The sequence below is a fragment of the Limimaricola sp. AA108-03 genome (genome assembly GCF_050847355.1).
Taxonomy (GTDB): Bacteria; Pseudomonadota; Alphaproteobacteria; order Rhodobacterales; family Rhodobacteraceae; genus Limimaricola.
This window is the reverse complement of the sequence record NZ_CP193763.1, coordinates 53,799-109,005: the sequence shown is the minus strand read 5'-3', so window position 1 is coordinate 109,005 and position 55,207 is coordinate 53,799. Positions and strand designations below refer to the sequence as shown.

Sequence of the window (55,207 nt, the reverse complement as noted above, 5' to 3'; positions counted from 1 at the left end):
GGTATAATCGGCTCCCTGGCCGTCTTGGTTTGTTTTATTCGGTAGGCTGACGGTCACCGTGTGGCAGTCTTCATCGCGGTCAGTTCGGTGTATTTCCTCAGGTGGTGTCTTAGCACCTTGAGCGTCGACGCCATAGTCGCAGGAGCTGCCGCACACGCTTCAGCAAGGTAGTTTCGGAAGAAGTGTGGCTCTGGCATCTTCCTCCAGAAGCCGACCCGCCATTTCCTCTTGATGGCCGCCGATAGGGCAGGGAGAACCGCTGCTGGCGCCGGGTTCTGGGACACTAACTCGACCTGCTCGTGCAGAGCCTCTCGGTTCTCCCTCACACCCAACGACCGCCAGATGCCCCGGAGCCTTCGTTCTATGTCCACATCGCTGATTGCTGTGTCTGCCTGAACCAGCGCGTAGTCGGCGAGGAGCTTCTCGGTCTTAGCAACCAGATCCCGCGAGGGCATGGAGTTGAAGTGCGTGCTCCATGACGCACCACGGGTCAGCTCGACCCATCTCTCCCGCAATTCTTCCACCACTGCACTGACGCAAGGATCCGGTTGCAGGGCAGGGGCCTCGTTCATCTCGACCAGCTGTGGCAGAGGCTGCGGTGCAGTAGTGTGGTTAGAATGGATATGGTTATTATATTCGCGTTCGGAGGACTGAACGCCGCATTCAGCTTCCTGAACGTCCGCAACCTGTTCATCGACCTTCTTCTGGCGCCGATCGGTTCCTGCCTTACGCAGAGCAGTGCGCCATTCTTTCCAGAAGGTCACGTTGTGACGCTGGTATCCATTGCCACCGAACAAGCCTCTCTTCGAGAACGAGGCAACCAGCCCCAGGGCGCGAAGCTCCTTGAGGTAGGCAGTGATGCTCGGCTTCGATCTCCCCATACGGGAGGCCAGCTCCTCGTGGGGAGTGTGGCAGTCACCGGTCTTGTGGTTCGCATACGAGCATAGGAGGGTGAGTAGGCGGAACGCACCACTGCTCATCTTGAGATCCATGATCTCGTTGGGCAGGGCAACGAAGCCTCTCCCCGGATTCATTGGGAAAGTCATTCTCAGGCACACTTTTCATGATCCCGCACGCCGAAGGGGCTTGCGGGAGGTGGGAAATGCCTGCTAGGAAGAGGGTGAATATAGGGTCTGTTTTCCTAGCAGACCGGGCGACTAAAGGGCTCAGAGAGGCGGCAACCTTTCTGGGCTCTCGTCTTGTCTGGGGGTTAGCTACTCATCTGCGGCCTCTTCGTGTGTGCATTTTGGGCCATCAATGCACAAGCACCTACCGAGACGCAACAACTAATCGAGAGAACTCCCGATCAAGGTGTAAATTGCACTTTGCAAAGGAGCTATTTTTCAAGGGTTTCGGCGTGATTTCGGCCCTGAACTTTTTTCGAGAGCCTTCTGAGAGCCCACGCTGAACGGGCAGTAGGCAGCACTAATATACACGCATTGCGTGAAACTGAGTGGATTTATAGAAGTACTTTCAAGGGCCTCACCCTCTGGTAGCCATTTTTGGTTCGCGTTCCACGAGAATCAGGCGGCCTCCGACTTGATCAGGGCAGCCTACCGAGGCTCAGAGCAGCCGATCAATCGACACGAAGATCTGCACGAGGATGAAGTGCGCCCTTTGGCTTGGACACGTCAGGCCGGCTGGTTTTACCAAGCTTGGGCGCCGAACTCGATCTTTGCAAACTCCAGCCATCTCTTCAGGGCTTGGACCGGGCAGGTCTGATCGCTGGAGCGGCGGGCGATCTCGATCTCGTGCCAGCCGGTCTTGCCGCGCAGCGTGACAAGAACGCCGGCCTCGAGAACCTTGATCCAGCCGCTGCCCTAGATGGTGTCGTCCTGGCCGTGATCCAGTCCGACGATTTCGGAGCGTCGCAGCACCCCGGCAAAGCTCACCAGCAGCATGGCCCGGTCGCGCAGCCCGCGCAGGTCGTGGCTGAGCGTCGCGAGCATGGCCAGAAGCTCGTCCGGCCTGATCGCCTCCATCTGTTCCAACGGTCGGGCATGGCGGCAGCAGATGCCGACGAGAACGCTCGAGATGTGCTGATCGCGCCGGTCGAGCCGAAAGTCGCGCTGCGCGTAGCCCCCAGACAGTCCGGCAAGACGGCGATCGATCCAGGCTACCGACAGCGGGCGTGCCTTACCCGAAGGCGCGGCGAGATCGGTGATGTAGAGCCCGACCAGTTCGGGCGACGGGGGCAGGGGGTTGGCGCCCTTCATTCGACACCAACGCGCGAAGGCCTCCAAGTTGCGCGTGTAGGCGGTTCGGGTGTTCTCGGCAATGGCGTGGTCGAGGTATTGGCGGGCGGTGTCGACCAAACGGTCGAGGCTGCCGGAGCCCGCGACGTAATCGGGCAGGACGAGCGGCGCGGGATGTTCGGGGTTTTCAGACGAATTCGATATGCCAAGCGACCGATCATCTTCATGTCCGATAAACCAAGATTACCGGACATGCGAGACAACCGTACAGCGCGGCGGTTAAAATGCCATGGAATGGACAAAAGCGCCGCGACCCGGTAGCGCGAGAGGCATGTCCGTTCATCCGCATCCTCATCTTCCCGTACCCTCCTGGCCTGCTGCTCCGGGCTGGGCCGTCACGGGCCGTGCCGCCGATCCCGAGGAGGCCGCGTTCCGCGCCGGCGCCGCGCTGGCGCATCTGCAAGGCGCGATGGCCCAGCCGGGCTTGCCTCTGACGCTGTGGCGCGACCGGCTGGCGCTTGAGGCCGCGGCGGCAACTGTGAGGTGTTCGGGGCGCCCGGAGGGTCTGGCAGAGCTGCGCGACGCGCTTCATCTGGCGCGCCCCGGCGATCCGCTCGGGCCGGCGGGCGAGATCGGCCAGGCCTGGCGTCGCGCGGTGACGCGGCCGCTGACCGCGCGCGGCCTGGCGCCTCTCCCCGGCGTCGCACCGGAGCCGGTCAGGCGCGAGCTGGCGCGGAGCGGGGCCCCCATCGCGCGGGGCCGCGGCCACGCTTGAGACGGTGCTCAGGGAGGCCCCCCGGGCCGAGACGGCGGCGCTGATCCTCGCCGATGCCGCACTGGCCAAGGTACTTGGCTGGGATCGGATCGTGCCGCTGCTGGTGCTTGGCCTGGCACCGCGCGATCTGCGGCGCGATGGGGATCAGCTGCGGCTGGCCTGCCACCAGGCCGTGGCCCGCGCTGCGGCCCGGGCCGCCGGTCTGGCGCACGACCTGACCCGCCGCGCCGCGCGGCTGTACGCCGTGGCACCGAAGCTGCGGGCCAAGGGCGCCGATGCGGCGATCGAGCTGTTTCTCGCGCAGGACGCACTGACGCCTACAGCTTTGACCCATCTGATGTCGGACCGCGCCGCGCGGCGGCTCTGCGACCGGCTGGTTTTGCTGGGCGCGCTGCGCGAGCTGACCGGCCGCGACAGCTTCCGGCTCTACGGGCTTTGAGCATGGAGATGATCGACCGCGAGCTCACCGAGCTGCCGCGCGAGCTGCGCTGGCGCGAATGGATGCGGCGGATCGAGGCGGTGCTGTTCGCCAGCGCCCGGCCGGTGCCGCGCGCCGATCTGGCACGGGTCGTGGGGCAGGGGGTGGCGCTGGATCTGCTGATCGATGATCTCGCCGCGGAGCTGGCCGACCGACCCTACGAGATTGTGCGGGTCGGCGACGTCTGGATGCTGCGGACCCGGGCCGCCTACGGCGCGGTGATCCGTGTCGCCGCCAATGTCGGCGATCGGGAGATCAGCCTGTCCGAGCGTGACCTCGCGGTGCTTGCTGCCATCGCCTACCATCAACCGGTCACCCGCAACGGGCTCAGGGACATCTTCGGGTCCGAGATCTCCCGCGAGCTGATCGGCCGGCTGGCGGCGCGGGATCTGATCGCACCGGGGCCACGCGCGCCGCGGCGGGGCGCCCCCTACACCTACGTCACCACGCCGGGCTTCCTCGCCGCCTTCGGGCTCCAGGATCTGCGCGACCTGCCCGATGCCGAAGCGCTGCACGATGCGGGGCTGACGGGATCGTAGACAGCTACAACGTCACGTCTTCAAAATCTGACTGATCTTTGCAAGAACTTCATCCGCCCCGCCGGCCCAGTCTGCGATCTCGATGCCAGAGCTGTTCATGGCTCGACGACGCGTCTTAGGCTTTACCTTGCTTTGCATAAAGTCTTCGAAGACCACCACTGGTACTGTCTTCACCTCGTAGTCGTCTCTGAACACTTGCTCTGTCAGCAGTGCTTCAAGAACGTTCACCTCACTTGTCGCAGCGTAAACAGCCGCTTGAATCTTGGCGTCGCGGATAATGATATCAGCGGTATATTCCTTGTGATCCTTGGACAAAGCTTCTCGCTCGCCAACATGGAACTGTGAACCAAAGCGTTCCTTGATCGCCTCAGTAAGCTCTTCGCGGAAAGCGTTGCTGATCCTATCACGTGACAGAAATGCAAGGTCCTGAATGCGATTCAAGAACGACATGAACCTGACGGCTGCACTACCCAAGTCTGCTTCATCAGTCCAATCGCTTAGAAAGAGGGAATTCTCTTCATCGAATGCGATACCGTGCTCGGTTGCGAGCTGCCTCATCGCATCCATTTTCGTATCGGTTGTTAGGTCACCGGCAACGTCTTCAAGAAGGGCCAGCGTATCACCCCCATCACGCATGCGAACAAGGCCATCTGATCTCTCGCCGAACACGACCAACGGCTCACCATGAAGCCAGCTGAAGGGAGTCTTGATCGCATAGCCCAGGGGGATCTCTCGGACGGAGAGACCCTCACAAAAGGCAGCACAGATCTTCTTCTGCGCGTTCATACAATCATCTCTCCCTGAGCCGGAGCAGCAAAGCGGTATAGTTCCGAAGCAATCGTCACGGCACTATGGAGCGTAACGTCAAACTTCTCTGTGCACTCTCCAGTATAGCTCGGCCAGAAGCGAAACGTATCCCGATCTCGGGTCACCCCTGGAAGCACTCTATCGATGTCTCCCGTCGCAACGTGGCAGTGCCAGTTTGAGTGCGATGTGTGAAGATCATGACTACACAACACTGCCAACTGATCGCCGCGGACCTCCCCAAGCATCGCGTAGAAGCTTTCAAGCAGCGGATTCAACTGCAACAGAACACGGAACTCACGCTCACCGGAACGAAGGGATATAACACGCCATTGCCAGTCCGGCGAAAGTTTCAGCTTCTTGCGTCGCAGAGGCCATGAAGCGCGATCAATCTCGCCATTTGACCATTGACCATAGCTGACAACCGTTTTCTCGAGCCGAATAACATCTTTGAGCTTCATAAACCGGCGTTCCAGACAACCTATGGATCTTGGTAAGATTACAACTTCCGGTTTGTCAAACTCGCGCTTGCCGAGAGCCGACCTACAGAAGTACCTGTTTCGTTTGTGTTACCCCAGTAAATCCGTCCCAGACCAAGTCCGGAGATGCAGAAGGATCGTCTCAGTTGCCTGCAACCGCAACCAGAGCGTTAACGGATCACGTGGGAGCAGCTGGGGGACATTCCTAAGTCGCCGAGTTCGGGCATGGCCGAACTATGAACTGACTGCGTTCTCATGATCGGACGCCTGAAAGATGCGCGGCGAATGTCCGCCCTTCCCTCCCAAGACTTCTCCCGGCCCATTCCGGACCTTTGCAGGCCCCGCCAGGGCTGCGCCGCGGCGTCCTGAGAGCGGTTATCGGCGGCTGCGCACAGCATTGGTCATCTCGCGGCCGTCAGCTATGCGGGATAGAGCGGATGCCCGGTGAATGGGCAGCTCTCAATGACGGAGGGAAACGGTCATTCTCGAACGCCGATCACGCCGCTACGGCGCCAGTTTTCGATGCTGGTTCACAGTATGCGAGCGACGCGAAGGTGGCAGCGACCCGGAATACCCGCGAATGTTATGCTAAGCAGGTGACGTCAGCGCGGACTCGATCGCCACGACAGCGGCATGTCCGCCGGATAGAGTGCGCTCGACGAGGGCTTGCAGATGCGCGGTCGTCGCATCGCGCGTTCCGACATAGCCGGACTGCACAAGTTCGGCGAACCCTCCTGACCGCAAATAGTGGCCGTCGAGTTCGCGGTAGCTGAGGCGCATGCCGCCCCTCGGACCCACGAGCTTGTTTTCGGCACGTAGCCCCTCGAAATGGTCGAGACTGATCAAAAAACCAGCAGACTTGGCCTCGGCGTTCCGGCGCATGAACTTCAAAAAGAAGGCGCCGGCGTTCAAACGGTAGGACCCACTTGGCGACATATCACGATCAAAGCGCTTCATCCGCGCAATCTCATCCTCGAGCTGCTCATCGACCCGCAGCAGCCAATCATGGCCGTCATCGACCTCGACGGTGGACGACCCGGACTTCACGGATCGCTTCCGCGATTTCCCTCGCTCGAGCATCTTGTACTGCACCATGACGATCGAGCCGCGCCGACGGTTCAGATAGATCAGATCGACCCCGAACAGCTCTTCGAGCGGCCTCTTGTTTGCGGTCAGAACCTCAAGGGTGCGATCCCGCCCCTCAAACCTCGCACGCCCAGTCAGGTCGCTGTCGGCGAGCCGAAGGCCTGAGATAAAACGCGCATCGTGCTCTATTACGGCATCTTCGAGCAGTCGCACAGTGCCGAGGGCCGTCGCGCCCCCCTCGTTCAGCGCAAGATGCGATGCTTCGTCCGAGCCACCAAAGGCCTTGATGGCCAAGCGGACCGCGTCGTCCTGTAGCGCGCGGGCATCGGTGATCCGCCTCGGCCTTTGTACGAGCGTCGCGATGCTCCTGAGAGCGCCAATGGCCTCCTCGGACGCGGCGAGCTGCGTGAGGAACGCCAAGCCCAACTTGGGCGAGAAACTATGGAGCCCAGGCTCGAGAGCCCGCATGCCATCGCGCCTTTGACGCAGGGAAGGAGCGTCAATAGCGTTGAGAAGGCTATCATAGCGTGGTCCGACAACCGGCTTCACATGATCGAACACCACGCGGGTTTCGAAGGTCGACGTGGCGCTCTTCGAGCTAATCAATCCGACCGCCAGGTTCGGCGCGTTCTCGGTCAGAATGATGGCGAGCGCATTCTTTGCGACCTCACCAACTTCATCATGCGGAAAATTCTTCGAGAACCGTCGACCGCCTCGCCGACTCTCATCAAGTGCGGCCGCGTCGGCCTCGTCGAGACAGAGTGCTCTGCCCCCTGAAAACGCGACCATCTGAAACTGGAGTTTTGGGCTATACCCGGCTGAGACGAGGAGCGAAGCCATGAAGGCATCGAAGTTTTCGGACGCGCGGAAGGCGTTCCTCCTGAAGCAGGGCGGCTAAGGACAACGTCGTTGTCGAGATCCTCCATCGCAACGCGCGCAGGGGAAGAATGACGGGCGCAGTCGGGGAGGGACAAAAATGAAGGTATGAGACGGTTTCAGTTGAGGGGTCAGCTTTGCGTCTCTCGACAGACCGCTTTTCGCACCCGCAGCGAACGACGCTGTCCGCCCAACCTACCAGTCCGGCGGAACCGACCCTATTCGCGCACCCTGGCCCGGGAAACCGAACCGTCGAAATACTGCGGCCATCCACGGCGCAGCGTTTCTTGACGGACATTTCTCAAGCCCGTGCCATGAACCCAGTTCCCGGGCATGGAACATCTGGATCCCGCTCATCTCCTCGACGCCCAGCCGGTGGCGCAGCAGCTGACCACGGCAGACTACGTGAAGCTGCTCCATCCGATCACTGCGATCGGAAAGCCGACGATCATGACGGCCGTAACCGGAATGCGGATGCACAGCAGAATTTACCGGACCTATGAGGCGCCCTGGATCGCCGAGTGCTGCGTTGACACAGCCGCCTACATCACCCTGAACCGGTTTCATGGCCCGCGTCGGGACCGGCGGCTGGCCGCCCTGAATGCCCTTTACCTTGACCTCGACGTCGACCTCGCGCCTCGGACCCTCGCCTCGGATCCGGCGGCATGGGCGCAGGCGTTCACCCGCGACGTCGAGCGCCGCGGTCTGCCGGTCCCGTCCTTCGTGAACTTCACGGGGCGCGGGCTTGCGGCCATCTGGTTGATCAATGACCTGCCCCCGAGGGCCAGGCGGCGCTGGAGCGCGGCGCAGAAGGCGCTCATCGGCCTGTATAGGCGTTATGGCGCGGACCCTCGCTGCTGCGACACCGCCCGGGTGTTCCGAATTCCGGGCTCGATCAACCTCAAGAGTGGCCGCACGGTCGAAATCCTTGGCGGAAGCCTGCAACGCCATTCCTTCGAAGATTTTGCGGACCGGATCTACATCGCCTCCGGTCGACCGACCCGCCGGGAACTGCAGGCCCGAAAGAGACAGAAGGCGTCTTCGGGGCAGGGCGGGTCGCGCCGGTCCAGGCTGAGCCCCGGCCAGCGCTTCGTCGCAATTCAGGAAGACTTGGAGCGCCTGCTGGATGCCTGGGGCGGTCGTGTGCCGGTCGGCCACCGGAACACATGGCTGCACCTGTGGGCCACCTGCCTGACGCATCAAGAGAACCCCGGGGATGTCGACGCGCGAACCCATGCGATGGCGAGCATCGCGACCCCGGGGCTCTCCACCAACGAGGTGGGCGCCATCGCCAAGCATGCCGCGGAAAGGGCAGCGCTTCCCCGAAGCGGATCACCGATGTCGGACGGCCGCTATCATTATGCCGGCGAGACGCTTGCCGACCTGCTCTGCGTCTCGGACGAGATCGCGCGTGCGCTCGGCCTGCGGCAGATCTTCTCGCTCACCGAACGCAAGCGTCGGAAAGCCGACAAGCAGCGGATGCGCCGATCGAACTCCGGAGCCGTGACACGCGCGCGCTATCTCGCTTCGAACGCAACATCCCGCACGAAGCCGTGGGAGGCGCAGGGGATTTCGCGGGCCACCTGGTATCGCCGGCAGAAGGCCGAGGCAGAGACGTCAAACATGCGGGAAGCCCGAGAGCATCTTGGTGAGACAGGTTCGTGCCCACTACAAGGAGCTTTGCTCTGCCGAAGGCTCGGGGAGGGAGAGGGAGTTACCCGGACAACTGGTCAGTCGTCTCCAAACACGCCCACGCGCACGACAGGCGCCGAGAACCTCGCCAGAATCCAGGGGGAGCGATCGGGCGCCGACAATGGAGCACGGGAGGCGCCGTCGGTGTCGGCCCGGACAGAACTGGTCGTCGTCCGACACCGGGCAGAGACGCCGGAAGGACAGGTCGTGACCGGCTTCCAGGCAGACGGGGTGGAGCTTCGCCGGATGGCGTTTGCCTCCATTGGCGGCACTGGCCTCACCCCATCGATCGGTCACGCTTTGCACAGGGATGCCACCGCGAAGCCGCGAGGCGCCAAGAGGAAGTCCGAGCTGAATTGTCGCCCCCATTCAATCGCGGTCGCGCCAGCCCGGCCGCATGACCTTGTCGAGGTTCTCGTATGGCGCGGAGTCGAGAAAGCGCTGGAGGCGCTCTGGATCCCTTGGCCGATCCCGTCCGGCGGTGTTTCCGAGGTGCCGCATCCAAAGGCTCACCCCGATGGCGACGACGACGGAGGCGACAGAGAGGATGATCTCGAAGGTGGTCATGGGCTCTCCTGCATTCGATGTTGCATGATAGCATGAGAGACCGGATCACGCCGAGGAAGGGCGGACAACATGCCAAGGATCTGCAAATGGGGCAATGTGCTCGCCGTCAGGATCCCCGCCGCCTTCGTCCGTAAGCTCGGGCTCAGAGCCGGCGCTCGCATCGATCTCCACGCCAAGGGCGGTCCTGTCGTCACCTTTATCCGCCGGAGACGTCTGGGAGGTATCCTGACCGGGCTTCGACGGTTCAGGGGGCGGCCATCTGAGAACGGCAATTTCCGCCGCCATGAGGCGCACGATCGGTTTCCAGTCGCCTTCAAGAAAGCTCGCGGCACGGTGGATCCCGAGATCGACCTCGGACTTTGAAATGGGCTGGGAAAGACAGGATGGGCGTGAGCCCCAGGACGGCAGTGAGAAAGTCGATCAGGATAGTAACAGGGTGACCTTGCTGCTGAAGGCCTAAACGTCCTCCTGTTCCTCCGCCCTCTCTCTGGAGGGAGGGGAAGACGGGAGAACCTTCACCGCTGAATTGCTTCGCAAAGTTCGACTGGGTTGTGCTGATGGGCCCGACGATCCCGCGGCTGTCCGGCGGGAGCGCACGAAACGCGCTCGCGGCGATCTCCTGATTGAGCGCATGTGCGATTGCCACGACGCTCGAGAAATGCCCCCAATTTCATGATGCCCACTCATAGTCCGCCGGTCGTCTCGGGCCTGTCTTGACGAAGGCCCGAGACGAACAGCGGACTACGTTCTGCTTCTATCGGTTTGATCCGCTGGAGAGCGGCACGCGGTTGCATGGCTGTCGATCTCGGGACCTTCGATCTTTTCCAAGACAAGGACGTGACCGATGACGACATCCAACTCCCTCGAAGACCTCGCCTTTCATGCCATCCGCAGCGGTCGCGTCTTCGCGCGCCTCTGGCGCGACGCCGGGATCGAAGCCCACAGGACCACACGCCCCTCCTGGACCGCCACGTTCAACCAGCTCGATGAGGGTCAGTTGATCAAGGGGGTCGACCTCGACGGCGTGGCGGCCATGGGCGACGCGCTGCGTCGCGCGCTCAACATCGAACGCCCGGGTTATGGTGACCGCGCGATGCAGGAGGATACGCGGTATGACGATCTGGCCTGGGAGCCGCGCCTCAACGAACTGCGTCGCGTGTCAGAAGCCTACAAGCACTTTCGTGACTGTCAGGAACGCTATGCCGACCGCCTGACGGCCGAACGCGAGGCCGCACGCGCGTTCTGACCCTGACTCGGCCGGGCCTCTCACCGGAAAGACTTGCGGCGGTCAGGTCGTCTCGGTGACCACGCGAGGATCACCTCGGATGACCCCGCCGCTTCCGGTGGGCCTTGAGATCGAGGCGGGCTGGCCTGCCCCTGGAGCCGGCCAGCCTGTGCACCTATTTCGTCTGGCCGTGTTCAACTCGGCCTGAATGCGCAGACCTGCATGAAGACCCATTGCGCCCCGGACGGCGTTGAGATCGAAGCTCCTGATCTCGAGAGAGGTCTTCTCGTTCCGCGGAGAGGCCCGGTTTCCCATGCAACGCAACGGCGTCGGACGCACGATATCCAAGGCGACGGATTGCGCTGACAAGCTCTTCTGAGCGTCGTGTTGAGAAGGTCGGTTGCTGCGATGAAGGAAGTGGCCAGTCTGCGCGATACAATCGGCCGCATCGGGACAGGAGGCCTCCCTGGCGCTGGTGCGCAAATCAGTGACGGGCGCTTCCGCCCCTCATTTTGCCGCCCTTGCCGCGGATCTACTGCAGCCCATCGGCATAGTCCCTCAGCAGGCGCAGGCGATCCGTGGCATAGGCCACGATCTGCTCCGCGATCTCGACGGGATAGCCTTCTGGCAACCCTTCCGACGCGCGGGAGAGCGCACCGGGCGCCGCCGCCGCAAGCGCCTTGAAGGCGCGCAGCCGGGCCTCCAGGGGCACGCCGGCCTTGCGGGCCGTCTCGTCGAAATGACGCGGCACGATCCGATCCAGTCGGTAATGACCGCGCCGGCCCACCGACATGGCCAGTTGCAGATCCTTATGCCGGAACGTCGAGCGAAGCTGCTGCGGCGCCGCGCTCATGATGTCGTAAAGCGGGGTCAGCCGGAATCCATCGCCCTCGAGGAAGATGGAGAAGTTCTTTGCATGCCCGTCGATCCCGGCGATCATCCAGTTGAAGAGCTGCGCCTTCAGGAATGCGGCCTGGTCCGCGATCGGATCGTCGGACTGCCGCAGCAGCGCGAAGCACTCCCTCATCGAAGGGCCGCCATGCTGCTGATACTTCTGCCCGGAAAAGCGGCCCATGGCCTGAAGGAAATCCTCCTGAGGGACGCGCACCAGCCCGCCCGCCCGCCGCGGTCGCCGATCGAACCGCTCGACCACGAGCGTGATCTGCTCCTCGAAGTGGTGGATCTCAGCCTGGGTCGCCTCGAGCCCCATTTCCCGCGCGAGACGCAGGCAGAAGAACTCGTTCTCGACACTCTTGGTAAGGTCGAGACCGCCGCCGACCACGCCCATGGGTCTTTTGAAGATATGCGTCGTGGGGGTCAGCCCGGTCGGCCTTAGCCAGGCACCATCATGCTTGAGGTATGCGGTCTTTTCCTGCGCGCCTGCGAGCGAGATCCGGAAGGGCTCTTCCGGATTTATACCGAGCGGCGTCGTGCTGAGCGATCTGAGGGTTTCCGCGATCTGGGCCTCGGATTGCGGCGTGCCCTCGATCCGGAACGGGTCGGCCGGCGTCACCCCATGGGGCAGGAACTGCATTGCCCCCACGCAATCCTGGCCGATCGCGGCGAGGAGGTCGTGGGTGCGATCGCTGCGCGCTTCCGTGCGCTCCGCGATCACCCGTCGCAGTTCAGGAACATCGGGAAGCAGGTTCTCGAAGACCGCATCCACGTGGTCCCCGTTCTGGGTCGAAGACACCAAGGGCAGGGACCGCGAGATCGGAAAGCGGAACTCCCATCCCAGCCAGGCCTCGTCGTAGCGAAAGCTCGCGCCGGCGGAGGAGCGATAACCATAATATCCTGCGAGCCGCCCGTTGAGATAGACGTCGAGCGTGTGGGTGAGCGATCTGCGCCCCATCAAAAGATATCCTCGGGCCTGGGCCGCGCCGCTTGGGGGGAGGCCCCTCGCCGGGGCACGAGGCCGAGGTCCAGCTCGAGCGCCGCCACCACGGCGAGAAGAAGGCTCAGCTTGGGTTCATGGGCGGCCGTCTCGATCCGCGAGATCTGGCGCGGGTCCGTGCCGGCCTGCCGGGCCAGATCGCCCTGCGACCATCCCTTCGCCTTGCGCGCCTGACGGAGCTGATGGCCCAAGGTTTTCACGTTCCGGAATATACTCGCGTCCATGCCTGCCCCACATGTCATGCTTGTAGCATCTACTTATATGCCATTCTTGTAGTTTTAATGCTATACAGCAAACTTGTAGATAAATGCAAATATGCCAAACGTGATGTAAGGGTGTGCAGGCTTTCTGTCCGTTCCAAGACAGCCTCCAGTTCCCGTCCGCGTTTCATGCAGGCCGACTTCGTCTGTCGGGGGACAGACGCTATACTGGCAGAATGGCTATCGCATCTCATCCAAGCCCGACCTCGCAGGACCTGACCCTGTCAGATGGCACGGTGGCGCTCGACGCGCTCCTCGAAGCGCTGCACCTGACCAGGACCGAACTTGCATGCGTGCTCGGCATGTCGCCGGGGTCCTTGTCCACGGCCCAGCGTCTGTCGTCGGAGGTCTCGCAACAAAGACTTCGGGATTTGGTTGAGATCCTCGTGCGGGTCACGCCGTGGGCCGGATCCCTCTCCCGGGCGTTCGCTTGGTTCTCGACGCAGCCCCTGCCATCTTTCGGTGGCCGGACCGCGGCGGATCTGGTCCGAGAAGGACGCGCCGAAGCCATCAGGTTCTATGTTTCCCGCATTGCCCTCAGCGGTTACGCGTAAGGCAGCAAACCAAGGCGGCGGCTGACATCGACATGCCTTGCGAACGCCCCTGAAACATGAGGAGGGGGTAAGAGCTTGGCTATGACACGTCCGGTTTCGCTTGACGTCAGCCTGCGTTGGAAACGGGAATTTTCCTCGGAACGCCCGGGCCAAGGCACCTATCTCGGAAAACATACTTGGTGGGACAGACAGCTCGGTTCGGAAGATCGGGAAGCATTTCCTTTGTAGAGCCGCAAACCCCCAAAAAAGTTTTTCGCTTCGAGCGAACGACCAATCTTCTCCTTGCCAGGCAATGACGCCTGAAACCAAGCCGCCAGATCGGCTGAATGCTGCAAGGAAACAAATTCATCATGCTCACATACAATAACCGGCTGGACGTCTCATTCAAGAATACCATGGATATCCACGCCTTCTACCAGTATCTTTCCGGCCCGAACGGACCCGTCGATTTTGATTACATCATTCGGTCTCCCGATATCCTGAGTCACCTCAACGAACGGAAATACGTGACATTCGTTGTCGACGGGCAGCATGTCGTCCATGCTAACTCGTATAAACGTCGCGACGAACTGTCAGGCGTCATCGAAGAGCGCCCTTTCACGGCAGAGGAGGCGGCTGAATTCGACAGTCAGCCATATCAAACTCATGCAGAATGGGCGGCGACCTTCTGGGGATCTGAAAGCAATGCTATTCATGCAAAGGTTCATCACAAAAAAGACACGGGAACCATCAGGTTCGTCACCCGGGGCGGCCCCCCTCGCGGAATTGTCCGGGCTCTGAGAAGGGTCTTTTGTGAGGTCGAGATCGAAGCCTTCTACGATAACCCACAGAGGTTCATATCGGGGTATTACTGAAGAACGGTCGGCATCATTCTTGGTGAAGTAATTGACACTGAGAAGCGGTAGTGCGGAGGCTGAGAACAGCCTCCACATTCGTCTCAATCTCCCTGACCTTGTTTTCAACCACTCGCCACCTCCTCGGCGCCGCAGGAGCAGGTCTCGCGCGTCCTGACCTGGTCATCTGCGGTATGGCAAAGCCTGCGGCTGGCGTCATACAGGGCCACGAGTTCCGACTTCGCGATCGACGGCACGGCGGCGGTGTTGTGCCGCACCATATCGAAATCGATGACGTCGAAGCGGGCCCACAGCTCAGCTGGGCTGCAGGCCATGGCACGCAGGAACAGATGGGACTGCGCGCTCCCGGCGTCATCGAGCATCTTCAGCCGACCGGCACGTCCACCCACGCGCTGGATCGCAAAGTCGGCCTCGGCCCGGCTGCAGAACTCGTAGTCAGGATGCCGCGTTTCCAGTGCAGGCCGTGGTCGCGGCTTGGCGCGACGCTCCCAGATCTGGATCGCGCAGCGCCGCTCGCGCGGCCGACCGTTGGATCCCACCATCTGCACCGTGGCCTCGATGTCATCGACAAGGTGGAAGGCCGAGTCGAGCTGGTTCTGCACGCTCGTCTTCCGGAAGCTGAGCGGCACCGTGATCGTGATGGACTGTGCTTCCGCCGCGGCTGAATTGAAACGCGCGATGGCCTCCCGGGTCGGTGCACCTCCGGCAATGTCATCAATGACCACCCGGTCGAACAGCACAGCGGCGTCGGCTTCGGGCATGTTGCGCTTCCCCCCAGCCGCAGTCGCAGTCACGCCGTCGTTGGGCTCACAATGTGCCGGCGCGCCGGGCGTTGCCTGCTGCGCGGCCCTGTCAGCCTCATCGACCGACTGTGTTTCAGGGGCGGCGGGCACCTCCTGTGCGATCTGCCGCGGCATCGACACTGCGGGGTCAGCAGTTACGGTCCGAGCTTCCTCGGCCAAAGCCGCTACGTAAAGTTCGATGATCTCGCTCATGTTGATCGAACCGCCGCCGGCGCCGTTGCGGGCATGCTTCGACATATCGAGACGCGCGAAACGCTCCTCCAGCGCCTTCGGGTTGCAGCCGGTGGCCCGCAGAAAGATGTTGGACTGCGGGCTCCAGTTCTGGTCGACCGGCTTCAGCTGACCGGCATGCGCGCCCACGCGCCGGATCACGAGATCCGCTTCGGCTTGGCTGCAGCGTTCGAAATGCGGATGCTCAGTCTCGAGCGCATGCAACTGGCGTGGTTCCGAGCGGCGCTCCCAGATCTGCAGCACACAAGGGACATGAACGGTCTTGCCTTCGTAGATGAAGGCATCCTGCGGCACCTCCTCCTCGTGCACGAGGTGCAGGCGCGTGTCGACGCGGTTCTGCATGGTCATCTTGCAAAACGACGCTGGCAGGATGAGTGCGACGACGTCGGCGAGGCTGGCTGCATGGTTCAGAAAAGCGAGTGCCGTATTGTTGCGGAAGGGTGGATTGCCGATGATCAGGGTGCGGCCCAGGGGGCCCGTGGGCGACCAGCTCAGGAAGTCGGCATCGATGATGCCCGGCGCCTTCGGATCGAGGTCGAGCGCGATGCAGTTGGGCCCGAGATGGCGTGAAAAGGCGCCGGTGCCGGCGGAGGGTTCGATGATGGTGTCGAAAGGGTTGGCGACGTAGCGCGCCAGAACCCGCTCCACGTAGGCAGCCGCAAGCTGCGTGTTGGTGTAATACTGGCTCATCTCCGCGGCGGTGGAAACGTAGGAGGTGCCGGCGGGTTTGCTCTTGGTGGTCATGGATCGTGTCCCTCGTTGTCTGCGAGGGGGAAATTGATCCGAGAGCCCAAACCCAGAAGCGGGTTTGTTCCTAATTAGCTATTAGATTTCAATGACTTGAATTGGGGAGAAGATTTTTATGCGGTCGCAGCCTGTGCGGCATGGCCTGTCTGCCTGACGGAGCCATGCTCGGCCGAGACAAGGTGGTATCAGCTGATTTCTGCAGCTGGCTGCGCATGCCGCAAAACGAGCCTATGCTTCTCGGCATGGCTGACCCGTTCCCCCCGTTCCCGAGCGCGCAAGATCTGATACGGCCCAATGGCAAGGTTGACATCGATGACCGTCTCGAAGTGCTCGGCCTGAGCAGGGCCGAACTCGCGCTCGTTCTCGACCAGCCGGAGGAAGCGCTGAGTGAGCGTGCACGGCTGGAAACGCCGGAAACGCAGCGCAGACTCAGGGATCTGATTGAAGTCCTCGTGCAGGTCGTCCCATGGGCTGGCTCATTTTCTGAAGCCTATGCTGGGGTTTCGACATGGCCCCTCGCGTCCTTCGGTGGCCGAACCGCGGCGGACCTGCTGCGGGAGGATCGCGTCGAGGCAGTAGCCTCCTACGTCACCCGGATTGCTCAGGAGGGCTACGCGTGAGATGGACCGGACGGGCATGCAGGAGGCGCCACCGGTGTGCCGGGCCAATCTGGTGACATCGGCTTGCACCAGCAGGTCCATGAGCCCCCGGCTGGCCCGCGGATATTTTAGAGGACGCTCTCAACGACGTTGGACGGGCGTGGGGTGAAAAGGCTTTCGCTGGCTCAATGACCAAACCGGACCTCCCCAAAAGCCGGCGCTTATACCGGTCGGTGAGACACGATCGGTGTTTGGGGAGACTCTGCCCCTGCTTCCTCTTCAGATAGGGCGGTTCAACATATGCCCTGCAGGTCCGAAAAGGCCTCCTGCCGCCCGAGCCCGGTGAACACAGGGAATAGGGCGAAGGAGCTACGGACCTGGACCCTCCGAAGGGCAGCCTGCTCGTCCAGCCGCCCAAAATGAATTGCAGACATCTACTAGTCAGTGGGAGCGGTTGTCCTGGAGGGCGAGGCTGTCTGCCTTTGCGGGCTTTCCTCTTGCTGCAGGCCCTGGCGCGACACTGAATGCCCGCGTGATTTCAGGCGGTTTGTTTCCGGCTTTCCGCCATGGACCCAGATCCCGTTTGCCGGGTCAGTTCCCCCCGGCCGGGAGCATGCCATCGGGGCACGTCAACGGATCCGCTGTCGCGGCGGATCCCTTCCGTTCACGACATTGAAAACTGAAAGGACAGACCCATGGGTCTTGATATGGGCTTCGTCAAACGTCGCGCACAAACCGAGATCGCCTACTTGCGCAATCATAGCCAGTTCGCCAACAGCTTCTTTGAATTGGACCTCCCCCCGTCCGAGGACGACAGTACCGATTTCCAGATCGAAGACTGGATGGTCGAAGCGGTGGCCTGCCAGTGGGACACCGATGACACAGAGGTCGCGCGCGCGGAAGCTGCGCTTTCGGAGGCGGAGTTCGAACGGATTTGTTGGAGCCATGAATACGATCATGACACCTCGGAACTCCGGGCGGCCTACCGACGGATTCTTGAAAGGCTGCACGAGGCTGTCACGGCTTCGGACCCCGTGGTGTGCTACTGGTCCGCTTGAAGCACGACCTCCACCAATTGATCTCCTCCGGGGTTTTCGAGCCCAGCAACGCAGGTGAATTGTCTTGGCGATCGCCGTCGCGGCGCCCTCCGTGTCAGGGGCCGCGGCGGCCTCGTCCTAATGGAGAGGACGATGACCACGGCAGATGTGCTCACCAACGTGCACGGCCCGGAGCTTCGGCCGCGGCCAGGTTCTGCTCTGCCGGGCATGGGAAATGGCCCAGTGGTGCAGGGGAGAACACGGGGCTGCGCGCTTTGCTGGACCGCATGATCCGGAACAAGGGCTGCCAGCCCGGGCAGGCGGGTGCGAAATGACACGCCGACCAACACCGTCGGCGCGCGGGACTTCGCAAACCGGTGGGGGTCTTCGAAAAGCTCCGGAACGTCGCAAGGGCTGCCGGCGTTCCATGCGCCATGGGCGATCGTGAGAGCCGCGATCTCGGCAAGCCGAAAACATCGTGTATGCCCTGCCGCGCCGCAGAGCGATGTCTGGGCGGCGCTTGGTGTTCGCGAAACCCCACATCGCATGGTCATCACGTGGCGCCGCTGGTGCTGGCAGCGTCTTCTGGCCACCATCCACAAATGTCAGCTGCACCTGAAATCACCGTGGCTATGGTGCACAAGCACGACGAATGCACCAACGAGGCAGCCACAACGCGCCGGTGCCGGACAGAAATTCGCGGCGCATCCCGATCTCTTTTCAACATTGAAGAGGAGGCATCGTCGGTGGAGGACGAATTCCGTTCAGACGCGTCTTTGGGCAGGCCTGCGGACATCAGGAACCGGCGGTCTGCGCAGCCATGCGGTTCCGCCAGCCAGCGTGATCGACGGCCCTGAAAGACTGAACGGTCGGGGTGGTTGAGAGCACCTCATGTCCAGATAACGCTGCCACCATACCACCTCTGGTGAGCGTAAGGCCGTCGAAGCATGAAGGCCTGTTCGGCGCACGATGCGCGGGTTTAGCCAGCTATCGGAGGGGTGTCGCTCATGCTGGTCCGGGTTGAGACCCACGAACGAGAGCAGGTCGATGACGACGTTGCCTACGTATTTCACGACACGAACACACCTTATGCAGCTTCGCCGAAGGGGCCCCGTGTAACGCCTCAAGGCCAGGAGACCGGGCCTCCCTGACATCATGACCGGGGACAATGCCCACGGTCGCAAGAACCAGCGCCGTCACGCTTGAGTAGAAAATTCGCAGAATCTTTTCCGCGCTTGCGCGGCTGATCCGAGGTCCCGTGCGACACCACGACGGAGACCTACCGGTGACCAAAAATAAAAAGACCATCCCCGACAAAACAGCCGGGTGCGGCATGGAGCAGCTTCTCAGCCGCGCGCGGCTGATCGCGCGTTGGCGGCACGGATCGGACAGCTTCTTCTGGCGGGCCGAAGCTGACGGCCTGCTCGTCCCGATCCGCGATGGTCGCCATGTCCGGTATCTCTGGCCAGCGGTGTTCCGTTTCGAGGGAGGTCTGCCCCCGAAGGGGTTCGAGACAGCCTACATGGCCGATCTCATGACCCCGGAGGAGGTGGCCCGCCGCGCCGAAATGAGCCGCGACACAATCTTGAGAAAGGCGAAATGCGGCTCCCTCTCCGCCCGACGCGTGGGTCTCAGCTTTCGCTTCGTGCCCGCCGAGGTCGATCGGTGGATGGCGACATGGACATGATGCCGCGTGCACGCGCCCGTCTGCACCGTCTTGAACGGAGTCCCCTTGAAAAACCGTATTTTACGGACGTTCGAACAGAACGCCCCACAAGGTTTATGGCCCAAATCTGCGTGGGCGTCCCGTTCATCTGCCTATGCATGAACGGGCTTTCGCCCCGATGAAAGGACAAACCCGTGACTGAACGCACCCTTCGTATCGAGACGCTGCTCGACGTCTATTTGCTCCTTCCCGAACTCTACAGCGAAAGCTCGGCCAAGGCCTACGAGTCGTCGTTCGGCCGGATCGAACGCCTGACAGGCCGACGCCTGTCACAAATCTCGGCAGACGTGGTGGAATGGGAACAGCTGGCGGCAGAGATCGTCTGGGCGGGAGAATTTACCCGGGCTCGGACCCCGGAGGCCCGACAGCGGGCGTTCGATGGTTTCGTAGGTCGCGTCTCTGCCGCCATCCGCCGGGCCCGCGAACGGGCCACGCCCCGGACGGCCGCGGCCTGTGCCGATGCCGCGGCCACATGGGAGCGGGTCGCCCGGTATGTCGCGGCCGCGGAGAACACCTACGATGCCCAAGGGAAAGCCCTCCTGCCCAACAAGGCCTCGCTCTCCATCGAGAACCTGCGCGCGCGACTGGGCAGGGTCCCTCCGATGAGTATCGACACCGCCGGTGCCGTTGCGGCGCTGGCCCATATCCCTCCGAATAAGGTCGACAGCTACCGACGATCGATCCGGTTCTTCAACCGGTTAATCGCGGAGCGCGGCACCCATTCTGCCATCGCCTCGCTCCTCCCGGCGCGGCCGATCGGACCGTTGCCCACGCAGCGCGATCCCGCGATGGATTGGACACGCTGCACCGCAGAGTTTCAGGCCGATCTGGAACGCGTGATTTCGCGGGCTCTCCGGGCGCCGCGGCGCCCTGATCAGTTCGGGGGCCGGCTCGGATCGGATCCAGTGGCCAATCGGCGCCGGGAAACGGGCGGTCGGAAGCGCCCGATCCGCAACAAGGATGCTCGTGCCAAGGCGTTCCGCAGGGCCCTCTCCTGGCTGGCGCGGCACGCCTTCCCAGAGCGGGAGCCGGTTCTCGGCCTCGCGTCGATTATGGATCTGCTCACCGAGGACAACGTCGAAGCGGCGGTCGAACGGTTCCTCGATCGAAGCGCAACGGCGATAAGCCTCAAGGACGCGAAGAAGACCACGTCGCTCACCACCTGGCTTTCGGATCTCGGCACGATCGCCGAGCGGAACGGGGCCGGGGAGGCGTTGGTGTGGGCGATCGAGGACATGCGGCTCGACCTCGGCGAGGAGTCCGATGCCACACGCGAGATGTCGGCGTCCCGGGAGGCATTCGTCAAGCTCGTGGATCGGGACCCCGCCGTTGTGCGCGCTATCGTTACGGGTCCGCGCGTGTTGCTCGCCGAAGCAAGACGGCTGCTGGGCCGAAAGAACCTCACCACGCACCAGCGCACCGAGGCGCTGCATCTTTTCATGGCCGCGACCATGCTCGCGATCCAGCTCGCGCGCCCGCTCCGGACCCGCAACGTCCACGAAATGCTCTCCGAGGGTGACATGCCCGAACTCGTGCCGCCCCGGCGGGAACGGGCCTCGGCATGGCTCGATATCGGCCGGGGCCGGGTAAAAAACCGCAAGCCGCTCGAAGGGCGGATTCCCGACTGGCTGTGGGCGGTGATCTCCGCCTGGATCGACGAGGGGCGCCCGGCCTGGCGTGACCGGGCCACCGTCAAAGACGCCGCTGCGGCAGACATGTCAGACATCGGGGCGGGACAGGCCAGGACATGCGACGATGCCAATGGAGCGCCGCGCCATTGCGCGAACCATCACCTCTTTCCCGCACTCTCGGGACCGGGGGCGGTCAGCCGGCAGCTCATCAACAAAGCCTGGAACCGCGGCATGGCGCGGCTCGGGCTCACTGGTCTCACACCGCATATGATGCGCCACGTCGCAGCCACCCTCTACCTCGCAAAGAACCCCGGGGATTACGCCGTCGTGGCCGCGCTGCTCGCCGACAGCCTGCGCACCGTCGAGACCTTCTATGCCCGTGGCGAGGGCCGCGCCGCCATGGATCTCTTCGCCGAGGTGCTTACCGAACTCGACCCCACACTCAACCTGAAAGGAGTGGCCTGATGCCGACACGCCGTCACTCGCGCGATGCCAGGGTTGCGACACTCATCGCGCGCATGCCGAACGTGCCGCGGGATGTCGCTGCACTGGCCGCGGCCGCCGCCGTCGACGGGCGCTTCACGTCCCGGGGTGGCCCGGCTGCGCTCGAGCGCTTCTATGGACACATGCTGAAGACCCGCCGCGCACCGCAGCAGGTGCGGCTCGAGGATTTCGCGGCGGTGACCACGAGCCGCACCGGCCTCATCACCCTGATGAACGCGCTCGCGGCTTTCGATCCCGGGGTGCCCCTGGCACCGGCGCGGCCGCTTCGCCAGGACTGGGACCGCTGGTTGAACGCGCGCTATAACGCGAAGGAAGCCCGTCCTCGGGTTTCACAGCGGATCGCGCTCGAGCCGGCGAATTGGCCGATCGATTGGGCCGCGGTCGAACCGCTTCTCGATCAACGGGTGCGCCGCAACGGCCGACGCTACAGGCCGCTCGCGGCCAAGGGCCGAGCAAATGTCGTCCAGGCCGTCGGGCTTTGCGCGGCGGCACGCGTCTGGGCGGCGGAGCAGGGGGTCGCCTTGCCGGAGGCGTTCAGCGCCGATCTGGCCGAAGCCTTCCTGCGCTTTCTGTTCCGTGCCGAGGAGGGCAGAGGGCCGATCACCATGCGCAGCGCGGCCGACTACTTTCAGCGTGTCATCCTGTTTGCCCGTCGCGGGGCGCTCTTCACTGCAAAGGTCGAAGGGCGTTTTACCGAGATCCACACCGCGCTTGTCTCGGAAGCCACGGACGAGACGCCGGGCAAACATGCAAAGATCCGCAGGTTCCTGGACCAGCATGGTCTGGCCGATCTCCTCCATGCCGCACATCGCTGCCTCGAAGAGGCCGCCGATCTGCCGGCACATGGCGCGGCCGCGTGCCGGCTCCGGCGAAAGGCCGTGGTCTTCGCTCTGCTGCTCAACGGCGTCGACCGTCAGGGAGACCTTTCCACCTTCCGGATCGGCCGGGAGATCGCCCGGACCCCGGAAGGCGACTGGACGGCTGAGTTTCGTCAGGCCAAGACCCGCGGCAAGAAGGCACTCGGTTCCTATTGGCCGGTCACCTCCCGAATTATCGATGCCCATGTCATGGCAGACCGCCCCGGGTGGCAGATGGTCGACCGGCTGCGCGAGCTCGACGGTGCCAACCTGCTCGGCCTCGAGGAGGGGGCCCTGTCGACATACCACCCGGCCGTGCTTTTGCAGGAAGAGTTCGGGATCTCCGGCCACCTCGTGCGCAGTCTCGTCACCGATCTGGTCAGGACCCAGGCCCCCGACGCCGCTTGGGCGGTTCAGGCGCTCCTCGGCCACTCGTCGCGCTGGATGCAGCAGGCCTACCGAACGGATTTCCGGGACACTGCGGCCCTCGAGAAATACCACGCCACGATAAAGACAATCGCCCGGGACGCGTAAGTCCGCGTTCCCAGGGCGAACTGGTGGCGCTTCGGCATCGCCGGCCGGGGTGGTACGCTCATGCCAAGGCACCCCACCGAGCTCGGCAAAAAGAGCGCGAAGAGGGTTATCGGCAGGTTCACTGCCGAACGGAAAGCACTTGGTTCCGGAGCAGCATCGTCTCGAACTGCTGCTCCGACGTTTTCGGAGAGACCAGGCGCATCGAAGGCGCGGCGGCGCTTCCGCGGAGGCCTGTTAGATGGCGCCCATTTCCGGAATCCGGACCAGGAACTCATCACGACGAAGCGGACCCGCCGCCCTGGTCTCGAAATCCCCATCGCCGCCACCATCGACGAACTGCATGAAGAGACGCATCCCGGCGAAGGGCAGATCGGACATGGGAGGGCGTGGCGCTGCCGGAGGCGCGCTTGCAGGGACGCCCTCGGTGATGGCAGGTGCCTCGCCTGCAGCAATGCGAGCGGCTTCATAGAGCGCCACGAGATCCCCCTTGGAGATCGACGGAATGCCGGCCACCTGGTGGCGCAGGGGATCGAAGTCGATCGCGGCAAGGCGGGCACGCAGCTCGTCCGCGCGGCCGTCCGCGGCCTTCAGGAAGTAATGCGAGGCGACGCTGCCGGCCTCCGCGACCGGCTTGATCCGACCGGCATTCGCGCCAACCCGTTGCACTGCGAGATCGGCGTCAGAGCGGCCGCTGAAGACGAAGTCAGGGTGCGACTTCGGCGGAACGATCCTGGGCCGAGGCGTGGCGCGGCGCTGCCAGATCTGGAAGGTGCAGGGTGCGTTGCTCTCCTTGCCATCTGCGCCGGTAATCAGGCCGACGATGTCCTCGTCGTGGATCAGGTGGAACATGGGGTCGAGCCGGTTCTGCTGGCTCGGCTTACGGATACTGCGCGGCAGGAGGAGGGCGATCGTGTCGGCATTAGAGGCGGCAGCGTTGAAAAACGCCACGGCAGACGTGCCGTTCCTGCCGGGCTCCGCGCTACCGACCACCAAGGCACGGCCGAAGTCGCCGTCGGACATCGAGGCCGCGAAATTCGCGACGCAGAGGCCGGCGGGGCGCGAGACCATATCCATGGCGATCCGATTGCGCAGGCTGGTCGACAGCGCGCCGGGTCCTGCGGCGGGATCGATGATCGTGTCGAACGCCTCGAGCGGACAGATCGCCTCGAGACGCCGCAGGCAGCTTTCCGCAATGCTGGCGGCGGTGTCGAAGAAGGGGCGGGTGATGGGGGTCGTGGTCATGCTGTGTCTCCGGTTGCGATGACCGGGAAATTGGTCTCCTTCCGAAATCGCAAAATCCGCAGGTGAAGGTTTGAATCTTAATAAAACATACATTTAGGACGACCAGTGCATTTTTCTGAAAGGTCTTTGTAGCCGAACAGCAGAGTGTTGGGAGTGGCGGGGAGGCGCGCAAGGTCACTGATGTCCGGTCGGGCGCGACGGGTGCCGCCCGACCGGACATCAGCGCTCTCGCGAGCCAGCGGGACGGGCGGAGATAAATTCTCCGAAGGATCCTGCCCCATGCATTCGACGCTTCCTGCCTGCCAGTCATCGCAACCGGACTGGAGATCGACGCTGCGCGCCGGCGATATCGTCGCCTACCGTTTTCCGCATGAACGCGACGGCGATGAGCCACCGAAGGTGCGCCCTACGCTCGTGCTCGCCACCCATGTCGAGAACGGTCAGCGCATTGCGACGCTCGCCTATGGCACCTCGAGCGGCCGGCCCCGTGCGCCTCGCCTGCTGGTGCCGGTAACTGACCCGGACGAGCTGGCCTGCGCTTCGCTGCGCAAGCCGACCGTCTTCGATGCGGCGCGACGGCTGAGCGTGGCGCTCGACGACCCTGCGTTCGAGCCCCACCCCGTTTTGAATACTGCCGTCATCGGACAGCTTACCGGGGCCGCCGCGGCACGGCTCGCGCTTGTCCAGAGGCACGTCACGCGCGGATCTGATCGGCGGCCGCCTTGGGGTCGGGCGCGCCCCACCTGCGCGCCGGTCCCCATCAACCATTGCCGCAACCGGCCCCTGCTGTCCTGCAAGCCGCCCGACCGGCGAGACATCAACCTCCAGTCGGAAGGGTAGCGCCGCGTCCGTCGCGCGACCGCGGTCATCCAACACTCGGATCCCTGAACAAGGGGCAACTTCGGCCATCGGCTTCTGCGGGAGCTCACCGGAGTGAGAGCCCCCGCAGCATCCGATGCGTCCCAAGTCATCCGGAAAAGAGCCTCGAGACCTCCACCGCCAATCCGTTGCTGCCCTCCCATCTGGACGGGGCCGCCTTGTCGCCCGCGGCGTGCCGCCGGGCCCCACATCTCAAGGAAAGATTTCATGTTCGACACGTTCATCCCCCCTTCCGCTCTGCACCGGTTCGCCTGGCAATACGACGTCGCGCTCCAGAACGCGGCCTGGTGCCTCGGCGGTCAACCGTGGCTTCTGCGTGCGCAGCGCCTGCTCGACGATCTCCGTCAACCGGTGCCGCTGACGCGCAGGACCGCGCGCGATGCAAAGGCCCTGCTCGGCTTGCTTCGCCTCGAGCATGTGCATGACGACGGCCGCATCGAAGCAGAATGCTTCGCGGCGATCGATCCGACTTCGCCGCATGTCGAGGATATCTGCCTGCTTTCCGAAGCCCTGAAGGACGCGCTCTGCGCGGCGCAGTCGCAGCAGGAGACGGAGGCTTACCATGTGTGAGCGGTGTCATGGGAGCGACAGCCTCGTAGTGCGGATCAACCATGCCCTGGATGCCGCAGAAGCCACCGAGGCCGCTTTTGCAAAGGCCGAGAAGGCGCAGAGCCTGTCGCTCTCGCAGCAGCGCCAAGCCGCGATGCTGCGCCGGGAGCTGGCGCAGACCACGATCTTCTCGGCGCTCGACGTCGAAGCGTCCCGCACTTTCGCGGGCGACCTCGATGCAGCCATCCGCCAAGGCACGAAGCGGCATTACATCGCCGATGAGCATGCGGTCTCGGGGGGCTACGAGCAGCAAGTTTCGAACGAGGCCGCGATGGCGCTGATCGCCCTGCAGTCAGCGCTGAAGCTTCTCGTCGAACGGATCGACGCGGTGCGCAACCGGCTGCGCGCAGAGCAGATCGCGGCAGAGCTTCGAGGGTGAAAGGGCAGGGGCCGAGCACAAAGCCTCGGCCCGTGGCTGCATATGGGGAAAGCTCGGGCAGCCAGGTCGCTGCCAACATCTCCGTTTTCTCTTTTGATCGACGGACACGATTTTAAGTCAAGAGACCCGGAAAAATCACGGAAATGTTATAGTTCGTGATGAGTTTGCGAGGTGCCGAAAAAATCCCGACAATGGTGGTCGTTTCGAGCGGAATTCCCCTTGTTTCATTGGGCAACCATAAGCGCTTACGGGAAGCTGCGATGAGGAGCCCTCTGGTTTGAATCCCCCCGTGACAAAAGGGTTTTTTCTTAGCTAGTAACGTGCCGTGTCGCGAAGCACACCGACGACCACTAACGGCTCGGACGCTTAGCAAGCACGAATGGCATAAGGGCCTTGGCCGCCTTCGCGCCATGTCAAGACAAGAACAAAACAAGGAGCAGATACGGGCAAAAGAAAACCCTTCGAAACCGAGGCTCCAAAGGGCTTTCAAGTTCTCTAGCACAGGCTTGCTACCCGGTTTGAATCCTCGTTTCAACACCGTTTTGCGGCTCTGCCGTTTCACGGTGCAGGTCGTCCTTTGCCTTCTGAAATACGAATGATGCATCGAACTTACCTACCGGGCGCCCCGGCAGATCGGCAGGGCATGCCTGCCCGGCCTTTCAGCCCGGACGTTCCCTCATATTTGGATGTCCCCCCTTGGGGGATCGGGCTCACCCCTTCCACCCTCTACTGAAGCCCGCGGGGCTCGACCCTGTTCAAGACCCGATCGTCGGCATGACGCAAGCAGCGTGATGCCGCGCAATGCAAGGCATGCCTTGCGCCGGGGTGGCGCAGGACAAGCGGGTCAGATCGGAATTCTCAATCAAACCAAATCTCGCTCTGCCGTGACCGGCGGAGCGGTCCCTATCGGCATGCCAAGGAGACCACCATGCCCAACTATTGCGACAACCGCATCACTGTCACCGGCGAAGAAGAAGACATGGCCGAGTTCTACGAACTCGTGCAGTCCGACGCCTCCATGTTCGCCTTTGAGAAGGTCGTTCCGGAGCCAGCCTTCTTCGACCTGATGAAATCGGGAAAAATGGACTTTGTCGTCGATGGCGAAGTCCAGACCCATGGCCACTGGATCGAAGGAGAAGGTCTGGACGGAGAGAAGGTGGCCCGTCCGCTGTCGGAAGCGGAACTGGCCCAATTCAAGGGACTGGCTCGGCTTGATCCCGATTGCTGGCGTGACGCGCATTGGGGCACGAAATGGGGGGCGATCGACGTCTTCGAGGACACCGACGAGGAGACGGCGACCTATAGCTTCACCACGGCCTGGAGCCCGCCCCACGGAATCATCGAGGCGCTGCGGGAGAAGTTTCCCGATCTCGACATCGTCGCCTTCTTCGATTGCGAGGAAGATCAGGAAGCTGGCTACTACTAAACCAGCTGAATTGCTCTCTCGGCCGGGGACTGCGCACAGCAGTCCCCGGCTCCCCGATAACTTAAAACGTTCCCTGGAAGGTAAGCTCTTTCCGCGCCGTCGCAGAGGTTGCGGCTTGGCGCATGCACATCTCTCGCGACTGTCTGCACGAAACACCTCACTGACACCCCCAGCCTTCGCGGGGCCAAGCGCGCCTGGCTCTCCGAAGGGACGTTGGCGGAGGCTCCAGCTGTGCAAGGCACGATCATCCAACGTCTGACCAACTCCATTTTTCGCCTTTGGCAGACGGACCCAGATACTGAGAACACCAAAATCGACCAACCCAAAGGATCCACGATGCTGACCGTCACCCCCGCCTTCGCCTTCGTCCTGCCCCCGCGACCCACGTTTCCCACGCGTGTTCTTTCGCGCCTGCGTTCTTTGAAGACTGCCGCAAAGGATGAGCTTCTTGCGATCAGCCTCGCGCACGGCGTCGGGAAGCAATATCGCACCGGCTCGGCGTCCGAATATTCGTATGCCGTTGTGGCGAATGGAGATGGTCGGACCTGCGATGCGACCGTTTTCAACATGACGCCCGAGGCTCATGACACCGTCAAGGCCCTCACGGACAGCTGGCTTTCGGTGCATACCCCCGCGCGCTCCTACCTCGCCCTTCTCGGCAGGGCCGAGGGCAAATGCGAAACATTGCACTTCGAGAAGTTTACCGTCGTGATCGGCTCTGTTTTCGACCAGAAAAACGATACGGAAACGGTGAGCGATATCCGGGCGATCATTCACGCCGAGAAGTCGCTGGAAACGGCGCGACAGACAATTTCGGAAATGAAGGCGTATTTCTTGTTCATGCGAGAATTCAGCTCGCCTCTGAAGGCGTCCCGGATCGAATTCCCCCAGCCGAAAGAGCTTCTTAATGCAAATGTGAAAGCCCAATATTCGGAGGGCCTGCAATAATGCGTGAGCCAGAAACAAGACCCTGCGGCCATATCATTTCTTTCAATCAAGAAGTTGCTCATGGTGAAGAGAAGTCATTTCAGGCACGCATTTTTCGTCCTATGAGCGCCCTGCAATGGAATTTGCCACAGATTGATGGCGCGCAGCCTGGAGATATCGTCGGAATGATGTCATGTCACACCGCCAGGTTCTTCGATTATGCCGGGCTCGAAAGGCATCTCGAAGGCTTCTTGGTCTCAGAGAAAGATGAAGTCGAATTTCGCTGCTATGCGGATCTTTCGAACGGAGGCTTGAAGGAACGTGCGGCGCAAATCGCTTTGGAACACCTTTATATGGCTGAGCACGTGCACGAGGACGTGGTTCGCTACAAAATGATCGCGAACACTGATTATGATGACTATCGTATGTGCGTCGTGATCTTCGGGAAAGCGCGCGTTCTGTTCGACATGGCGATGATCGATGATCCGGACAGTATTGGGGAGGATGCGGAGGATTGCCCTATGCCATGGTCCTGCATCATCGAGCTCTACGAGCTGGACGATGATACGCCTGTGATTCCGAAGGCCGAGCAGTATCTCGAAATCGTTCGGAGCGTTCTCCCGTTGCAGCAACGAGCGCTTTGGCCGTCATTGGACATCAAGGGCTAATCAGAAATTTGATGCCTTGCGGGCAATATGACTTGCAGAGCATCGAACCAAGATACGAATTTGGTTCAAATCTCGGCTGCGGCTGCGGCTGCGGCTGCAGATCGCAGCTGCTTCTTTACATAACGTTCATTACACGCAAAAATCGTGCGTGTGGGTGGATTCACGTTCGAAGTGCAACTTCTGTATGGAAACAGATGGTTACATGGAGAGCAATCGATGGGCACCTGCTACGCACATCTGGATCTCGAAGAGCGCCAGAAACTCGCGCGGTGGCGCGAGGCAAAATTGCCGATGAAAGAGATCGCACTGCGGCTCGGCCGCTCGCCTTCCACGCTTTACCGGGAGATGCGGCGCAATCGCTTCGTGGATGATGAGATACCCCATCTGAGCGGCTACTACGGCATGACCGCGCAACGAGCTTACGAGAGGCGACGTGCCATCCATCGCAAGCTGGTCCGGCACCCGGCCGTGAAGGCTGCCGTGGTCGACCGTCTCAAGGCCGGCTGGTCGCCCGAGCAGATTGCGGGTCGGATGAAGCTCGAGCGCCACGCCACGTCCGTCAGCCACGAGACCATCTACCGCTACGCCTATTCCGGAGATGGCCGATCCGAGGCGCTCTATCGTCATCTGCCGGAGCACCGCCGCCGTCGCCGGCCGCGCGGCACGCGCCGCCACCATGGTCGCAGATTCAGCAATGAACACAGCATTTCGCTGCGGCCCGTGGAGGTCTCCGAGCGCCAGCAGTTCGGCCATTGGGAGTGCGACCTGGTGATGTTTCGCAAGGGGTTCGGCAAGGCCAACGTGACCTCCCTGGTCGAGCGCGTCAGCCGCTTCACCGTCTTGGCTAAGAACGCCGACCGGACCTCCAAGCCCGTCATGGAGACCCTGATCTCCGGCCTGAAGGCCCTGCCCCAACCCGCCCGCCGCTCCATCACCTTCGACCGCGGCACCGAGTTCACCGCCTGGGCGCATCTCAAGGCCGGTCTCGGCGTGGCTCCCTGGTTCTACGACCCGCAATCGCCGTGGCAGAAAGGCACGGTCGAAAACACCAACAACCGACTCCGAAAATATCTCCCCCGCAAGACCGACCCCACGGCGATCACGGATCGATATCTGACTTCGATCTGCGATCGCCTCAACGCCACGCCTCGGAAGTGCTTAGGCTACCGGACCCCGGCCGAAGTCTTCCGGGAAAAGCTGATGGAGGCGATGCAGTCAGGCGAGTAGAATGAGCCTGCCGGAATTGCGCTTCAGCGTGAGCTCACAAGCGGCGCGTGCGCTACCTCCAGCCGTGACTCTTGTTTGAAACAATGTCCTATCAAGCAGGAGTTTTCCAGTATGGGACGTGTCTACGCGCAGCTGACGCTCGAGGAGTGCCGCAAGATCGAACGCTGACGCCATGCCAGGGTGTCCGTGAACGAGATGACACGGGTAGCTGCGCCGACATCGCTCGACCATTTTCCGCGAGCTCAGGCGCAATCACTTCTAGGACCCCTGCCTGCCGAAGGTCATGGGCTACTTCGCCATGGCCGCGCAGCTGAGAACCCGCGATCGGCGTGCCCGCCAGCGCAAGCTGATCCGGCATTCGCTTCACCGTGCTTCTGAAGAACGCCGACAAGCGGACCCGGCCCATCATGGACAAGGTCATCGCGGTCATCCGCGCCCTGCCCCTACCGGCGCGCCGACCGATGACCTTCGGCCGGGGCGCCGCGATCGTCTCCTGGCCCCACCCGCAGGCCAAGATCGGCACGAGCAGCTGGGTCTGCGACCACTCCGCACCTTGGCAGAAGGGCCCGGTCGAGAACACCAACCGTCGCGCCCGCCGCTGGCTGCCCAGAGACCGCGACATCGGCCAACTCTCGGACCACGACATCCGCGAGATCTGCGATCGGCTGAACGCCACGCCCCGCAAATGTCTCGGGTGGAAGACCCCCGCAGAGGTGTTCCGCGCCAAGATGCTGGAGAAGAGACCGTGAGCGCCCTACCCTGAGATCACTGCGGAGTCGCGGTTCAAGTATCGCTCACACGTCCTGTTCCGAAACAACGACCGTAGCTCGAAGCAGTTGATGAACCGCCTGAACACCCTGCTGTCGCTCCTGTCCCTGTCCGCACGGCGCTCGATCACCTTCGACCGGGGGTTCGAGTTCAACCGCTGGCGTGATCTGAGAACAGGAATGGGCCCCAAGGCGTGGTTCTGCGACCCGCAAGCACCTTGGCAGAAGGGCTCGGTCGAGAACCTCAAGAAGCGCGCCCGCCGCTACCTGCCCCGTGATACGGCTATCGCCGCACTGTCAGACCACGCGATGGCTGAGATCAGCGCCCAGCTGAACGCCACACCAAGGCGCTGCCTCGGCTACCGGACACCGGCCGAGGCCTTCGCCGAAGAACTCCGTCAGCTCGACCGGTCCTGAACCCGTGTCGCAACCAGCATTGAATCCACAGCGGTTGATCGGGAGCGTCCTACGTGGACCACGGTCTGCTCGGGACCAAGGTCAGGCGCTCGATCTCTGTGGGCTCAATGTGCGTGACCGGCTGCATCATTGCCGTGAGTGTCTTTCCCATCCATGTTGTGCGCTTGGTCGGAAGCGCTCCCCTCCCTTGGGAGCTCTTCGAGGCGCAGGGTTTCTGCGTGCAGGTAAGAGATAAGGTCCGCCGCATCCTTTTCACCGAGACCGAAACGTGGCATGCGAACCGTGGGATACTCTTGGTCGAGCTTAACCGCGATGGGATCGCCCTCAGCCAGCATCCGGTCCGGCGTCCTGATGTAGCGCATGAGCCAATCGTGATCTCGCCTGAGCGTTACGCCTTCGAGATCAGGGCCGACGCGCACCCCGGCACCGATCGAATGGCAGGCGGCGCAGCCCTTGCTGAACAGGCCTTCTCCGACCCGGCTCTTTTCGGCAAAGCTATCGAGCGTGGCGCCGTCGAGAACCTTTGCGGGAGTCCTTGGCGGTTCCCAGTCCGGGTCGAGCGCGAGGATGTCGGCGGTCGCGGCCGCTAGATTTCCCATCAGCGAGGTGCGGCGCCATTCGCCGGTCGCGACATTGCCGATCAGCATGTCGCTGCGGTGGTCGCTCAGCCGCGTGCTGCGTTCGCCGAGCTTGTAGCGCAACTCCTCGACCTCCTCCGGCTCGCCGGTGAGGAAATACCAGCCCTCGCCGGCACCAAAGGCCTCGGCATAGGCGGCCAGTTCCTCGGGCGTGTCGCGCTCGGGGGTGAGGGAGATCGAGATGATGACGATATCCTCGCCCACGCGCTCGCCGAGCCATTCATACACCTTGGCCATCCGCGCGGTGGCGAGGCCGCAGATATCGGGGCAGTCGAGGTAGAAGAAATTGACCACCGCGATCCTTCCATCGAGCAAGTCATCTACGAAGCGGAGCTCCTGGCCCTCCTGATCCAGTAGCGATGTATTCGGAAAGTAATCCAGACCCCAGCGTCCGGGTAGGGCCGAGGTGGCGGCGAGCGTGGTCGCGAGAGCGATCGCGCCGAAGAGTGAACGCCGACGTATCATCCCCGTCTCCGCGGCTTGTCGTCATCATCATCATCACCGACCATCGGGTTTCCGGTATACTCCTTCGAGAACGGGTTGCCCTCGGGCAGGATTTCGGGGTCCCGGTAGGTCACGCCGTATTTCGAGGGATCGGGCGTCGGGATCACGCTAACATGCTGTGACGACTGGTTCGGATCATTGGGATCGGTCAAGACGTCATAGCGTGCCAGCATGGCCCAGTCCTCGTGAACCGTGTTGTGACAATGCGTTACGTAGGCCCCGCCATATTCCCCGAAGGTGACCTGGACCCGGACCTGGCCACCTGCTCCGGTGCGCCAGACATCCTTGCGTGCGCCGCGCTCGAGACGTGAGAGCCGGCGTCCGTCGCGGTCGATGGTAACGCCTTCCTCGAAATGAAGGTGAACCGGATGATCCCAACCACCGCTGCTGTTCTCGATGATCCAGTGCTCGGTCACGCCCGGCTCCGGGACAAGCATGCTGACTCGGTTGGCATTGAGAAAATGGTTCGACTCGCCGTTGACCCGGATCGTCCAACCGAAGCCCTCGATGTTCCGATCGTCGCAGTCGGGGAAGCACTCACCCGTTTCCAAACCTTCCTCTCTATCCGTACCCTTAAATTCGAGATGACGGACGCGGACCGGATCGACGATCGGGATCTGTTCGGTAAGCTGCGACGGAACCCGGCTGTAATCAGGATCGGAAGCGTAATGCTTCTTGCCGGGATTATCGACCGAATCGACTTCGCCCACCACGCGGAATTCGAGGAAAGTGCCCACGCCGGGGTCGTCGGTGTCCTGATCGATCGCGTCCCGCCGCGACAGGTACTCCTTCGGCTTGCCGCCTTCCTCGTGCTCCGCGACGTTGAGCATCCGGATCCTGCTCCCGACCGGGAACTCGCTGAAATCGACCACCACGTCAAAGCGCTCGGCCGTGCCCATCGGATCGAGCAGGTTCACCGAGACCGGGTTGACCATCAGGTTGCCGTCGGTGGCGATCACCTTCATCGGCACCCAGCGGTTCCTGTCGTTGATCAGCCCGGGCCGAATGAAGCGCGACATGCAGGCATTGAGCAATCGGAAGCGGTATTTGCGCGGCAACACTTCGAAGAAAGGCTTGTAGGCGAAATTGACCAGCAGCAGGTCGCCGAGGAAACCTATGGTTTCGAAGATGTCGAAGAAATACTGTCCGTCCTCGTCCAGCGCCGCGTCCGAAATCATCAGATTGACGTCGAAGTCGATATTGCCCCAGTCGAGTTCGGTCCCACTCGGCAGCCTGTGATTGACCCCGTCATCGAGGGCCTCGTTGCCGCGATCGGGGCCGCTATAGTAATTCAGCGCGCCGAGATGGCCCTTGTAGACGTTCTCGGCGGTGAAGAAGAAGCGATGGTCGTGGAACCATAGCGAGCTTTGCAGCTCGCGGTGATCCCCCTTCACATAGGTCAGACCGCCGTATCCGTCGGGCCCGGAGGCACGCGGATCGCTGGCATCGGTGTTGATCATGTCGGCCCGCGCCAAGGTCGTCGACCAGTGATAATCGTAGAACTGCCCGGGGTAGAAATGGGCATTGGAGGCCCCGTCGCTGGCCGATGCGTTATGAGCGTTATGGTTATGCGTGGCCATGCTGATCGAGCCGAAGCCATTGTTCTTGCGGCGATCCTCGGGCAATGCATTGTAATGACGGAATATGACCGGCTCACCGTAACGCACTTTCAGCAGCGGCGGTGGAAGCACGGATTCCTCTTCGCGACCGGTATTGAAGGTCCAGACGCTGTCGCGGTCCTGCTCTGGAAAATTGGGGTGGAAGGAATAGCCGTTCTGCAGCCGGCCCAGCGTCATGATGAACGCCTTTTGCGGGAGGTATTCCCGCCATCTCTGATGGGCGAAATACTCGCCCGGCGGCCGGCCCTCCATCGGGCCACCCGAGAACCGCGGATTGCGGTAGTCGTCGCCCCCGGATTCGGTGAACTGGGTGTGGTAGGAAAGCCGTCTTGCCTCCGGCTCGTCCAGATAGCCGGGAAAGGCCAGATCGAGCTCGTAGCCGTTCGGCTTCTCCGTGAGCTTGTGCGGCTCCTCCAGCCGCAGGCGCGGCATCCGATAGGTGAAGGGCATGGCACCGAAAGTCGGGCTGCGCGGCACGCCGGTCGGCACCGAGGCATAAGCGCTTGTTGCGAAGGGACTGAGGCCGTTGATGGTCGCCAACGTGCCGAGGCCGGTGAATATACCCCACTTGAACAACTCGCGTCGGCTTACATGGCCCTGCGTAAGAGCCTTGACGATTTCGGCACGATTGTTGCGAGCGTTTTGCGCTTCCTTTTTGCGGCGGCGGGATGCGTGAGGCTTGAGATACATAAATCCCTCCCGTGGGCGCTCCGCAAATTGCGAAGCGCCGTGCGAATATTGCCTCTCCCTATGATTGGTTAATGAGAAGAAATTGTCTATCGACCGAACGTCTTAAACAGAATTAGGGGCTTGTGTCAATCGGCGCCCAATTTTGACCCCCTATCGGCATCGAAAACTCACCCCCCTGTCTGTTGCGAATGGAGTAGAATGGCGGTGCGGAAGGGAGCCCGTCCCCCCCCAGGGTCGAGAGCCCGTGTGGGAGCAAGGGTCCCTTCCGCGTCGCGATCAACCTGAACAGTTGCTTGGGACGGCTGACTCCGATCCCGCATGACATGGACAGGAGCTTTTACCATGCCACAGACCGTCATCGGCTGCGACCTTGCCCGCGGCTGGATCGATACGCACGCCCTGCCGACCAAGGTGGTGGTGAGGATCGATAACAATCCGAACAGCATTACCCGCTGGACCGCGTCCTTGCCTGCAAACTCTCTAGTCGTCTTCGAGGCCACCAGCGGCTGCGACACTCTTTTGATCAAGGCACTCTGCGACCGGGGCCTTCGCTTCGCACGGGTCAATCCGCGCCAAGCCCGAGAGTTCGCCCGCGCGACGGGCGTGTTGGCCAAAACGGATCGGGTCGATGCGCGCATACTGGCTGATATGGGGCGCCTCTTGCCTCTCGAGGTTACCGCGCCGCCTCATCCGGATCGGGCCCGACTTTCTGATTTCCTTCGTCGCCGCAGGCAGTTGGTCGAAATGCGGAAAGCCGAAAAGGTGCGTCGCCACAGCGCCGGCCAGCCAGCAATCCTGCGCGAGATCGAGACGATGATCGCGCTGCTCGACCGCCGCATTGTCATCATGGATCGCAAGATTGCGGCTCTGATCGGAGACAGCCCCGAACTTACCGAGCATGCGGAGTTGCTTCGCGCCGTGCCTGGGATTGGACCGACGGTGCTGGCAACGCTTCTCGGCGAACTGCCCGAACTCGGCACGCTCTGTCGGCGTCGGATCGCCTCTCTCGCCGGGCTCGCTCCACATGCCCGCGAGAGCGGCACATGGCGCGGCACACGACGTATATGGGGAGGACGACGCAAAGTCCGCGAGGCTCTCTACATCGCGGCCTTGAGCGCGTCCCGCCGCGTGCCGCTCTTGATTGCCATGCGAGATCGAATGAAGGCTGCCGGCAAAGCCCCCAAAACAGTTCTCATTGCCGTTGCCCGTCAGCTCCTCGTCATCCTCAACGCCATGATCCGAAACAAACAGCCCATTCGCCTCTAAGAAACGACACAGTTGCCCCCGGAGCGCTTAGGAAGCTGGTCCGAGACGGCGTAGCTTCCAAACGGCGCAGCCGGTCGTGCCAGCAATCATCCGGGGCTCATGCTCGAGTTTTGAAGCGCCAGCTCTCATTGCCGGTCTCTACGATGTCGCAGTGATGGGTGAGCCGATCGAGCAGCGCCGTAGTCATCTTGGCGTCTCCGAAGACGCTCGGCCATTCGCCGAAATCAAGGTTCGTGGTCACGAGGATCGAGGTCCGCTCGTAAAGACGGCTGATCAGGTGGAAGAGCAGCTGCCCGCCGGTCTGGGCGAAGGGCAAATAACCGAGTTCATCGAGGATCACGAAGTCCAGGCGACAGAGCAGATCGGTGGTGCGGCCTTGGCGGTCGGCGCGGGCCTCGGCATCGAGTTTGTTCATGAGGTCTACAACGTTGAAGAACCGCCCGCGCTTGCCGCCTCGAATACAGGCCCGGGCGATGCCGACGGCAAGGTGCGATTTGCCGGTTCCAGTCCCGCCGATCAGCACGACGTTGCGCTGCTGCTCGAGGAAACCTCCACCCACCAGGTCGCGGACCAGCGTCTCGTTGACCGGTGTCTCCTCGAAGTCGAATTCGTCGACCTCCTTGGCCAGCGGCAGCTTGGCGATGGTCATCTGGTATTTGATCGAACGCGCCTGCTTCTCGCTGATCTCGGCGCTCAGAAGGTCGCCGACGATCTTCTGGGGCTCGTGTTGCCGCTTCACGGCGGTGGCGATGATCTCATCATAGGCCGCCTTCATTCCGTAGAGCTTGAGCTGGCCCATCATGTCCAGCACCTGCGATCTTTCCATGGTCCGGTCTCCTGAGGCTGTCATAGCGTCTGCAATCGGCGACCGGCTCGCAGGTCAGACGCAGTGCGTCCGGCGTCGCGATGGTCAGGGGCGGCGCGGGCTCGCGGCGGCGGGCGAGGATATTGAGAACGACGGCGGAGGAATGGACCCCTTCTCTCAGCGCCTCGGCGCAGGCCGCCTCCACTGCGTCCAAGCCGTCGGTCAGGACCGCGCTGAGGATCTCGACCATCTGGCGGTCTCCGTTCGGGACGCGGCCGAGCTTGCGCTGCACCCGCCGCATCGCCGCCTGTCAACGCCGACTGAAGTTTCCCCAGAAGTGCCGAAGTAAAATTCCCCAGTTTCCGGGTGCGGTGATCAGCCGTGCAGTTGATCGATCCTCCCATCTTTCGGGGGGCGCCCTCGGCGTTTTGGCTGCGGAGGCGGCGCGATGGTAGCGTGAGCGCGGGTATGTTCGGGCATGAGGTCGGCATGGGCCCGCAAGCGGTAGCTGGCGCCTTCGATCTGGACGACGATCGCATGGTGCAGGAGGCGATCGAGCAGCGCGGTCGCAACGACCGGGTCGCCGAACACTTCGCCCCATTCGGCAAAGCCGCGGTTCGAAGTCAGGATCATAGCGCCCTTCTCGTAGCGGTGGTTTACCAGTTGGAAGAACAGGTTCGCGCCACCAGGGGTGATGGGCAGGTAGCCGATCTCGTCGACGATGAGCAGGCTGTTGCGGCTGAAGAAGCGGAGCTTTTCCGGCAAGCGGCCGTCGCGCTCGGCCCGACTGAGCGCGTCGATGATCTCAGCCAGGCTGGCGCGGTAGACCCGCTTGCCGGCCCTGACGGCCTCGACGCCCAAGGCAGTTGCGAGATGGGATTTTCCGGTGCCCGGAGGGCCGAGCAGATGCACGACTTCCGCCCGCTCGATGAAGTGGAGTTGCGCCAGCGCCAGAATTCGACCGCGATCGAGCGAAGGCTGGAAGGAGAAGTCGAAGCTCTCGAGCGTCTTGATCGGCATCAGTCGCGCGGTCTTCACCGCGACGGTCACTCTGCGCCCTTCACGCGTGACATGCTCCTCCGCCAGCAGGCCGTCGATGGCTTCGATGGCGGTGATCTCGCCGCGCTCGAGCCGGCGGAGGGTATGGTCGAGCGCCTCGAGCGCCCGGGCCATGCGCAAGCCGACAAGGCTGGCACGAATGCGGTCGAGGATTTCGGTCATTTCCGCAGCCCCTCGCCTGAGGCCATCCGCTTGGCGACGGCATCGTAGAAGGCGAGCGGTCGACGCCCCACCTCTGTCACCCGTCCTGGCATGGCAGGCATCAAAAGCTCAGGCGGTCTCGGCGGCACGGGTCTGCGGTGACTGGGATCGGTCCGCCGCTGGTTCTTGCCCTCCAGCACCGGATGCACGGCGATCAGCACGCGATCCTCGAAAATGCGGATCTCGCGCGGATGGTTCTGGACTTCGACCACGCGTTTGCGGGTGGCGTCCGGCACGCTGTAGAGATTGCCGCCCACCGAAACCATGCCCTCGTGGCTCACGCGCCGCTCCACGGTCAAGACGGCGCTGTAGGGGATGACCGGCAACGCGGTCAGATGTGGGTGCTCTTCGGCGAAATGCTCATCGATGATCCGCCGGGTCGTTGCGTGGAGGCGGGAGTTGGCGATGGTCGTGCGCCAGTCCTCGAACTGGGCATTCAGGTCGTCCATGTTGCGGAAGGTCCGGGCGAGGAAGAAGTCCTGCCGCACATAGCGATAGGGACGCTCGACCTTGCCCTTGGTCTTGGCCCGGTAAGGGCGGCACGCTCTTGGCAGCGCGCCGTAATGCGTGAGTAGCGCGACCAGCGAGCTATTGTAGGTAATCACGCCTTCGGCGTCCTCGTCGATCACCGCCGTCTTCATCCGGTCGTAGAGCAGCTCCTGCGGCGCCCCGCCCATGGAGGTGAAGGCATCGATATGACAGCGCATCACCGTTTGCAGGTCCTGCGTGGCGCAGAAGCGTCCCCAGAGCCAGCGGCTGTGGCCAAGCACCATGGTGAACAGCCAGACGATCCGCACCACGCCGGGCTCATCGGCGAACTCGACCCGGAACTGGGCGAAGTCGACCTGACCCTGACGACCGGCCGGGGTTTCGAAGCGGCGTTCGAAGAGCTTTACCCGACCCGGACGCACTTCGCGAAGGTAGTCGGTGACGGCCGTGTAGCCCCCGCCATACCCCATTCCACGGATCTCCCTTAGAAGCCGTCGGCCCGACAGGTCGGGATAGGCAAGGATCCGTTCGTGCAGATAAGGCTCGAACCCCTCAAGGAGCCGCAGCCGTGGTGCGCGCGGACCGTAGACCGGTGCGGTCACGCCGTTCTCCAGGTGCTTGCGCACTGTCTTGCGGTCGAGCCCGACCTTGCGGGCGATGGCAGAGATCGAAAGCCCCTGCCGTTTCAAGTCATGGATCATGACAACTTCCCCAAGTCTGATCACCCGTCGCCTCCATTCCGGTCGGCATGATCAGGTGATGCGATGTGGCCGCTGCCAAGCTGTGGGGGCATGCCCTCCACAGCTTGGCGCTCAAACCCGGAAAGCTGGGGAATTTTCAAACGGCACTTTTGGGGAGAATACGTCCGGCACTAACACCGCCGGCAGTTCCCAGTCCTTGAACGGCGCCCCGTTCCGGAGCGCGCCGGGCTTGCGAGTGAGCACCGGGACGTAATGCAGCGGGTTGTAGATGTCCTGGCCGCGACCGAAGGCGCGGGCATGCTCGCCGACGATCTTGCCGTCCTGCCAGATCTCGATCCGTTCGGCATAGGCGCGGATCTCGACGGCCCGACCGACCGCGCGGGCATCCACCGAGTAGCGGTTGCTGTCGAACCGCACGAGGCAAGTCTTTGACACCGAGGCCGGGACGGCGTGGAAGCCGTCGAACCGGCCAGCATAGGGCACAAGGCTCCGCCGCTCCTCCTCGAAGACTTCCCACGTTGTCCGCTCACGCAACTCGGGATGCGGGTGCCTCTTGGCCCAGGCGACACAGCGGTCCTCGAGCCAAGCGTTAAGCTCGGCGTAGCTCTTGAACCGCGGCCGCGGCACGAAGAACCGCCGGCGAACCACGCCGACCTGGTTCTCGACCTGGCCCTTCTCCCAGCCGGAAGCGGGCGTGCAGGCGACCGGATCAACGAGGTAGTGCCCGCACATCTGCTGGAAGCGGCGATTGTAAGCGCGGTCCCGGCCCACGAAGATCGCATCCACAGCGGTCTTCATGTTGTCGTAAATGCCCCGCGCGCAGGCTCCGCCGAAGAAGGCAAAGGCCTTGTCGTGCGCGTCAAAGACCATCTCCTGCGTCTCGCGGGGATAGGCGCGCACGAACAGCATCCGGCTGTAGCAGAGCCGGACATGCGCCACCTTCACCGTCGTGGTCACCCCGTCGATCAGGACAACCTCATGGCTCCAGTCGAACTGGTAAGCTTCACCAGGATCGAAGCTCAGTGGCACATAGGCGGCAGCCGAGGCTGCGCGCTCGGTCCTTGTCCATGACGAGGCATAGCGCCGGACGGCATCGTAGCCGCCCTCGTATCCAAGCGCCTGAAGCTCCTCGAAGATCCGGATGCGGGTGAGCCGGTCGCGCTTCTGCTTACGGGCGTTCTCCGCCAGCATCCGGTCGAGATCGACCTTCCAAGGCCCGATCTTGGGCTGCGGCTGGACGCCGCGCTCATAGCTGAACTCCGTCACCCCGGACCGGATCACCCTGCGCACCGTGTTCCGCGACAGGCGCAGTTCCCGGCAGATCTGCTTGATAGGCTTTTTGTCTTGGAAATATGCCCGACGGATCTTCGCGATAGTTTCCACGACCAACATCCTGCACCTGCCCCCGGTTGCCCCGGGAGCATCATCGCCACCGATGTAAGGGCAACTGTGTCGTTTCTTAGAGGCGAATGGGCTGTTTGTTTCGGATCATGGCGTTGAGGATGACGAGGAGCTGACGGGCAACGGCAATGAGAACTGTTTTGGGGGCTTTGCCGGCAGCCTTCATTCGATCTCGCATGGCAATCAAGAGCGGCACGCGGCGGGACGCGCTCAAGGCCGCGATGTAGAGAGCCTCGCGGACTTTGCGTCGTCCTCCCCATATACGTCGTGTGCCGCGCCATGTGCCGCTCTCGCGGGCATGTGGAGCGAGCCCGGCGAGAGAGGCGATCCGACGCCGACAGAGCGTGCCGAGTTCGGGCAGTTCGCCGAGAAGCGTTGCCAGCACCGTCGGTCCAATCCCAGGCACGGCGCGAAGCAACTCCGCATGCTCGGTAAGTTCGGGGCTGTCTCCGATCAGAGCCGCAATCTTGCGATCCATGATGACAATGCGGCGGTCGAGCAGCGCGATCATCGTCTCGATCTCGCGCAGGATTGCTGGCTGGCCGGCGCTGTGGCGACGCACCTTTTCGGCTTTCCGCATTTCGACCAACTGCCTGCGGCGACGAAGGAAATCAGAAAGTCGGGCCCGATCCGGATGAGGCGGCGCGGTAACCTCGAGAGGCAAGAGGCGCCCCATATCAGCCAGTATGCGCGCATCGACCCGATCCGTTTTGGCCAACACGCCCGTCGCGCGGGCGAACTCTCGGGCTTGGCGCGGATTGACCCGTGCGAAGCGAAGGCCCCGGTCGCAGAGTGCCTTGATCAAAAGAGTGTCGCAGCCGCTGGTGGCCTCGAAGACGACTAGAGAGTTTGCAGGCAAGGACGCGGTCCAGCGGGTAATGCTGTTCGGATTGTTATCGATCCTCACCACCACCTTGGTCGGCAGGGCGTGCGTATCGATCCAGCCGCGGGCAAGGTCGCAGCCGATGACGGTCTGTGGCATGGTAAAAGCTCCTGTCCATGTCATGCGGGATCGGAGTCAGCCGTCCCAAGCAACTGTTCAGGTTGATCGCGACGCGGAAGGGACCCTTGCTCCCACACGGGCTCTCGACCCTGGGGGGGGACGGGCTCCCTTCCGCACCGCCATTCTACTCCATTCGCAACAGACAGGGGGGGTCATTTTTGGACGCCGATCACCCCGCTACGGGGTCACTTTTCCATGCCGGTTCACAGATAGCCCATTTGGGCGCTTCGGCTCTCGAGCCGACTGACGCCGGATAGATGTTTGCAACGGATCTACGCAGCCAGGGCCATCATCGACTTGCAACGGGAGAGCCGTCCATAGAGATAGTAGGTCTGCTGGGAGATGCCGGCCTTCCGGCAGACCTCCTCGACGCTGAGCCCGTCATCCGCCTGCTTCAAGATGAAGGCGATCTGCTGTTCGCTGAACCGAGATGTCCGCATCAGTCTTCCTCGCGTTGCCTGCCCGGCAGTTTACGAGACTTTTCCCAGATCCGGCGGTCCAGTTTCCCGGAAGCAGGTCACACGTGTCTTAGATCAGAGAGCCCCAGTCAGGCAGGCGGTCTCAATCGGCGGTTACAGTTTTTCTATGTTGCGACGCTGATAGTCAGGTGCAAGGGTGCGGGCGACAGGCATGATCGCCAAACGGCAGAAGAAGGACGGTAGATGAGAATTCGATCCGTATCGGTCCTAATGGCCGGTTTCGTACTCGGTGCATGTTCGGCAGTAGTGAATGACAGTTCTGATAGTCGACAGGACCAAGAGCTATCTGAAGCCGTAGCGGCCTTGGCGGCACCCGACCAAAACCTCGCATCGGCGCGGCTGCGGTCGAGTGACGGCTGCTACTGGTATCGCCATTCCGGCCCCGTCGAAACGACAGAATTGCCGCTTCGGACAGTCGATGGCCAGCACATTTGTGTGCAAACTACCACTTAGATGCTGACAAGGAAGCTGACGGCCATCTTCTGAAGACTACTGCAGGGTCGGGGCCGGAAATACCAATGCCATATTCCGCACGTCCCTCAACTTTGGGCAGTAACGCTTTCTTTGGCGGAATAGAGGAAGGCCGTCGAATTGATCTCGACTTCTGGATAAAGCTGGTTGATGTGCGCCATCACCATGCGCACACAGCCCGAACTAGCCCGTGAACCAATGGACCGCGGTGAGGGTGTACCGTGGATCCGTAGGTAAGTGTCCCGATCCCCCACATAAAGGTAGAGGGCGCGTGACCCCAAAGCATTGTTCGGTCCTGGTTCCATCCCTTCCGAGTACTGCGCATAGGTTTCGGGATCACGCTCAATCATGGACTGTGTCGGCGTCCAGTGAGGCCACTTGACCTTGCGCTTGATTGTATAAGTACCAGGCTCGTATAGGCCACCCCGTCCAATGGCTACGCCGTACCTCATGGCTGTTCCACCCTGTTCGATATGATAAAGATACCGCGCCACGGCATCGACATGAATGTCACCTGGCGTAAGGTCGGCATTGGCAACGACCCGCTGCGGCAGAAAACGCGAATGCAAGCCCCACGGATTGGAAGTCGCCGGATCGAAGTTTGGTGGTGTCACCTGTGCATCCCAAGCGGCCTTCTCGGCCTCTGTTGGCCATGTGTTTGCGAGAAGGGGGCTCGCTATAGGAGCAGAGAACAACATGGCCGTCGTCGAAATGAAGTGGCGTCTCGTAAGCATACTTTCTCCTGATCCAGGAAGGAGCCTAATGCCGAAGAAAAGCCGGCAGGTTACTACCCTCACATAGGACCTCTACCAACTTTAGCTTCAAGGTATTGCTGGGAAAATTCTTGATGAATTCGACGAGCATGTGGCTGCTCACGGTATGGAGGGGCGAGCCGTCCCGGGTTTGTCGGAGGCTCCAGCTGACCTGATGCTGTGGGCGGCCTCTGCACCACCGCAGCGTGCGATAATTTTGCCGATGAGCCAACTATAAGGAGCGCTTTCCTTACCCTTAACCGGAGCTACAACTCAGAGAGTGTTCTGAGCTGCCCGGATATAAATCATTGGATCTACAGCCTCGCCTTTCACCCGGATCTCATAGTGGAGATGGGGGCCGGTTGAGCGTCCAGAGCTTCCCATATCGCCAATTTGCTCTCCACGTGAGACTTTTTGTCCGACCTTGACGCGGATCTTATTCAGATGGGGATAACGTGTTTCGATTCCGAACTCGTGCTGAACCTTAATGATGCGGCCATAGCCACTCTGCCAACCGGCATATGTAACCACGCCGTCTGCAGTTGAGTAGATCGGTGTGCCGACAGGCCCAGCCATATCAAGGCCCTTGTGCATTCGACCCCAGCGCGGGCCAAAACCTGAAGTGTAGCGGAATGAAGCTTGCACAGGCATAGCGAAGGGAATGCGCTCGACAGCGAGCCGGTAGTGGTTGATGCGGTCGAGCTGGTCTAGAATTCGGTTCGCTCGCAGTGTTTCGTCTGCAAGATCTGCCGCTCCCATTGTTGACATCTGGATCTGCGTCAAGGACGCGCTTTTCTGGGAATGGTCCTGATGCACGTCGCGCATCAGCTGTTCGGGTTCGAGGTCTGCCGCGCGAAACATGTCATCGAGCGGCTCGACAGGCACCGTCAACGCATCCTCAAGCTGTCCGAGGATTTCGTTGTTCCGCTCTTTCATGAGACGCAGTTCTAGATCGAACTTTTCGGTAACCACGCTAGCGTCTATGGCCTCCGTTGCTATCTGGTCGCGTTCGGCAGCCGTTTCGGCGAGTGCATTCGCCAAGAGGTCAATGGCACCGATCGACGCATCGGAAGCCTGCACCACATCGCCGGCTTCGCTAGCCTGCAAAGTGGCCAGCCGCTCCTCAGCTTCCTTTCGGTCGGACATGGTTTTCCGCAAGGTTGCTTGCAGAGCTCTAAGCCCTGTGTCGAGTTCGCGGTGGCGTTCCGTAGAAGTCAGAAGTTCGCTCTGTAGTGCCGAGATCTGCTCAAGGGCGGCGACGAAGCGTTCTTGGGCCGCTACGGCTTCTTTTCGACGTAGGTCACGCTCATCGGACAATGCATTGAGACGGCCCTCATAGATATTCAAGTCACGTGCAGCTTGGTCTCGGTAGCTCCCGGCTCCGATCGAGTCGATGAGTAAGATCGCCGTCACGAGAATTGCCCAAGAAACGAACATCCCTCCTGCAGTCCAAGCCAGCAGTTGAGCCCTGACCCCCAGACGAACAAAGCGGGTATGGTTCTCTGACTTGATAAAGAGCCGCCGCTCCGGCACGCGACGTTCAAAAGCCGCATATACACGCTTCATCGGTTGCGACGTCAATGGCTCGCCCCAGCTTGCTGCGACCATGGATGGCCGTATCTCCGCGAGACTGAGTATCGGCGCCGCCAAGAAATCGCAACGAATTTGACAGCTGCCTTTGGCAGACCACTGCTGGTTTAGCCCCCATCGGCGTTATCTTGCCAGAAACCGTCCGTATGATCTCTTTGCGGAAAAGGGCTCATCCGATCTCGCGCCCTACAATATGCCATGCGAGTCAGACTGATCGGACTCGGCGGGACCCGGGTCGAGACTACAGACGAGGATCTCGGGCGCTTGGCGGCCTGATCCGGCCGCCCCGCTTTGATCTGAACACCACTGCGTTTGCCCAAAATGGGGATCGAGCACCATCTCTTTCTGGAGTGTTGTTGCCGCCAGCCCATCATTCCCACGGCGGAAGTCCACGAGCCGCATGGGGATCACGATCGGCAGGCGCTGATCCGGCAGGATTTCGACCGAGCCTCGCGCAGCGCCGCGGCAATCTCGGCGATTCGCGCCGTCGGCGTGGAAGGCATACCCGGATCACCACGCCCCATGGGTCTCGATCTCGATCCACTTAAAGGGCGCCGCCTCTGGTTCGGGGTGGGCCAAAGGGGGAGGCTTCACCCTCAAGCTCGCCCAGCATGATGCCCGCGAAAAGTTGGAGAATTGGCGCAGAGACTACAACGAGGTTCGGCCCCACAGCGCGATCGGATATAACGTCCCGATCTACATCCATAATCCCGGTGGCGCCACCAGCCTGTCACCGGAATGAAGGCCGAAAACTTCAGAACCCGGCGGTTCAAGGTTGGGTCCCAGAGCACAAACCCGCAAACTCTCGTAATGACCGAGGGACCGGCGGGGAGCAGCTCATCTTGCATATGGTCTCTCCCCCATTCTTGAGGCTCGGCACCAGCCAATCTGGCGCAACCCTCGAACGGAGAATGCCGTGGGAGAGGCCACTGACCCAGTCAGCTCACTGCCCGATCATGGGGTCTAAAGCCTTTTAGCGGCGTCGCTTTGCCCGATTCTTAGGCGTATATGTCGATGGGCGTCCCGATCCGCACCATGGCGTAGATTTCTTCGATTTGACGGTCCGACACCGCGATGCAGCCTGCCGTCCAGTCGCGCTTGTTCATGGGATCGATCCCGCGCCTTGGGCCGCCGTGAACAAAGATATCCCCTCCGGGAGATCGACCCTGCGCCTCCGCGAAAGCAATGTCTGCCTCATTCGGATAGGAAATGCCGATGGAGAGATGAAAGAGGCTGTTGGGGTTGCGCCGGTCAATTGTGTAGGAACCTTCAGGAGTGCGACCGTCTCCCTCGAATTGCTTGTGGCCTTCGGGCGCGAAGCCGAGACCGATGGGGTAACTTCGCACTATACCATCAGCACCGTCCAGGATCAGAAAGCGTTGCGCCTTGTACATCCGCAGCCGGATGACTTCGGCTCCATTGTCAGATCTGAATTTGCTGGCACAGCCCGACAGAACGGCGGTCAATCCGCCCGATAGAAAGGCTCGCCGCAGAATTCTGGTATTCATCACTACTCGACGCCTCATTTGCGAGGTCTGGTTCGGTTGGAACGCTACTCTACCAAAAACGCCGGATCAATGACCATGCGCCAGTGCACCTTTCGCCATCTGGTCGCCCACTCGTTCACCGCCCGATGGGCTTTCCTTGATCCGGTGGCCATTCAGAAGCCGCAGCGCATTGGCCACCACTAGCAGGGATACGCCCACATCGGCGGCGATCGCACCCCACATCGAGGCCATGCCAAATGCTGTCAATCCGACAAACAGGGCCTTGGCTGCCAGTGAGATGCCAATGTTCTGATGAATGATCGTCATGGTCCGACGCGAATGACCTATAAGCCATGGCACGCGATCGATATCGTCGGTCATCAGCGCGATGTCAGCCGTCTCGATGGCCGCATCCGATCCGACGGCACCCATCGCGATGGCATAATGTGCCCTTGCCATGGCCGGCGCATCGTTCACGCCATCGCCGATCATCGCCACCATGTCATGGTCTGCGACCAGTTCCTCGATAATCCTCACCTTGTCCTCTGGCAGCAGTTCGGCACGCACCTTGTCGATGCCGACCTCGGCAGCTACCGCGCGGGCGGTGCGTTCATTGTCCCCGGTCAGCATGACGATTGTCTTCACGCCCCTCGCGTGCAGTTCCGCCACGATGCGCTTGGCATCAGGTCTGATGCGGTCGCGCAATTCCAGAATGCCGGTCACGCCTGTTTCGTCCCCTATAGCAACGAGCGTGCTACCAGCCCCTTCGATCCGATCACGGAGATCTGCCGGAATGCAATTGCTGAATCCTTTCTCGCCGGCGAACCGGTCCGAGCCAAGCCAGATGGAGTGCCCGTCGGCGCGCCCTTCCAATCCTCGCCCCGGCACCGTTCGTGTCTGGTCCGCTGCCGACACGTCGATACCCTCGGATTCGGCGCGCGCAAGGATGGCACGGGCCAACGGGTGCGACGAACGCGCCTCCAGTGCCGCCGCTCGCTTCATCAGGTCATGCGCCGAGGCATCGCCCAAGGGGTAGACTGCTGCCACTTCGGGCTCGCCCATGGTGATCGTTCCGGTCTTGTCCATCGCGAGCGCCGTGGTGCGGCCCGGCGCTTCGACATAGGCGCCGCCCTTGATGAGCACCCCCGCTCGTGCCGCAGCGGTAAGCGCCGCCACGATGGAAACCGGCGTAGAAATGACCAGCGCGCAGGGACAGGCGATGACCAGAAGCACCAGCGCATTGTAGAACCAGTAGTCCCAGCCCCCCCCCAGGAGGATCGGTGGCAACAGCGCAATGGCGATCGCCAGCATCATGATAATGGGGGTGTAGATGCGTGCAAACTTTGCAACCCACTGTTCGACCGGCGCGCGGCGCGCGTGGGCATCGCCGACCATGCGGATGATTTTCGCCAGCACAGTGTCCGAGGCGGCCTTCGTCGCGCGAATGGTTAGCGTACCCTCACCGTTGATCGTGCCGGCATAAACCTCGTCGCCGCGCTCCTTGGGCACCAATGCGCTTTCCCCGGTGATCGGCGCCTGATCGACGGCCCCTGCCCCGTCCACGACTTCACCATCGAGGGGAATACGGTCGCCGCCGCGCACGATGAAGCGGTCGTTCACGGCGACCTCTGCCGCTGGAACATCCGTCTCGATGCCGTCCGGTCGGATCACCCGCGCCGAGGGCGGTGCTAGATCCAGCAGGGCCGACACCGCGTTGCGCGCGCGTCCGACGCTCCAGCTTTCGAGATAAAGAGAGAGAGAGAAGAAAAACGCGACCGTAGCAGCCTCAAAGAACTCACCGAGCCCGATGGCGCCGACCACGGCAACTACCATCAGCAAGTTCATGTCAGGAGAAAACCGTCGCGCAGAAGACCAAGCCTTGGGCGCAACCAGCCAGACCCCAAAGAGGATCGCAACAGCAAACAGCCCCGCTTCCACCAATGGCATCGTCATTTCACCATGCCCTGCGAACAGCCCAAGCGCGCCACCCATTCCGGTCTCAACGATGTGATAGAGAAAACCCGCCGCCCAACAGCTGCCACTCAGTGCGGTGAAGCGCTTCTGACGTACCAGATGCGCCGCCTGGTCCTTCGCTGCGTTGTCTGCATCCCACGGCTTGGCGCTCATCCCCGTGCTTGTGACGAGCTGCGCAACTTCGTCGTCCGAAATTCTGTCAGCGGTGTCGAGGATCGTCATTCGTCCGTTTATGACATCGAACGCCAGATGCTCAGTCCCGCCGACCTTCGGACCAACAACCCTGTTCAGGATCGCCACCTCTTCTGCACAGTCCAGACCAGAGACCTGGAAACTTCGTCCGTTCGAGGGAATGGGATGTGCCGATCCCGTGTTGGTGCGAACACCGCAACACGCACTACCCTCTCGATGAGAATGTTCATGTTCGCTTGAGTCGTCGTGGGCGCGATCATGGCGGTGGTCATCAGAAGACATGGATTGACCTCGGGATTCGTTCATTCCACATCAGAATAGCCCCTACAGCAACTAGAGCTTCAAGGGGTAAAACAGTATTTTCGCTCAGCAGGGAAACCGACCGGCGGCAACTTCAAACGCGCCGCTATCGTCAGATAATGGGGTTCACCTGCCAAAAGGGTGAAATGGATATGCTTCAACGGCCCGCGGTGATCATGGTAACAACACTGGCCCTTGCAGGTTGTGCTGCGCCTACGATGGAAGACAATGCTTAGTCCAAGATCGGCAGTGTTCCAGAAGCTGTCGCTGTCCTCGCCGCGCCTGACCAGAACCGCATCACGGCGCGCCTTCTTCCTGAAGATACTTGCTATTGGTATGAGCATAGTGGGCCGGAGAGAACGACCTTGGAGCCGTTGCGATCGACAAGCGGCAACCCCATCTGTGTCGCGCGCCAATCCTGATTGGCCCATCGGCATTTCCTATCCCAATGAGGCCGACATCGCGTTTGCGGAAGCGCTTGGCCGACCTCCCGGAAAGGACATTTTCATCCATGGCGGCCCGAGACCCGGGGTCGACCCCATGGATGTCCGCGATTGGACGGCAGGCTGCATCTCGGTGTCGGACCGTCAGATCGAAGAGATCTACGCCATGGTGCGGAATGGGACGCCCATCGATATCTACGCCTGACGATCAGGCAAAGCGACGGCGCAGCGCGACGTTGATGGCCTCGATGGCAACGACCATGACGATGACTGCGAGCGTCACACTGGCAGCCTTGTCGTATTGAAAAGACCGCACGTAGGTCTGGATGTAGAAGCCGATCCCGCCTGCACCGACGATGCCGAGGATCAGCGACTCGCGCAGGTTGAGCTCGAACCGGAAAATCGTGTCACGAGCAATAACCGGCGCCATTTGGGGCCAGATCGCGTGCCGAAGACGCGCCAGCGGTCCAGCGCCCGCGCTTTCGAGCGCCGCGATGGGCGCACGGGAAACACCGTCAATCGCTTCGGCATAGAACTTGGCGAGCATTCCGGTCGCATGAAAGGCAACGGCGATGATGCCGGGCAGCGGGCCGAGGCCGACGGCACCAACCATGAGCATCGCCACAAGAATCAGAGGTATCGCCCTGATGAAGGCGAGAAGTGTTCGAACCGTTCGATAGAGCGGCGGAGACACCATCGTTTCGGACGCAAGAATACCGAGCGGGGCCGACAGGACCACCGCTCCCAGAGAGCCAAGGATCGCGATCCTGAGCGTTTCGGCGCCGCCCTTCATGATCTCCCTCATCACGGTCGGATCAGGGGGAAACATCCGGCCGAGAAATTCTGCGATCCGGGGCCCGGCCGACAGGAGACGCGAGAACTCGACGTCGGTCGTCATGAAAGACCACAGAATTGCACCGGCGACCAATGTGCTGGCCGCGAAACCGCCGAACCCGCGAAACCGCATCAGGACACCGCTCGCAGACCGACACCGGGCATCCGCTCTGTGTCCCGGTATAGGTTCGCAGTCGCCTCCTCGCTCAGGTCGGAGGTCGGGACATCGAAGACGATCCGCCCACCGCTTATACCTACGATGCGTTGCGCGAAACGCCGCGCCAGATCGGGCTGATGCGACGAGAACATCGCCGTTGCGCCGCGCGCTCGTGCCGCGCCTGTCAGCAGCGTCAGAATCTCGGCTGCCCGGGCGGGGTCGAGACTGCTTACCGGCTCGTCTGCAAGGATCAGTCGCGGCTCCTGCGCCAGACAGCGTGCGATGGCAACGCGCTGCCGCTGTCCGCCGCTGAGACTGTCGACTCTGCGCTCGGCGAGATCGGCGATGCCGCAGTCGGCGAGCGCGGCAAGCGCAGTTTCCAGATCATGCGAAGTCGGCGATCCCATCAAGGCGCGCAAAGGCGACATGCGCCCCAAGCGGCCATTGAGAACGTTGCGTAGGACCGTGGACCGTTCGACCAGGGCGAATTCCTGGAACACGAAGCCTGTGTCAGGGCGTCGCGCGCGCAGAGGCGGTCGATCGGGATCGAGCGACGCTCCCAAGACCGAAGTTCGCCCTTGCCAGCCCCGGAGCCTACCGTCGAGCAGTGCCAGGAGCGTCGTCTTGCCCGCACCAGAGGGACCGAGCAGAGCGATGCTTTCCCCCGGGGGAACGAGCAGAGAAATCCTTTCCAGAGCCGGAAGATCCGAACCCGGATGGGCAAAGCTCAGGTCGTCGATCTGCACGGCCGGGCTCATTTCAATAGTCCGTATCGCCTTGCCAAGTCGCGCACACCTTCGTAGGCGGCGGGATCGGCTCTGACGTATCCATCTGGCCCATAAAGAAAGCGCAGTTTGTCGCGGTGCTTTGGCTTGTTCAGCATCATCATGGCATCGACGAACCGCGTGCGCAGGCCAACGTCCAGCCCTGGCCGAGCGATCACCACGTGGCTGGGAATGGCATCGCTCTCCGCGATCCAGGTCACCTGCGACTGCTGCTCCGGCGTGAGCAGGAGATCGGCATACTGACTGGCGCCTGCCGCCGCGACCAGCCCTTCGGCCATCGCCTGCATTGCCTGTTGATAGCCACCCGCGAAGAAGACCCGTCCGAAGAACGCGTCGGCGGCCTCCGGGCGGTCGATCAGCCCCGCGCGCTCGAACTCGGCAAGCGGGTAAAGATAGCCCGACTCCGATATCGGATCGGCGAAGGCGATGTCCCTACCACGCAGGTCGGCGAGCGACTGGATGCCGGCGTCGCGGCGAACGAAAACGCGGCCGGTGTAACTCGGATCACCGCGGTAGACCTCGGACAGGAGCGGGATCGCGTCGATCTCGGCCTCGGCCAGAACAAAGGGCAGCGCCCCCATGAAGGAGATATCCGCGTCACCGTTCCTCAACGCCTCGACCGCGGCGGCATGGTCGATGGTGACGAAGCCCTCGACAGGCACGCCGATCTGCTCGGACAGCCAGCCTGTGATGGCCTCGATATCCCCCAGCAGCTTGTCGGGATTTTCCTGCGGAATGAAGGCAAGGCGTAACGTATCATCTTGCGCGGCAAGGGGCGCCGCCAGAAGCACTGTGCTTGCTCCAGCCATGGCCAGAACGGCTCTGCGGTTCAGTTTCGTCGCCATCAGAAGGCCCTTTCGTCAATCGCGTTGGCGTCGGACTTGAACGCGCTCCAGCTTGCTTCCGCGGCCGCCCAGTCCTCGTCGCGCACCGCAGCGCCGACTTCCTCCAGCCCTTCGGCCAGCGCGTAGACATCGGGGCGGGCGGCAAGGTTGGACATGGTGCCGGCGTCGGTCGCGAGATCCGCCGCGACAGTGTCGACCAGCAGCAGGATATGCTCCGCATCCCGTTGTGGGATCAGCGTGTCGAGTGTCGAGGCAAACGTCGTGAGCTCGGAAAATGCCAGCCGGAAGGCTGTGTTTTCGCTGCCGAAGGCCTCATAAGGCTCATCCGCCGCGCCCACAGCTTCCAGATAGGCCGTGAGGTCGTCACGATCCGCCTCGGTCAGCCCAAGCGATTTCGTCTCGTCGAACCAGTTCACGACAGCCGCCAGTGTCGGCAGCGATCCGTCGTGGAAATAGGGTGCTGTATAGACGGTGCCGAGCAGCGTTGGGGTATCCAGTGCACCGGCACGAGCGCCTTCATAGACCTGCGCGACTGAGCCGATGTCGTGTGCCTGACGATCCAGGAAGTTCGCGTCCGGGACATGACAACTGGCGCAGGAACGGTCGCCGAGGCCTGCGAAGGGACGGCTGAAGATCGCCTCGCCGCGTCGAGCGGCCTCTGGCGCGGCACTGGTAAGCCTACCATCGGCTGTCAGCATGGCGTTGGGCAGAAAGTCGAATTCGAGCATGTAGGCGACCAGCGCGTCCAGCATGAAGGGCGTCGGCTCCTCGCCGCCGAACTCGTTGACGATCACGTTGCGGCTGAAATCGCGCAGGGAAGCGAAGCGGCCATCGCGGCCATAGGGTCCGGTGAAGCGCAGTCCGCGCAGGCTCGGAATATCAATCGGGTCGTCGCGCCGGTCGTTGAAGATGGGATTGAAGAATGCGCCATCCACGTCGATCGCACCGGGCTGGTGGCTGGCGCCGGGGATGAAGAGGCGCTGGTTCACGTCCGAGCGGTTGTGACAGGTCGAACAGGCGATTCCGATATCACGCGCGGGACTGCCGAAGATCTGCGCGCTGTCGAACAGCATGTCGCCATAGGCGACGAGTGGGAGGTCCGTTTCATCTATGCCCTGCTCCTCGAAGTTGAGCACAAGCAGCGGCAGCGGGTCCTGATCGAAAATATCCGAGCCGGGCGGCAGGCTTGGCGGCACTTCGACGGAGCGGCCACTCAGCACCGCTGTTTCCGGTAGAGCGCTCAGCGTCCGCCGCGTCGTGAAAGTGTCGAGGAGATAGTTGTCGGCGAGATAGTCCGAGATGACTGCGCGCGCGGTTGCCATTGCTTCGGTGGAGGTAGGTGTCGTGCCTGCGCCAAGGAGACCGGGAGAACCCGCGCTGCTGGCGAGTTCCAGCCATGCGCGGCCGATACGCCTCGAAGCTTCGGGATCGGCGGCGGCGATGCCGTCCGCGAAGGCGCGGTAAAGTTCACGGGCTTCGCGCACGGCCCGCTGCGCGGTCGCCGGGCTTTCGGCCGCAATGGCCCGATCCAGCTCTTCTTCGAGCCTAAGCGCGATCAATCGCGTCGCCTCGGCGAAGACCGCATGCCGGTCCTCGCTCGAGATAGCATCCATGAGCGTGTCAGGCTTCACGTCGCTATCTTCATCCAGACGCGCCAGCGCGCCGAACGAGAAATCCGAGTTGCGGTGGGGTTCAGACCAAGCGGCCTCTACGTCGTCCCAGGGCAACGGCTCGAGATTTCCGAGGAAGAGTGTCAGCCGATAGGCGGCCGCTTCGGGAAGCCAGGGCGCCTCTTTGGCAGGAGTCGCCAAAGCAGAGCCAGAGAGGGCAAGCGCCCCTGCAAAAGCGGCAAGCAACAATGCAGGAAATCTCGAGGTCACAGCGTTCTCCGGTCTCAAAAGTTAGCCGACGCTAACATATATAGATAGTGCTAACAAGTTGTCATTCCCGCCAGATCGCGGCAATGTCCGGGCATGACGAAATTGCAGATACATGGACGTGAGGCGTCCGACGCGAGCGACAGGGATGCCAAGGCGCAGGCGGAAGGCTTCGCGACCGTGCGCCAGGCGCATGAGAGCGAAATGGCCGAAGACTATGTCGAATTGATCGCCGAGCTGATCGAGATTCAGGGCGAAGCGAGACCGGTGGACATCGCCGAGCGCCTGGGTGTGAAACCCCCCACGGTCACCAAGAACATCTCAAGACTAAAGGAGGCAGGCCTCGTTTCCCGCGAGAGGTATAGAGCCATTTTTCTCACCCCTGAGGGACAGAAACTGGCAGGGGCCTGCCGTAGGCGTCACCGTATCGTGGTGGCGTTTCTCCTGAGCCTTGGGATCGATGAGGAAACGGCGGAACGGGACGCCGAAGGGATCGAACACCACGTCAGCGAAACCACTCTGGAAGCCTTCGAGGCGGTGGTGACGCGCGCTCATGAAAAGCCTTGACCTCGCGGTTCCGACTTTTGCCGGCGACCAATGGACGTCTGCGGAGAACTGAGAAATCCATGCGCTCTCCAAGTCCAAAGTCGTCGCTTACGAAGGATCGTGGCGGAGCTCCGGAGAGATGACATGCGCGATCCTTGAATGGGTCGACCGGCTCATCAACCGCCGCCCGGTCGAGCCTGTCGGCATTGTCCCTTCAGCGGAGGCGAGCACTACGCTGCTGTCGAAACATCGAGCATGGCCACGTGGCTGAAGCAAACCAGCCCCCCGGAAGTCTGACGTGGTTCATGCCGCGATAATGTTGCGGCCACGAGGACTGCTTTGCCAAGCAGGTCGGCGGCAAGGCCGCTTGAAAGGCGCGTCTCTGGAAGCCGAAGCATCGGGTCGACCAGCAGCTGGGCGACCCGTTTCGAGGACAGGTCGGCTTTGCCTACCCGTGCCCATACAACTCGGCGTTCTGATGGGCATTTCCCTCGTGCTCGAACTCCAGACTTGAATGGGCGATACCGAAGCCGTCCTTCAATCGGGACTTGATGTCGGCTTTCACGCTTTCGATGCGCGCCCAGCCCTGATCATCCAGCACCACGTGGCAA

Annotated in this window: 48 protein-coding genes and 5 pseudogenes (1 of these 53 running past the window's edge); 26 read left to right on the top strand and 27 right to left on the bottom strand. The window is 62.1% G+C overall.

Going from position 1 to position 55,207, the window contains the following annotated elements:
• Positions 1-53: 53 nt before the first annotated feature.
• Together ACRAQ3_RS21695 and ACRAQ3_RS21690 are read right to left on the bottom strand one after the other, a co-directional pair.
• Complete coding sequence (locus ACRAQ3_RS21695; protein WP_269398739.1) at positions 54-1,034, bottom strand: helix-turn-helix domain-containing protein; 981 nt, start codon at positions 1,032-1,034, stop codon at positions 54-56.
• A gap of 786 nt (positions 1,035-1,820) precedes the next feature.
• Positions 1,821-2,315: a hypothetical protein gene (locus ACRAQ3_RS21690; RefSeq protein WP_216823334.1), complete on the bottom strand. Its 495-nt coding sequence runs from the start codon at positions 2,313-2,315 to the stop codon at positions 1,821-1,823.
• 211 nt (positions 2,316-2,526) lie between these two features.
• Between ACRAQ3_RS21690 and ACRAQ3_RS21685 the strand changes: the two genes are divergently transcribed.
• The 3 genes from ACRAQ3_RS21685 to scpB are packed head-to-tail and all read left to right on the top strand — an operon-like array spanning position 2,527 to position 3,987.
• On the top strand, positions 2,527-2,970 hold the full coding sequence (locus ACRAQ3_RS21685; RefSeq protein WP_254050205.1) for a DUF1403 family protein: 444 nt from the start codon (positions 2,527-2,529) through the stop codon (positions 2,968-2,970).
• Between the two features lie 4 nt (positions 2,971-2,974).
• Entirely contained in the window at positions 2,975-3,409 is a 435-nt protein-coding gene (locus ACRAQ3_RS21680) for a DUF1403 family protein (RefSeq protein ID WP_367869653.1), read from the top strand.
• Positions 3,410-3,411: 2 nt separating this feature from the next.
• Positions 3,412-3,987 (top strand): SMC-Scp complex subunit ScpB, encoded by a 576-nt coding sequence (scpB, locus tag ACRAQ3_RS21675; RefSeq protein WP_099278741.1) that lies wholly within the window; start codon positions 3,412-3,414, stop codon positions 3,985-3,987.
• Between the two features lie 12 nt (positions 3,988-3,999).
• Here scpB and ACRAQ3_RS21670 read toward each other — a convergent pair whose 3' ends face one another.
• The 3 genes from ACRAQ3_RS21670 to ACRAQ3_RS21660 all read right to left on the bottom strand — a co-directional run bounded on the left by ACRAQ3_RS21670 (position 4,000) and on the right by ACRAQ3_RS21660 (position 7,196).
• Positions 4,000-4,773 (bottom strand): DUF1828 domain-containing protein, encoded by a 774-nt coding sequence (locus ACRAQ3_RS21670; RefSeq protein ID WP_099278742.1) that lies wholly within the window; start codon positions 4,771-4,773, stop codon positions 4,000-4,002.
• Positions 4,770-5,252, bottom strand: a complete 483-nt coding sequence (locus ACRAQ3_RS21665) for a hypothetical protein (RefSeq protein WP_432257186.1) — start codon at positions 5,250-5,252, stop codon at positions 4,770-4,772. Before ACRAQ3_RS21665 ends, ACRAQ3_RS21670 begins: the two co-directional genes overlap by 4 nt.
• A 606-nt stretch (positions 5,253-5,858) precedes the next feature.
• Positions 5,859-7,196, bottom strand: coding sequence for a hypothetical protein (locus ACRAQ3_RS21660; protein WP_162620602.1), 1,338 nt, complete (start codon positions 7,194-7,196; stop codon positions 5,859-5,861).
• 369 nt (positions 7,197-7,565) lie between these two features.
• Between ACRAQ3_RS21660 and ACRAQ3_RS21655 the strand changes: the two genes are divergently transcribed.
• The 3 genes from ACRAQ3_RS21655 to ACRAQ3_RS21645 all read left to right on the top strand — a co-directional run bounded on the left by ACRAQ3_RS21655 (position 7,566) and on the right by ACRAQ3_RS21645 (position 10,737).
• Positions 7,566-9,527, top strand: a complete 1,962-nt coding sequence (locus ACRAQ3_RS21655; protein ID WP_099278600.1) for a hypothetical protein — start codon at positions 7,566-7,568, stop codon at positions 9,525-9,527.
• 33 nt (positions 9,528-9,560) lie between these two features.
• Positions 9,561-9,854 (top strand): AbrB/MazE/SpoVT family DNA-binding domain-containing protein, encoded by a 294-nt coding sequence (locus ACRAQ3_RS21650; RefSeq protein WP_099278599.1) that lies wholly within the window; start codon positions 9,561-9,563, stop codon positions 9,852-9,854.
• A gap of 481 nt (positions 9,855-10,335) precedes the next feature.
• Positions 10,336-10,737, top strand: a complete 402-nt coding sequence (locus ACRAQ3_RS21645) for a hypothetical protein (RefSeq protein WP_099278598.1) — start codon at positions 10,336-10,338, stop codon at positions 10,735-10,737.
• A 511-nt stretch (positions 10,738-11,248) separates the two neighbouring features.
• Here ACRAQ3_RS21645 and ACRAQ3_RS21640 read toward each other — a convergent pair.
• Positions 11,249-12,568: a HipA domain-containing protein gene (locus tag ACRAQ3_RS21640; RefSeq protein WP_099278597.1), complete on the bottom strand. Its 1,320-nt coding sequence runs from the start codon at positions 12,566-12,568 to the stop codon at positions 11,249-11,251.
• On the bottom strand, positions 12,568-12,801 hold the full coding sequence (locus ACRAQ3_RS21635; RefSeq protein ID WP_306467372.1) for a helix-turn-helix transcriptional regulator: 234 nt from the start codon (positions 12,799-12,801) through the stop codon (positions 12,568-12,570). Before ACRAQ3_RS21635 ends, ACRAQ3_RS21640 begins: the two co-directional genes overlap by 1 nt.
• A gap of 245 nt (positions 12,802-13,046) precedes the next feature.
• On the opposite strand from ACRAQ3_RS21635, the gene ACRAQ3_RS21630 reads away from it, so the two are divergent.
• Positions 13,047-13,424, top strand: coding sequence for an antitoxin Xre/MbcA/ParS toxin-binding domain-containing protein (locus ACRAQ3_RS21630; protein WP_099278595.1), 378 nt, complete (start codon positions 13,047-13,049; stop codon positions 13,422-13,424).
• 350 nt (positions 13,425-13,774) lie between these two features.
• Positions 13,775-14,278, top strand: a complete 504-nt coding sequence (locus tag ACRAQ3_RS21625; RefSeq protein WP_099278594.1) for a hypothetical protein — start codon at positions 13,775-13,777, stop codon at positions 14,276-14,278.
• A 104-nt stretch (positions 14,279-14,382) separates the two neighbouring features.
• Here ACRAQ3_RS21625 and ACRAQ3_RS21620 read toward each other — a convergent pair whose 3' ends face one another.
• A complete protein-coding gene (locus tag ACRAQ3_RS21620) occupies positions 14,383-16,056 on the bottom strand; it encodes a hypothetical protein (protein WP_099278593.1) in 1,674 nt (557 codons plus the stop codon).
• 164 nt (positions 16,057-16,220) lie between these two features.
• On the opposite strand from ACRAQ3_RS21620, the gene ACRAQ3_RS21615 reads away from it, so the two are divergent.
• From ACRAQ3_RS21615 to ACRAQ3_RS21595, 5 genes are all read left to right on the top strand, one after another.
• Complete coding sequence (locus tag ACRAQ3_RS21615; RefSeq protein ID WP_099278592.1) at positions 16,221-16,679, top strand: XRE family transcriptional regulator; 459 nt, start codon at positions 16,221-16,223, stop codon at positions 16,677-16,679.
• A gap of 674 nt (positions 16,680-17,353) precedes the next feature.
• On the top strand, positions 17,354-17,716 hold the full coding sequence (locus ACRAQ3_RS21610) for a hypothetical protein (protein WP_099278591.1): 363 nt from the start codon (positions 17,354-17,356) through the stop codon (positions 17,714-17,716).
• 1,237 nt (positions 17,717-18,953) lie between these two features.
• A complete protein-coding gene (locus ACRAQ3_RS21605; RefSeq protein WP_432257185.1) occupies positions 18,954-19,382 on the top strand; it encodes an excisionase family DNA-binding protein in 429 nt (142 codons plus the stop codon).
• A gap of 173 nt (positions 19,383-19,555) precedes the next feature.
• A complete protein-coding gene (locus tag ACRAQ3_RS21600; RefSeq protein ID WP_099278589.1) occupies positions 19,556-21,517 on the top strand; it encodes a site-specific integrase in 1,962 nt (653 codons plus the stop codon).
• Positions 21,517-22,947, top strand: a complete 1,431-nt coding sequence (locus ACRAQ3_RS21595) for a hypothetical protein (RefSeq protein ID WP_099278588.1) — start codon at positions 21,517-21,519, stop codon at positions 22,945-22,947. The genes ACRAQ3_RS21600 and ACRAQ3_RS21595 overlap by 1 nt, the downstream gene beginning before the upstream one ends.
• 234 nt (positions 22,948-23,181) lie before the next feature.
• Here ACRAQ3_RS21595 and ACRAQ3_RS21590 read toward each other — a convergent pair whose 3' ends face one another.
• Complete coding sequence (locus tag ACRAQ3_RS21590; protein WP_269398657.1) at positions 23,182-24,189, bottom strand: hypothetical protein; 1,008 nt, start codon at positions 24,187-24,189, stop codon at positions 23,182-23,184.
• A gap of 279 nt (positions 24,190-24,468) precedes the next feature.
• On the opposite strand from ACRAQ3_RS21590, the gene ACRAQ3_RS21585 reads away from it, so the two are divergent.
• The 9 genes and pseudogenes from ACRAQ3_RS21585 to ACRAQ3_RS21545 all read left to right on the top strand — a co-directional run.
• The gene (locus ACRAQ3_RS21585; protein ID WP_099278660.1) at positions 24,469-25,029 is read left to right on the top strand and encodes a type II toxin-antitoxin system PemK/MazF family toxin; all 561 of its coding nucleotides are present in this window, start codon (positions 24,469-24,471) and stop codon (positions 25,027-25,029) included.
• Between the two features lie 246 nt (positions 25,030-25,275).
• Positions 25,276-25,638: a hypothetical protein gene (locus ACRAQ3_RS21580; RefSeq protein WP_099278661.1), complete on the top strand. Its 363-nt coding sequence runs from the start codon at positions 25,276-25,278 to the stop codon at positions 25,636-25,638.
• Complete coding sequence (locus ACRAQ3_RS21575) at positions 25,631-26,056, top strand: hypothetical protein (RefSeq protein WP_162620615.1); 426 nt, start codon at positions 25,631-25,633, stop codon at positions 26,054-26,056. The genes ACRAQ3_RS21580 and ACRAQ3_RS21575 overlap by 8 nt, the downstream gene beginning before the upstream one ends.
• A 928-nt stretch (positions 26,057-26,984) precedes the next feature.
• Positions 26,985-27,482: a hypothetical protein gene (locus ACRAQ3_RS21570; RefSeq protein WP_099278663.1), complete on the top strand. Its 498-nt coding sequence runs from the start codon at positions 26,985-26,987 to the stop codon at positions 27,480-27,482.
• Positions 27,483-27,818: 336 nt separating this feature from the next.
• On the top strand, positions 27,819-28,430 hold the full coding sequence (locus ACRAQ3_RS21565) for a hypothetical protein (RefSeq protein WP_099278664.1): 612 nt from the start codon (positions 27,819-27,821) through the stop codon (positions 28,428-28,430).
• Entirely contained in the window at positions 28,430-29,077 is a 648-nt protein-coding gene (locus ACRAQ3_RS21560) for a hypothetical protein (RefSeq protein ID WP_162620616.1), read from the top strand. Before ACRAQ3_RS21565 ends, ACRAQ3_RS21560 begins: the two co-directional genes overlap by 1 nt.
• Before the next feature lie 216 nt (positions 29,078-29,293).
• Complete coding sequence (locus ACRAQ3_RS21555; protein ID WP_099278666.1) at positions 29,294-30,304, top strand: IS30 family transposase; 1,011 nt, start codon at positions 29,294-29,296, stop codon at positions 30,302-30,304.
• 111 nt (positions 30,305-30,415) lie between these two features.
• Positions 30,416-31,053 (top strand): annotated as a pseudogene (locus tag ACRAQ3_RS21550) (helix-turn-helix domain-containing protein).
• A gap of 36 nt (positions 31,054-31,089) precedes the next feature.
• Positions 31,090-31,488: pseudogene (locus ACRAQ3_RS21545) on the top strand (IS30 family transposase); the annotation flags it as partial.
• Between the two features lie 104 nt (positions 31,489-31,592).
• Here ACRAQ3_RS21545 and ACRAQ3_RS21540 read toward each other — a convergent pair.
• Positions 31,593-32,591 carry an SCO family protein gene (locus ACRAQ3_RS21540; protein WP_099278668.1) on the bottom strand — a complete coding sequence of 333 codons (999 nt, stop codon included), beginning with the start codon at positions 32,589-32,591 and terminating at the stop codon, positions 31,593-31,595.
• On the bottom strand, positions 32,588-34,939 hold the full coding sequence (locus tag ACRAQ3_RS21535; RefSeq protein WP_099278669.1) for a multicopper oxidase family protein: 2,352 nt from the start codon (positions 34,937-34,939) through the stop codon (positions 32,588-32,590). Before ACRAQ3_RS21535 ends, ACRAQ3_RS21540 begins: the two co-directional genes overlap by 4 nt.
• A gap of 342 nt (positions 34,940-35,281) precedes the next feature.
• Between ACRAQ3_RS21535 and ACRAQ3_RS21530 the strand changes: the two genes are divergently transcribed.
• A complete protein-coding gene (locus tag ACRAQ3_RS21530) occupies positions 35,282-36,205 on the top strand; it encodes a transposase (RefSeq protein WP_162620613.1) in 924 nt (307 codons plus the stop codon).
• Between the two features lie 97 nt (positions 36,206-36,302).
• On the opposite strand, the gene istB (ACRAQ3_RS21525) is transcribed toward ACRAQ3_RS21530, so the two are convergent.
• The 9 genes and pseudogenes from istB (ACRAQ3_RS21525) to ACRAQ3_RS21485 all read right to left on the bottom strand — a co-directional run bounded on the left by istB (ACRAQ3_RS21525) (position 36,303) and on the right by ACRAQ3_RS21485 (position 45,174).
• The gene (istB, locus tag ACRAQ3_RS21525; RefSeq protein WP_099278670.1) at positions 36,303-37,031 is read right to left on the bottom strand and encodes an IS21-like element helper ATPase IstB; all 729 of its coding nucleotides are present in this window, start codon (positions 37,029-37,031) and stop codon (positions 36,303-36,305) included.
• A pseudogene (locus ACRAQ3_RS21520) lies at positions 36,964-37,314 on the bottom strand (IS21 family transposase); the annotation flags it as partial. The pseudogene ACRAQ3_RS21520 and the gene istB (ACRAQ3_RS21525), both read right to left, overlap by 68 nt.
• Before the next feature lie 71 nt (positions 37,315-37,385).
• Positions 37,386-38,231 carry an IS21-like element helper ATPase IstB gene (gene istB / locus ACRAQ3_RS21515; protein ID WP_432256326.1) on the bottom strand — a complete coding sequence of 282 codons (846 nt, stop codon included), beginning with the start codon at positions 38,229-38,231 and terminating at the stop codon, positions 37,386-37,388.
• Positions 38,228-39,484, bottom strand: coding sequence for an IS21 family transposase (istA, locus tag ACRAQ3_RS21510; protein WP_432256327.1), 1,257 nt, complete (start codon positions 39,482-39,484; stop codon positions 38,228-38,230). Before istA (ACRAQ3_RS21510) ends, istB (ACRAQ3_RS21515) begins: the two co-directional genes overlap by 4 nt.
• A 156-nt stretch (positions 39,485-39,640) precedes the next feature.
• Positions 39,641-40,852, bottom strand: a pseudogene (gene istA / locus ACRAQ3_RS21505) (IS21 family transposase); the annotation flags it as partial.
• A gap of 67 nt (positions 40,853-40,919) precedes the next feature.
• A complete protein-coding gene (locus ACRAQ3_RS21500) occupies positions 40,920-41,843 on the bottom strand; it encodes a transposase (protein ID WP_162620613.1) in 924 nt (307 codons plus the stop codon).
• Between the two features lie 293 nt (positions 41,844-42,136).
• Positions 42,137-42,304: a transposase gene (locus ACRAQ3_RS21495; protein ID WP_269398776.1), complete on the bottom strand. Its 168-nt coding sequence runs from the start codon at positions 42,302-42,304 to the stop codon at positions 42,137-42,139.
• A gap of 578 nt (positions 42,305-42,882) precedes the next feature.
• On the bottom strand, positions 42,883-43,548 hold the full coding sequence (locus tag ACRAQ3_RS21490; RefSeq protein ID WP_099278729.1) for a L,D-transpeptidase: 666 nt from the start codon (positions 43,546-43,548) through the stop codon (positions 42,883-42,885).
• A 291-nt stretch (positions 43,549-43,839) separates the two neighbouring features.
• Positions 43,840-45,174, bottom strand: a complete 1,335-nt coding sequence (locus ACRAQ3_RS21485; protein WP_254050204.1) for a DUF5930 domain-containing protein — start codon at positions 45,172-45,174, stop codon at positions 43,840-43,842.
• A 595-nt stretch (positions 45,175-45,769) separates the two neighbouring features.
• Here ACRAQ3_RS21485 and ACRAQ3_RS21480 point away from each other — a divergent pair.
• Positions 45,770-45,898 (top strand): annotated as a pseudogene (locus ACRAQ3_RS21480) (integrase core domain-containing protein); the annotation flags it as partial.
• Positions 45,899-46,154: 256 nt separating this feature from the next.
• Here the strand turns inward: ACRAQ3_RS21480 and ACRAQ3_RS21475 are convergent.
• Both ACRAQ3_RS21475 and ACRAQ3_RS21470 read right to left on the bottom strand, forming a co-directional pair.
• Positions 46,155-46,664, bottom strand: a complete 510-nt coding sequence (locus ACRAQ3_RS21475) for a L,D-transpeptidase family protein (protein ID WP_099278731.1) — start codon at positions 46,662-46,664, stop codon at positions 46,155-46,157.
• A 66-nt stretch (positions 46,665-46,730) separates the two neighbouring features.
• On the bottom strand, positions 46,731-49,091 hold the full coding sequence (locus ACRAQ3_RS21470; RefSeq protein ID WP_173812391.1) for a heavy metal translocating P-type ATPase: 2,361 nt from the start codon (positions 49,089-49,091) through the stop codon (positions 46,731-46,733).
• Between the two features lie 267 nt (positions 49,092-49,358).
• On the opposite strand from ACRAQ3_RS21470, the gene ACRAQ3_RS21465 reads away from it, so the two are divergent.
• Complete coding sequence (locus ACRAQ3_RS21465) at positions 49,359-49,757, top strand: L,D-transpeptidase family protein (protein ID WP_269398775.1); 399 nt, start codon at positions 49,359-49,361, stop codon at positions 49,755-49,757.
• A gap of 3 nt (positions 49,758-49,760) precedes the next feature.
• On the opposite strand, the gene phnE is transcribed toward ACRAQ3_RS21465, so the two are convergent.
• Genes phnE through ACRAQ3_RS21445 form a run of 4 tightly spaced genes read right to left on the bottom strand, consistent with a single transcriptional unit; the run spans position 49,761 to position 54,053 of the window.
• A complete protein-coding gene (phnE, locus tag ACRAQ3_RS21460) occupies positions 49,761-50,519 on the bottom strand; it encodes a phosphonate ABC transporter, permease protein PhnE (protein WP_256500271.1) in 759 nt (252 codons plus the stop codon).
• A complete protein-coding gene (locus tag ACRAQ3_RS21455) occupies positions 50,519-51,289 on the bottom strand; it encodes a phosphonate ABC transporter ATP-binding protein (protein ID WP_269398774.1) in 771 nt (256 codons plus the stop codon). Before ACRAQ3_RS21455 ends, phnE begins: the two co-directional genes overlap by 1 nt.
• Before the next feature lie 8 nt (positions 51,290-51,297).
• A complete protein-coding gene (locus ACRAQ3_RS21450; protein ID WP_269398773.1) occupies positions 51,298-52,173 on the bottom strand; it encodes a phosphate/phosphite/phosphonate ABC transporter substrate-binding protein in 876 nt (291 codons plus the stop codon).
• Positions 52,173-54,053 carry a cytochrome c peroxidase gene (locus ACRAQ3_RS21445; RefSeq protein ID WP_269398772.1) on the bottom strand — a complete coding sequence of 627 codons (1,881 nt, stop codon included), beginning with the start codon at positions 54,051-54,053 and terminating at the stop codon, positions 52,173-52,175. The genes ACRAQ3_RS21450 and ACRAQ3_RS21445 overlap by 1 nt, the downstream gene beginning before the upstream one ends.
• Positions 54,054-54,146: 93 nt before the next feature.
• Between ACRAQ3_RS21445 and mntR the strand changes: the two genes are divergently transcribed.
• Complete coding sequence (mntR, locus tag ACRAQ3_RS21440; protein WP_269398771.1) at positions 54,147-54,617, top strand: manganese-binding transcriptional regulator MntR; 471 nt, start codon at positions 54,147-54,149, stop codon at positions 54,615-54,617.
• Positions 54,618-55,044: 427 nt separating this feature from the next.
• Here the strand turns inward: mntR and ACRAQ3_RS21435 are convergent, their stop codons facing one another.
• Positions 55,045-55,207, bottom strand: partial view of a cation diffusion facilitator family transporter gene (locus ACRAQ3_RS21435; RefSeq protein WP_253331591.1) — the end only. The gene runs 752 nt beyond the window's last position; only the last 163 of its 915 coding nucleotides appear in the window; the start codon falls outside the window, past its right edge — the gene reads right to left on this strand; its stop codon occupies positions 55,045-55,047.

Bases quoted from the DNA above. Each gene is read 5' to 3' on its own strand.
- scpB (WP_099278741.1), top strand. From the start codon at position 3,412: ATGGAGATGATCGACCGCGAGCTCACCGAGCTGCCGCGCGAGCTGCGC.
- ACRAQ3_RS21660 (WP_162620602.1), bottom strand. From the start codon at position 7,196: ATGGCTTCGCTCCTCGTCTCAGCCGGGTATAGCCCAAAACTCCAGTTT.
- ACRAQ3_RS21580 (WP_099278661.1), top strand. From the start codon at position 25,276: ATGTTCGACACGTTCATCCCCCCTTCCGCTCTGCACCGGTTCGCCTGG.
- istB (WP_099278670.1), bottom strand. From the start codon at position 37,031: ATGGAAAGATCGCAGGTGCTGGACATGATGGGCCAGCTCAAGCTCTAC.
- ACRAQ3_RS21495 (WP_269398776.1), bottom strand. From the start codon at position 42,304: ATGCGGACATCTCGGTTCAGCGAACAGCAGATCGCCTTCATCTTGAAG.
- ACRAQ3_RS21625 (WP_099278594.1), top strand. From the start codon at position 13,775: ATGCTCACATACAATAACCGGCTGGACGTCTCATTCAAGAATACCATG.
- ACRAQ3_RS21595 (WP_099278588.1), top strand. From the start codon at position 21,517: ATGCCGACACGCCGTCACTCGCGCGATGCCAGGGTTGCGACACTCATC.
- ACRAQ3_RS21665 (WP_432257186.1), bottom strand. From the start codon at position 5,252: ATGAAGCTCAAAGATGTTATTCGGCTCGAGAAAACGGTTGTCAGCTAT.
- ACRAQ3_RS21570 (WP_099278663.1), top strand. From the start codon at position 26,985: ATGCCCAACTATTGCGACAACCGCATCACTGTCACCGGCGAAGAAGAA.
- ACRAQ3_RS21645 (WP_099278598.1), top strand. From the start codon at position 10,336: ATGACGACATCCAACTCCCTCGAAGACCTCGCCTTTCATGCCATCCGC.
- ACRAQ3_RS21620 (WP_099278593.1), bottom strand. From the start codon at position 16,056: ATGACCACCAAGAGCAAACCCGCCGGCACCTCCTACGTTTCCACCGCC.
- ACRAQ3_RS21640 (WP_099278597.1), bottom strand. From the start codon at position 12,568: ATGGGGCGCAGATCGCTCACCCACACGCTCGACGTCTATCTCAACGGG.
- ACRAQ3_RS21500 (WP_162620613.1), bottom strand. From the start codon at position 41,843: ATGCCACAGACCGTCATCGGCTGCGACCTTGCCCGCGGCTGGATCGAT.
- ACRAQ3_RS21475 (WP_099278731.1), bottom strand. From the start codon at position 46,664: ATGAATACCAGAATTCTGCGGCGAGCCTTTCTATCGGGCGGATTGACC.
- ACRAQ3_RS21490 (WP_099278729.1), bottom strand. From the start codon at position 43,548: ATGCTTACGAGACGCCACTTCATTTCGACGACGGCCATGTTGTTCTCT.
- ACRAQ3_RS21655 (WP_099278600.1), top strand. From the start codon at position 7,566: ATGGAACATCTGGATCCCGCTCATCTCCTCGACGCCCAGCCGGTGGCG.
- ACRAQ3_RS21695 (WP_269398739.1), bottom strand. From the start codon at position 1,034: ATGAATCCGGGGAGAGGCTTCGTTGCCCTGCCCAACGAGATCATGGAT.
- ACRAQ3_RS21585 (WP_099278660.1), top strand. From the start codon at position 24,469: ATGCATTCGACGCTTCCTGCCTGCCAGTCATCGCAACCGGACTGGAGA.
- ACRAQ3_RS21540 (WP_099278668.1), bottom strand. From the start codon at position 32,591: ATGATACGTCGGCGTTCACTCTTCGGCGCGATCGCTCTCGCGACCACG.
- ACRAQ3_RS21555 (WP_099278666.1), top strand. From the start codon at position 29,294: ATGGGCACCTGCTACGCACATCTGGATCTCGAAGAGCGCCAGAAACTC.
- ACRAQ3_RS21575 (WP_162620615.1), top strand. From the start codon at position 25,631: ATGTGTGAGCGGTGTCATGGGAGCGACAGCCTCGTAGTGCGGATCAAC.
- ACRAQ3_RS21630 (WP_099278595.1), top strand. From the start codon at position 13,047: ATGGCTATCGCATCTCATCCAAGCCCGACCTCGCAGGACCTGACCCTG.
- ACRAQ3_RS21470 (WP_173812391.1), bottom strand. From the start codon at position 49,091: ATGTCTTCTGATGACCACCGCCATGATCGCGCCCACGACGACTCAAGC.
- istB (WP_432256326.1), bottom strand. From the start codon at position 38,231: ATGACCGAAATCCTCGACCGCATTCGTGCCAGCCTTGTCGGCTTGCGC.
- ACRAQ3_RS21565 (WP_099278664.1), top strand. From the start codon at position 27,819: ATGCTGACCGTCACCCCCGCCTTCGCCTTCGTCCTGCCCCCGCGACCC.
- ACRAQ3_RS21670 (WP_099278742.1), bottom strand. From the start codon at position 4,773: ATGAACGCGCAGAAGAAGATCTGTGCTGCCTTTTGTGAGGGTCTCTCC.
- ACRAQ3_RS21530 (WP_162620613.1), top strand. From the start codon at position 35,282: ATGCCACAGACCGTCATCGGCTGCGACCTTGCCCGCGGCTGGATCGAT.
- ACRAQ3_RS21615 (WP_099278592.1), top strand. From the start codon at position 16,221: ATGCTCGGCCGAGACAAGGTGGTATCAGCTGATTTCTGCAGCTGGCTG.
- ACRAQ3_RS21450 (WP_269398773.1), bottom strand. From the start codon at position 52,173: ATGGCGACGAAACTGAACCGCAGAGCCGTTCTGGCCATGGCTGGAGCA.
- mntR (WP_269398771.1), top strand. From the start codon at position 54,147: ATGACGAAATTGCAGATACATGGACGTGAGGCGTCCGACGCGAGCGAC.
- ACRAQ3_RS21535 (WP_099278669.1), bottom strand. From the start codon at position 34,939: ATGTATCTCAAGCCTCACGCATCCCGCCGCCGCAAAAAGGAAGCGCAA.
- ACRAQ3_RS21590 (WP_269398657.1), bottom strand. From the start codon at position 24,189: ATGACCACGACCCCCATCACCCGCCCCTTCTTCGACACCGCCGCCAGC.
- phnE (WP_256500271.1), bottom strand. From the start codon at position 50,519: ATGCGGTTTCGCGGGTTCGGCGGTTTCGCGGCCAGCACATTGGTCGCC.
- ACRAQ3_RS21485 (WP_254050204.1), bottom strand. From the start codon at position 45,174: ATGGTCGCAGCAAGCTGGGGCGAGCCATTGACGTCGCAACCGATGAAG.
- ACRAQ3_RS21610 (WP_099278591.1), top strand. From the start codon at position 17,354: ATGGGTCTTGATATGGGCTTCGTCAAACGTCGCGCACAAACCGAGATC.
- ACRAQ3_RS21685 (WP_254050205.1), top strand. From the start codon at position 2,527: ATGTCCGTTCATCCGCATCCTCATCTTCCCGTACCCTCCTGGCCTGCT.
- ACRAQ3_RS21560 (WP_162620616.1), top strand. From the start codon at position 28,430: ATGCGTGAGCCAGAAACAAGACCCTGCGGCCATATCATTTCTTTCAAT.
- ACRAQ3_RS21650 (WP_099278599.1), top strand. From the start codon at position 9,561: ATGCCAAGGATCTGCAAATGGGGCAATGTGCTCGCCGTCAGGATCCCC.